54 protein-coding genes (1 of these 54 cut by a window edge) are annotated in these 55,156 nt (G+C 65.9%); 23 read left to right on the forward strand and 31 right to left on the reverse strand.

The window, feature by feature from the left end; all coding sequences use genetic code 11:
• Positions 1–267 precede the first annotated feature (267 nt).
• Positions 268–966, reverse strand: coding sequence for a TetR/AcrR family transcriptional regulator (locus ACGLHR_RS19785; RefSeq protein ID WP_400095979.1), 699 nt, complete (start codon positions 964–966; stop codon positions 268–270).
• 435 nt (positions 967–1,401) lie between these two features.
• On the opposite strand from ACGLHR_RS19785, the gene ACGLHR_RS19790 reads away from it, so the two are divergent.
• The 8 genes from ACGLHR_RS19790 (at position 1,402) to ACGLHR_RS19825 (ending at position 10,260) form a co-directional block, all read left to right on the forward strand.
• Positions 1,402–2,661 (forward strand): MFS transporter, encoded by a 1,260-nt coding sequence (locus ACGLHR_RS19790; protein WP_400095980.1) that lies wholly within the window; start codon positions 1,402–1,404, stop codon positions 2,659–2,661.
• Positions 2,662–2,712: 51 nt separating this feature from the next.
• Positions 2,713–3,561: a dihydroorotate dehydrogenase electron transfer subunit gene (locus ACGLHR_RS19795; RefSeq protein WP_400095981.1), complete on the forward strand. Its 849-nt coding sequence runs from the start codon at positions 2,713–2,715 to the stop codon at positions 3,559–3,561.
• Positions 3,554–4,504 (forward strand): dihydroorotate dehydrogenase, encoded by a 951-nt coding sequence (locus ACGLHR_RS19800; RefSeq protein WP_400095982.1) that lies wholly within the window; start codon positions 3,554–3,556, stop codon positions 4,502–4,504. The genes ACGLHR_RS19795 and ACGLHR_RS19800 overlap by 8 nt, the downstream gene beginning before the upstream one ends.
• Positions 4,505–4,577: 73 nt before the next feature.
• Positions 4,578–5,831, forward strand: coding sequence for a hydantoinase/carbamoylase family amidase (locus tag ACGLHR_RS19805; RefSeq protein WP_400095983.1), 1,254 nt, complete (start codon positions 4,578–4,580; stop codon positions 5,829–5,831).
• Between the two features lie 24 nt (positions 5,832–5,855).
• The gene (pyrC, locus tag ACGLHR_RS19810) at positions 5,856–6,896 is read left to right on the forward strand and encodes a dihydroorotase (protein WP_400095984.1); all 1,041 of its coding nucleotides are present in this window, start codon (positions 5,856–5,858) and stop codon (positions 6,894–6,896) included.
• A 76-nt stretch (positions 6,897–6,972) separates the two neighbouring features.
• Positions 6,973–7,665 (forward strand): orotate phosphoribosyltransferase, encoded by a 693-nt coding sequence (locus tag ACGLHR_RS19815; protein WP_400095985.1) that lies wholly within the window; start codon positions 6,973–6,975, stop codon positions 7,663–7,665.
• Between the two features lie 32 nt (positions 7,666–7,697).
• A complete protein-coding gene (locus tag ACGLHR_RS19820) occupies positions 7,698–8,771 on the forward strand; it encodes a porin (RefSeq protein ID WP_400095986.1) in 1,074 nt (357 codons plus the stop codon).
• 76 nt (positions 8,772–8,847) lie between these two features.
• Positions 8,848–10,260: an MATE family efflux transporter gene (locus ACGLHR_RS19825; RefSeq protein WP_400095987.1), complete on the forward strand. Its 1,413-nt coding sequence runs from the start codon at positions 8,848–8,850 to the stop codon at positions 10,258–10,260.
• 6 nt (positions 10,261–10,266) lie between these two features.
• Here the strand turns inward: ACGLHR_RS19825 and ACGLHR_RS19830 are convergent, their stop codons facing one another.
• The 5 genes from ACGLHR_RS19830 to ACGLHR_RS19850 form a co-directional block, all read right to left on the reverse strand.
• Complete coding sequence (locus tag ACGLHR_RS19830; RefSeq protein ID WP_400095988.1) at positions 10,267–12,642, reverse strand: DNA polymerase II; 2,376 nt, start codon at positions 12,640–12,642, stop codon at positions 10,267–10,269.
• 81 nt (positions 12,643–12,723) lie between these two features.
• On the reverse strand, positions 12,724–13,581 hold the full coding sequence (locus ACGLHR_RS19835; RefSeq protein ID WP_400095989.1) for an SDR family NAD(P)-dependent oxidoreductase: 858 nt from the start codon (positions 13,579–13,581) through the stop codon (positions 12,724–12,726).
• Position 13,582: 1 nt separating this feature from the next.
• On the reverse strand, positions 13,583–14,395 hold the full coding sequence (locus tag ACGLHR_RS19840) for a citryl-CoA lyase (RefSeq protein ID WP_400095990.1): 813 nt from the start codon (positions 14,393–14,395) through the stop codon (positions 13,583–13,585).
• Entirely contained in the window at positions 14,392–15,936 is a 1,545-nt protein-coding gene (locus tag ACGLHR_RS19845; RefSeq protein ID WP_400095991.1) for a class I adenylate-forming enzyme family protein, read from the reverse strand. Before ACGLHR_RS19845 ends, ACGLHR_RS19840 begins: the two co-directional genes overlap by 4 nt.
• Positions 15,937–15,972: 36 nt before the next feature.
• Positions 15,973–16,977, reverse strand: coding sequence for a Bug family tripartite tricarboxylate transporter substrate binding protein (locus tag ACGLHR_RS19850; protein WP_400095992.1), 1,005 nt, complete (start codon positions 16,975–16,977; stop codon positions 15,973–15,975).
• Between the two features lie 102 nt (positions 16,978–17,079).
• On the opposite strand from ACGLHR_RS19850, the gene ACGLHR_RS19855 reads away from it, so the two are divergent.
• Positions 17,080–17,937, forward strand: a complete 858-nt coding sequence (locus ACGLHR_RS19855) for an IclR family transcriptional regulator (protein WP_400095993.1) — start codon at positions 17,080–17,082, stop codon at positions 17,935–17,937.
• 19 nt (positions 17,938–17,956) lie between these two features.
• On the opposite strand, the gene ACGLHR_RS19860 is transcribed toward ACGLHR_RS19855, so the two are convergent.
• The 10 genes from ACGLHR_RS19860 to ACGLHR_RS19905 form a co-directional block, all read right to left on the reverse strand.
• Positions 17,957–18,988, reverse strand: a complete 1,032-nt coding sequence (locus ACGLHR_RS19860) for a branched-chain amino acid ABC transporter permease (protein WP_400095994.1) — start codon at positions 18,986–18,988, stop codon at positions 17,957–17,959.
• A complete protein-coding gene (locus tag ACGLHR_RS19865) occupies positions 18,985–19,869 on the reverse strand; it encodes a branched-chain amino acid ABC transporter permease (RefSeq protein ID WP_400095995.1) in 885 nt (294 codons plus the stop codon). Before ACGLHR_RS19865 ends, ACGLHR_RS19860 begins: the two co-directional genes overlap by 4 nt.
• Positions 19,870–19,879: 10 nt before the next feature.
• A complete protein-coding gene (locus ACGLHR_RS19870) occupies positions 19,880–20,605 on the reverse strand; it encodes an ABC transporter ATP-binding protein (RefSeq protein WP_400095996.1) in 726 nt (241 codons plus the stop codon).
• A gap of 9 nt (positions 20,606–20,614) precedes the next feature.
• Positions 20,615–21,391 carry an ABC transporter ATP-binding protein gene (locus ACGLHR_RS19875; RefSeq protein ID WP_400095997.1) on the reverse strand — a complete coding sequence of 259 codons (777 nt, stop codon included), beginning with the start codon at positions 21,389–21,391 and terminating at the stop codon, positions 20,615–20,617.
• A gap of 49 nt (positions 21,392–21,440) precedes the next feature.
• The gene (locus ACGLHR_RS19880; protein ID WP_400095998.1) at positions 21,441–22,124 is read right to left on the reverse strand and encodes a DUF2848 domain-containing protein; all 684 of its coding nucleotides are present in this window, start codon (positions 22,122–22,124) and stop codon (positions 21,441–21,443) included.
• A gap of 70 nt (positions 22,125–22,194) precedes the next feature.
• Complete coding sequence (locus ACGLHR_RS19885; protein WP_400096037.1) at positions 22,195–23,397, reverse strand: ABC transporter substrate-binding protein; 1,203 nt, start codon at positions 23,395–23,397, stop codon at positions 22,195–22,197.
• 100 nt (positions 23,398–23,497) lie between these two features.
• Positions 23,498–24,844: an amidase gene (locus ACGLHR_RS19890; protein WP_400095999.1), complete on the reverse strand. Its 1,347-nt coding sequence runs from the start codon at positions 24,842–24,844 to the stop codon at positions 23,498–23,500.
• 2 nt (positions 24,845–24,846) lie between these two features.
• Positions 24,847–25,227: a cupin domain-containing protein gene (locus tag ACGLHR_RS19895; RefSeq protein WP_400096000.1), complete on the reverse strand. Its 381-nt coding sequence runs from the start codon at positions 25,225–25,227 to the stop codon at positions 24,847–24,849.
• Positions 25,228–25,273: 46 nt separating this feature from the next.
• Positions 25,274–26,755: a 4-hydroxyphenylacetate 3-hydroxylase family protein gene (locus tag ACGLHR_RS19900; protein WP_400096001.1), complete on the reverse strand. Its 1,482-nt coding sequence runs from the start codon at positions 26,753–26,755 to the stop codon at positions 25,274–25,276.
• Positions 26,756–26,788: 33 nt separating this feature from the next.
• On the reverse strand, positions 26,789–27,331 hold the full coding sequence (locus ACGLHR_RS19905; RefSeq protein ID WP_318233537.1) for a flavin reductase family protein: 543 nt from the start codon (positions 27,329–27,331) through the stop codon (positions 26,789–26,791).
• Between the two features lie 316 nt (positions 27,332–27,647).
• On the opposite strand from ACGLHR_RS19905, the gene ACGLHR_RS19910 reads away from it, so the two are divergent.
• Positions 27,648–28,871, forward strand: a complete 1,224-nt coding sequence (locus tag ACGLHR_RS19910; protein WP_400096002.1) for an IscS subfamily cysteine desulfurase — start codon at positions 27,648–27,650, stop codon at positions 28,869–28,871.
• A gap of 34 nt (positions 28,872–28,905) precedes the next feature.
• Here ACGLHR_RS19910 and ACGLHR_RS19915 read toward each other — a convergent pair whose 3' ends face one another.
• Together ACGLHR_RS19915 and ACGLHR_RS19920 are read right to left on the reverse strand one after the other, a co-directional pair.
• Complete coding sequence (locus ACGLHR_RS19915; RefSeq protein WP_400096003.1) at positions 28,906–29,448, reverse strand: MarR family winged helix-turn-helix transcriptional regulator; 543 nt, start codon at positions 29,446–29,448, stop codon at positions 28,906–28,908.
• Between the two features lie 178 nt (positions 29,449–29,626).
• Positions 29,627–30,523, reverse strand: coding sequence for a LysR family transcriptional regulator (locus ACGLHR_RS19920; RefSeq protein ID WP_400096004.1), 897 nt, complete (start codon positions 30,521–30,523; stop codon positions 29,627–29,629).
• Positions 30,524–30,664: 141 nt separating this feature from the next.
• Here ACGLHR_RS19920 and ACGLHR_RS19925 point away from each other — a divergent pair, with 141 nt between their 5' ends.
• The 6 genes from ACGLHR_RS19925 (at position 30,665) to ACGLHR_RS19950 (ending at position 35,139) form a co-directional block, all read left to right on the forward strand.
• Positions 30,665–31,495: a dioxygenase gene (locus tag ACGLHR_RS19925; protein WP_400096005.1), complete on the forward strand. Its 831-nt coding sequence runs from the start codon at positions 30,665–30,667 to the stop codon at positions 31,493–31,495.
• A 27-nt stretch (positions 31,496–31,522) separates the two neighbouring features.
• Positions 31,523–32,221 carry an alpha/beta hydrolase gene (locus ACGLHR_RS19930; RefSeq protein WP_400096006.1) on the forward strand — a complete coding sequence of 233 codons (699 nt, stop codon included), beginning with the start codon at positions 31,523–31,525 and terminating at the stop codon, positions 32,219–32,221.
• Positions 32,222–32,264: 43 nt separating this feature from the next.
• Positions 32,265–32,693, forward strand: a complete 429-nt coding sequence (locus ACGLHR_RS19935; protein ID WP_400096007.1) for a rubredoxin — start codon at positions 32,265–32,267, stop codon at positions 32,691–32,693.
• An 81-nt stretch (positions 32,694–32,774) separates the two neighbouring features.
• A complete protein-coding gene (locus ACGLHR_RS19940; RefSeq protein ID WP_400096008.1) occupies positions 32,775–34,433 on the forward strand; it encodes an FAD-dependent monooxygenase in 1,659 nt (552 codons plus the stop codon).
• 14 nt (positions 34,434–34,447) lie between these two features.
• Positions 34,448–34,666: a hypothetical protein gene (locus ACGLHR_RS19945; RefSeq protein WP_400096009.1), complete on the forward strand. Its 219-nt coding sequence runs from the start codon at positions 34,448–34,450 to the stop codon at positions 34,664–34,666.
• Positions 34,663–35,139 carry a MarR family winged helix-turn-helix transcriptional regulator gene (locus ACGLHR_RS19950; protein WP_400096010.1) on the forward strand — a complete coding sequence of 159 codons (477 nt, stop codon included), beginning with the start codon at positions 34,663–34,665 and terminating at the stop codon, positions 35,137–35,139. The genes ACGLHR_RS19945 and ACGLHR_RS19950 overlap by 4 nt, the downstream gene beginning before the upstream one ends.
• A gap of 243 nt (positions 35,140–35,382) precedes the next feature.
• Here the strand turns inward: ACGLHR_RS19950 and ACGLHR_RS19955 are convergent, their stop codons facing one another.
• The 9 genes from ACGLHR_RS19955 to ACGLHR_RS19995 form a co-directional block, all read right to left on the reverse strand.
• The gene (locus ACGLHR_RS19955) at positions 35,383–36,213 is read right to left on the reverse strand and encodes a TetR/AcrR family transcriptional regulator (RefSeq protein ID WP_400096011.1); all 831 of its coding nucleotides are present in this window, start codon (positions 36,211–36,213) and stop codon (positions 35,383–35,385) included.
• 106 nt (positions 36,214–36,319) lie between these two features.
• Positions 36,320–37,585 carry an MFS transporter gene (locus ACGLHR_RS19960; protein WP_400096012.1) on the reverse strand — a complete coding sequence of 422 codons (1,266 nt, stop codon included), beginning with the start codon at positions 37,583–37,585 and terminating at the stop codon, positions 36,320–36,322.
• A 75-nt stretch (positions 37,586–37,660) separates the two neighbouring features.
• A complete protein-coding gene (locus ACGLHR_RS19965) occupies positions 37,661–38,416 on the reverse strand; it encodes an Asp/Glu racemase (RefSeq protein ID WP_400096013.1) in 756 nt (251 codons plus the stop codon).
• A 12-nt stretch (positions 38,417–38,428) separates the two neighbouring features.
• Positions 38,429–38,908 (reverse strand): thioesterase family protein, encoded by a 480-nt coding sequence (locus ACGLHR_RS19970; protein ID WP_400096014.1) that lies wholly within the window; start codon positions 38,906–38,908, stop codon positions 38,429–38,431.
• On the reverse strand, positions 38,905–40,062 hold the full coding sequence (locus ACGLHR_RS19975) for an FAD-dependent monooxygenase (protein ID WP_400096038.1): 1,158 nt from the start codon (positions 40,060–40,062) through the stop codon (positions 38,905–38,907). The genes ACGLHR_RS19970 and ACGLHR_RS19975 overlap by 4 nt, the downstream gene beginning before the upstream one ends.
• Before the next feature lie 20 nt (positions 40,063–40,082).
• Entirely contained in the window at positions 40,083–40,955 is an 873-nt protein-coding gene (locus ACGLHR_RS19980) for a VOC family protein (RefSeq protein ID WP_400096015.1), read from the reverse strand.
• A 1-nt stretch (position 40,956) separates the two neighbouring features.
• Positions 40,957–42,657 (reverse strand): AMP-binding protein, encoded by a 1,701-nt coding sequence (locus ACGLHR_RS19985; RefSeq protein WP_400096016.1) that lies wholly within the window; start codon positions 42,655–42,657, stop codon positions 40,957–40,959.
• 72 nt (positions 42,658–42,729) lie between these two features.
• Positions 42,730–43,983 carry an alpha/beta hydrolase gene (locus ACGLHR_RS19990; RefSeq protein ID WP_400096017.1) on the reverse strand — a complete coding sequence of 418 codons (1,254 nt, stop codon included), beginning with the start codon at positions 43,981–43,983 and terminating at the stop codon, positions 42,730–42,732.
• Positions 43,984–44,198: 215 nt separating this feature from the next.
• Positions 44,199–45,266, reverse strand: a complete 1,068-nt coding sequence (locus tag ACGLHR_RS19995) for a porin (RefSeq protein ID WP_400096018.1) — start codon at positions 45,264–45,266, stop codon at positions 44,199–44,201.
• A gap of 353 nt (positions 45,267–45,619) precedes the next feature.
• On the opposite strand from ACGLHR_RS19995, the gene ACGLHR_RS20000 reads away from it, so the two are divergent.
• On the forward strand, positions 45,620–46,084 hold the full coding sequence (locus tag ACGLHR_RS20000; RefSeq protein WP_318233503.1) for a DUF4126 domain-containing protein: 465 nt from the start codon (positions 45,620–45,622) through the stop codon (positions 46,082–46,084).
• An 18-nt stretch (positions 46,085–46,102) separates the two neighbouring features.
• On the opposite strand, the gene ACGLHR_RS20005 is transcribed toward ACGLHR_RS20000, so the two are convergent.
• The gene (locus tag ACGLHR_RS20005) at positions 46,103–46,366 is read right to left on the reverse strand and encodes a hypothetical protein (protein ID WP_400096019.1); all 264 of its coding nucleotides are present in this window, start codon (positions 46,364–46,366) and stop codon (positions 46,103–46,105) included.
• 646 nt (positions 46,367–47,012) lie between these two features.
• Here ACGLHR_RS20005 and fliD point away from each other — a divergent pair.
• Together fliD and ACGLHR_RS20015 are read left to right on the forward strand one after the other, a co-directional pair.
• Entirely contained in the window at positions 47,013–48,395 is a 1,383-nt protein-coding gene (gene fliD, locus ACGLHR_RS20010) for a flagellar filament capping protein FliD (protein WP_400096020.1), read from the forward strand.
• 140 nt (positions 48,396–48,535) lie between these two features.
• On the forward strand, positions 48,536–50,242 hold the full coding sequence (locus ACGLHR_RS20015) for an MBL fold metallo-hydrolase (RefSeq protein ID WP_400096021.1): 1,707 nt from the start codon (positions 48,536–48,538) through the stop codon (positions 50,240–50,242).
• A 305-nt stretch (positions 50,243–50,547) separates the two neighbouring features.
• On the opposite strand, the gene ACGLHR_RS20020 is transcribed toward ACGLHR_RS20015, so the two are convergent.
• Both ACGLHR_RS20020 and ACGLHR_RS20025 read right to left on the reverse strand, forming a co-directional pair.
• A complete protein-coding gene (locus ACGLHR_RS20020; RefSeq protein WP_400096022.1) occupies positions 50,548–51,114 on the reverse strand; it encodes a TetR/AcrR family transcriptional regulator in 567 nt (188 codons plus the stop codon).
• 310 nt (positions 51,115–51,424) lie between these two features.
• Entirely contained in the window at positions 51,425–51,898 is a 474-nt protein-coding gene (locus ACGLHR_RS20025) for a copper resistance protein CopQ (protein ID WP_400096023.1), read from the reverse strand.
• Between the two features lie 652 nt (positions 51,899–52,550).
• Here ACGLHR_RS20025 and ACGLHR_RS20030 point away from each other — a divergent pair.
• Positions 52,551–52,910: a hypothetical protein gene (locus tag ACGLHR_RS20030; protein WP_400096024.1), complete on the forward strand. Its 360-nt coding sequence runs from the start codon at positions 52,551–52,553 to the stop codon at positions 52,908–52,910.
• 178 nt (positions 52,911–53,088) lie between these two features.
• On the opposite strand, the gene ACGLHR_RS20035 is transcribed toward ACGLHR_RS20030, so the two are convergent.
• Entirely contained in the window at positions 53,089–53,232 is a 144-nt protein-coding gene (locus ACGLHR_RS20035) for a hypothetical protein (protein ID WP_400096025.1), read from the reverse strand.
• Positions 53,233–53,325: 93 nt separating this feature from the next.
• On the opposite strand from ACGLHR_RS20035, the gene ACGLHR_RS20040 reads away from it, so the two are divergent.
• From ACGLHR_RS20040 to ACGLHR_RS20050, 3 genes are all read left to right on the forward strand, one after another.
• Positions 53,326–53,763, forward strand: a complete 438-nt coding sequence (locus tag ACGLHR_RS20040; protein ID WP_400096026.1) for a MarR family winged helix-turn-helix transcriptional regulator — start codon at positions 53,326–53,328, stop codon at positions 53,761–53,763.
• A 62-nt stretch (positions 53,764–53,825) separates the two neighbouring features.
• Positions 53,826–55,121, forward strand: a complete 1,296-nt coding sequence (locus ACGLHR_RS20045; RefSeq protein WP_400096027.1) for a TolC family protein — start codon at positions 53,826–53,828, stop codon at positions 55,119–55,121.
• On the forward strand, positions 55,075–55,156 hold the 5' portion of the coding sequence (locus ACGLHR_RS20050) for a hypothetical protein (protein ID WP_400096028.1). 134 nt of this gene lie beyond the right edge of the window; only the first 82 of its 216 coding nucleotides appear in the window; it begins with the start codon at positions 55,075–55,077; its stop codon lies off the right edge, out of view. Before ACGLHR_RS20045 ends, ACGLHR_RS20050 begins: the two co-directional genes overlap by 47 nt.

The following is a 55,156-nucleotide window of genomic DNA, read 5'->3' on the forward strand; positions in this document are numbered from 1 at the left end:
TGCGGGGACGGGGCGCGTTCATACCATCTTTTCTTTACGAGTAAAGAAAAGTGACATCTCACACGTTCTAAAACGGCAACACCGTACAGCCGCGCCAGCAGCTAGAAGCATCAAAACTCAGCCCACAAGAGACACCCCGCGTCAGCGGGCCACTAAACTAAACCAAATCAAACCAAAAATGCAACCGCATTCCATAACACTGCTTCCGCCGATTCAATCCTCACCAAGCTCGGCAGACTTTTGTGAGCGAATCACCGCAACGGGACTCTAGCGCGCCGTTGTCGATCCACGCAACGCCGCCAGGCAGAACTGCACGACGATGTCGGCCAGCTGCTCGGCCGTGGGCTGCTGCGTGGAAGCGATCGGCACGCGGCGGCGGTCGATGGTCAGCGTGGCCAGGCCGTGGGTGGCGGCCCACACGGAGAACGCCAGCTGCTCCTCGCTGAGCGCGCCGACGCTTGGGCCTTGCAGTACGGGCCCGATGGCGCTGCGCAGCACCTGGAACGATGCAGCGCCTGCCTCCATCAGCTCGGGATACGCTTCCCGGTCCGCGATCTCGGGCCCGAACATCAGGTGGAACCGCGCCGGATGGGCCTGCGCGAACTCCACATAGCCGAGCATGACTGCCCGCAGCCGGCCAGCGGCGTCGGCGGGATCGGTCTTTTCCACGCGCTGGCGGCGATACGCCACCAGGTCGCGAAACGCCTGGGCCGCGATGGCGGCCAGCAGCCCGTTCCTGTCCTTGAAGTGATGCGCCGGCGCGCCCGCCGAGACGCCAGCCAGCTTGGCGGCCGTGCGCATGCTCATGCCCGCGATCCCCTCGGTATCGAGCAGGTGGGTACCCCATGCGATCAGCGAAGCGCGCAGGTCGCCGTGGTGCCATTGCCCTTCCGGCTTGGTGGTTCCGCCTTGGGACTGGCCACGCTTTACCGGGGCGTCGCTGCGTGTTGTTGCTGGCTTTTTCATGGGGGCGAAGTTTATCAAATGCGCGTGCCACGGCAGGAATGCCCTCGGTTTTCTCAATAATTAGATAATTGTGTCGTCAGGTCCGCTACGGACGGCCGACAGGCACCTTCCGGCCTCGATCGGGGGTTACCCTAGCCCCTCAAAAATCCCTTGCAAACGCGATTTCCTGCGTGTAGTCTAAAAAAAAAGACAATATCCGTATGGCAAGGCGATTCGCAGATTATTACTTGCAGCCTGACCCATCCGGCTATTTTTTGCCCGTACAGTCTATAAATTGAGACAACAGCCAGGTTGTCGATGCCGTCCCCTAAGCCGGGCCAGCTGACAGCACCGGTAATCCGCATAGCAAGTGAATCAAAAGGCGCTACCCGTCGACAACCAAGCCCGCCCGACCAGCGCACATGCTCAACAAAGGCACAGAGGAAGGAACGCCCCATGGAAGCCAACGCCCGCGTATCGGTCCCCACATCCGACGCCCCACCCCTACAACCCGACCGGACCTCGCCCTACGCCTGGAAGGCGCTGGCCGGCTCAGCCATCGGTTACGCGATGGACGGGTTCGACCTGCTCATCCTCGGTTTCATGCTGCCGGCCATCAGCGTGGCCCTCGCCCTGAGCACCGGGCAGTCCGGCGCGCTGGTGACGTGGACGCTGATCGGGGCAGTTGCCGGCGGCATCGTCTTCGGCGCGCTGAGCGACCGTTACGGGCGGGTGCGGGTGCTCACCTGGACCATCGTGCTGTTTGCGGTCTTCACCGGTCTGTGCGCGTTCGCGCAGGGGTTCTGGGATTTGCTGGCCTACCGCACCATCGCCGGCATCGGCCTGGGCGGCGAGTTCGGCATCGGCATGGCGCTGGCCGCGGAGGCCTGGCCCGCCAGCAAGCGCGCGCGGGTGTCTTCGTACGTGGCGCTCGGCTGGCAAAGCGGCGTGCTGCTGGCGTCTTTGCTGACGCCGCTGCTGCTGCCGCATATCGGCTGGCGCGGCATGTTCCTGCTGGGCGTGGTGCCGGCGCTGGTGGCCTGGTTCGTGCGCAACAAGCTGCATGAGCCGGAAGTGTTCGTGCGCCATGCCGAAACCCAGGACAAGAAGAAAGCGAATGCGTTCAAGCTGCTGGTTGCCGATGGCCGCACCACGCGGACCAGCCTCGGCATCGTGATCCTGTGCTCGGTCCAGAACTTTGGCTACTACGGCATCATGATCTGGCTGCCCACCTATCTGTCCAAAGCCCTGGGTTTCTCGCTGACCAAGTCCGCCATGTGGACCTCGGTCACCATCGTCGGGATGATGATCGGCGTCTACCTGTTCGGCCAGCTGGCCGACCGCATCGGCCGCAAGCCCAGCTTCCTGATCTTCCAGGCCGGCGCGGTGGCGATGGTGATTGCGTATTCGCGGATGTCGGACCCCGTCACCATGCTCTGGGCCGGCGCGGTCATGGGCATGTTCGTCAACGGCATGATCGGCGGCTACGGCGCGCTGATCTCGGAAGCCTATCCCACGGCGGCGCGCGCTACCGCGCAGAACGTCCTGTTCAATATCGGGCGTGGCGTGGGCGGCTTCGGGCCCATCGTGGTCGGCGCGCTGGCCGCCAGCTACTCCTTCCAGGTGGCCATTGCCCTGCTGGCCAGCATCTACGTGCTGGACATGATCGCCACGATCTTCCTCATCCCCGAGCTCAAGGGCGTCGAGCTGGAATAAGCGCCCCGCATTGCATCGCCCCGCCTCGCCTCGCACTTATCAGGAGTCATCATGTCTGCAACCTTGTGCGGCCCGGACAGCGCCGCCACGGTGGCGTCCCATCGCTGCCGCGTAGTCGAACATTCGTGGGTCAACCGGCGCTACAGGCACATCCGCCTGGAAGCGGATGCGCCGATTGCCCGCATCACGAAGCCCGGGCAGTTCTACCAGCTCCGCTGCCCCGCCACCGAAACGGAACAGCCTTTCCTGCTGCGCCCCATGAGCGTCTATGGCGCGGGGCCGGAAGATGGCCGCATCGAGTTCCTCTACAACGTGACCGGCGTCGGCACGCGGGCCATGGCCAGCCTGCCTGTCGATGGCCACATGGAGATCGTGGGCCCACTGGGCAACACCTTTACCTTCAGGCCGGATTTCAAGCGGATCCTGGTGGTGGCGCGCGGCGTGGGCCTGGCCACCATGGCACCGCTGATCCAGCAGGCGGCCGATGCCGGCGTGGCCATCACCGCGGTGATGTCGGCCCGCACCCGCGAGGACCTGATGGAGCAGGAGTTCCTGCGCGGGGCCAACGCGCAAGTGCATAGCGTGTTCGATGCCGATGGCTCCTCGTCCGTGGACGCCGTGGAAGTGCTGATGCGCAACCTGATCGGGCAGCAGCGGCCGGATGCGGTCTACACCTGTGGCTCGCACCGCCTGCTGATGCTGCTGCAGCGCGTGCTGGCCGATTATCCCGAGGTGGTGGGCGAAGTCGCCATGGAGCAGCGCATGGCCTGCGGCATGGGCGTGTGCCTGTCTTGCGTGCGGCTGTTCGATTGCGACGGCGACAAGCATTTCCTGCGGGTCTGCCGGGAAGGCCCCGTGTTTTCCATTCGCGAAGTGGTCGGGGAGGTGGAGTTTGGCTGATCTATCCGTTCGGGTTGGCGACTTGACGCTGCGCAACCCAGTCATGCCCGCCTCCGGCTGCTTCGCCATCGAGTATCGCGAAGCGCTGGACCTCAACCGGCTTGGCGCGCTGGTGATCAAGAGCGTCTCCCCCAGGTCCCGGGCCGGCAATCCCACACCGCGGGTAGCCGAGACCTATAGCAGCATGCTCAATTCCATCGGCATCCCGAGCAAGGGGCTCGACTACTACCGCGAATGCGTGCTGCCGCCCTACACCCGCTACGACACGCCCGTGGTGGTGTCGATCTCCGCCGATACCGCGCAGGAGTTCGCCCTGGCGTGCGAGCAGATGTCCCTGCCCGAGGTAGCCGCGATCGAGGCCAATATTTCCTGTCCCAACCTGGAAGCCGACGGCATGGCCTTTGCCATGCTGCCCGAGACCACCTACAAGGCGGTCAGCGCCATCCGCCGGCGTACGCGCCACCCCTTCTGGGTCAAGCTCACGCCCAACGCCAGCAACATTGCCGCCGTGGCGCGCGCGGCGGAAGACGCGGGCGCCGACGCCATCGTCATGGGCAACACCGTGCTGGGCATGGCCATCGATGTGCGCACCCGCAAGCCCAAGCTGGGCAATGTCATGGGCGGCCTGTCCGGCCCGGTCATCAAGCCGATTGCCCTGCGGCTGGTGCACCAGTGCTATCGCGCCGTGCGCATTCCCATCATCGGCTGCGGCGGGATTCAGAACGCCGAGGATGCCGTCGAGTTCATGCTCGCCGGCGCCGCCGCGGTCCAGGTTGGCACGGCGTCCTTCCGCGATCCCGGCGTCATGCAGAAGATCATCGACGGACTGCAGGACTATTGCCAGGAGACCGGCACCGAAGCACTGCGCGAGCTGGTGGGCCAGGTCCGGCTCGACCCGCACTTAAGCGACCGCTGGCTGCGCTTTGCGCAGCAATCCGGCTGAGCGCCACACGCAAAAAGCCGCTCGCGCCGGCGCCTGCCGCCGGCGCGTCACTGCAACGATCAACAAACGTGTCATGGAAATTCTGGAACTCAAGCCGGTCGCCGAGCAGCTCTTCAAGGACATACGCGAACTGTCGTCAGATGGCGTTGGCGTGACCCGCGACAGTTACGGCGCCGGCGAGACGGCCGCGGCCGGCTACCTGCGGGACTTCGCGCTGCGCAACGGCCTTGAAGCGCAGGCCGACCGCGCCGCCAACCTCGTCTTCCGCCTGCCGCAAGCCGACGCTGGCGCGCCGGCCACGTGGGTGGGCTCCCACCTGGACTCCGTCCCGCAAGGCGGCAACTTCGACGGCCTGGCGGGGATCGTCGCCGGCCTGCTGTGCCAGCTCCGGCAACAGTGCAGCGGCCAGCGCTCGCGCGTGCCGCTGCAGGTGGTCGGCTTCCGGGGCGAGGAAAGCGCCTGGTTCGGCAAGGCGTACATGGGCTCAAGCGCCCTGCTGGGCAAGCTCTCGGCTGACGACCTGGCACTGCCGCATCGGCATTCCGGCGAATCGCTGGCGGCCTGTATGGCGGCAGCCGGCGCCGATGTCGAGGCGATCCGCACGCAGGCGCTGCTGCTCGACAAGGCGCAGGTGCACGCCTACCTGGAGTTGCATATCGAGCAAGGCCCGGTGATTGTCGCGCGCGGCTTGCCTGTCGCGGTGGTGCCCGGCATCCGCGGCAATGTGCGCCATAACCGGATCCGCTGCATCGGCGAGGCCGGCCACTCCGGCGCGGTGCCAAGGTGGCTGCGCAAGGACGCCATGTTTGCCGTGGCCGACCTGATCACGCGACTGGATGAGCACTGGCGCGTGCTGCTGGAGCGCGGCATCGATCTGGTCGTCACCACCGGCGTGGTCAGCACCAGCCGGGAGGAACACTCGATCTCGCGCATCCCCGGCATGGTGAACTTTAGCTTCGAGGCGCGCAGCAAGAGCGTGGAGACGCTGGAAGGCTTCTATCAGCTGCTGCGCACGAAATGCAAGGCGATCTCCCGCGACCGCGGCGTGCGGTTCGAGTTCGACCGCCGCATCGAGTCGGCCCCGGCCACCATGGACGTCAGGCTCTGCGAGCGGCTGGCGCAGGCATGCCGGCAACGGGACCTCCCGGTTGAGCAGGTACCGAGCGGCGCCGGCCACGATGCATCGCTGTTTGCCAACGCCGGCATCCCCACCGGCATGCTGTTCGTGCGCAACGAGCACGGCTCGCACAATCCGGACGAGGCGATGGACATCGATGATTTCCTGCTTGGCGTGCAGGTGCTGGACGACACCATCGCCAGCCTCTGAGCCGCGCCGACAGGAGACACCACCATGACGCAAAGCCTCACCCTGCCCCGGCCGGACGACTGGCACCTGCACCTGCGCGACGGCGATACGCTGCGCGCCGTCCTGCCCCACACGGCGCGGCAGTTTGCACGCGCCATCGTCATGCCGAATCTCAAGCCGCCCGTCACCACCGTCGACGCGGCGCACGCCTACCGGGAGCGGATACTCGCGGCGCTGCCGCCGGGCGCGCGCTTTGTCCCGCTGATGGCCTGCTACCTCTGCGATGCAACGCCGCCCGACGAAGTGCGGCGCGGGTTCAGCGAGGGGGTGTTTACGGCCGTGAAGCTGTACCCGGCCGGCGCCACCACGCATTCCGAGTACGGCGTGACCGCGCTCGACAAAGTGGCCGGCGTGCTCGAAACCATGCAGGAAATCGGCATGCCGCTGCTGATCCACGGCGAGAGCACCGATCCGGCCGTGGACGTATTCGATCGCGAAGCCACGTTCATCGAGCAGACGCTCAAGCCCCTGCTGGCGCGTTTCCCGCGGCTCAAGGTGGTGCTGGAGCACATCACCACCGAGCAGGCGGCGGACCTTGTCAGCCGGGACTCCAGCGGCCGGCTTGCCGCCACGATCACGCCGCAGCACCTGATGTTCAACCGCAATGCCATGTTCACCGGCGGCATCCGGCCGCATTTCTACTGCCTGCCCGTGCTCAAGCGCGAGCGGCACCGGCTGGCATTGCGCCGCGCCGCCACCTCCGGGTCGCCCGCGTTTTTCCTGGGCACGGACTCCGCGCCGCACGATCGCACGGCCAAGGAAGCGGCCTGCGGCTGCGCCGGCATCTTCAGCGCGCCAAACGCGCTCGAGGCCTATCTCACGGTCTTTGACGAAGAAGGCGCGCTGGACCGGTTTGCTGCCTTCGCCAGCGAGAACGGCAGCCGCTTCTATGGCCTGCCGCTGAACGAGGGCACGGTCACGCTGCGGCGGGAACGCCACCGCGTGGCCGAATCGATCCCGCTGCCGGACGGCAAGGCAATCCACCCCTTCCTTGCGGGCGAAGAACTTGGCTGGAAGCTGGCTTGAGCCGGCGCACGGCCCCCCTCGCCGCGCTGCTGATACGCGTCGCGGCGAAGCACAAGCACAAGCACTGGAGCACTGTATGTCTCAACTACGCACTCAACTGGACCTGTCGTCGTCGGTGGGCCAGGCCCTGCTGGATGCCGGCTGCGTGAAGTTCCGCACGGACGAGCCGTTCCGGCTGCCCGCCGGCTGGGCCAGCCCGGTCTATATCGACTGCCGCCGCCTGATCTCGTTTGCGCTGCTGCGCAAGGCGCTGATCGAGCGCGGCCTGGCACTGCTGCGGCAGCGGAACCGACTCGACGGCATCGATGCCGTGGTCGGCGCCGAATCGAGCGGTATTGCGTTTGGCGCCTGGATGGCCGAAACGCTGGCGCTCCCGCTGCTCTATGTGCGCAAGGAGGCCAAAGGGCTGGGCCCGGCCGCGCAGATCGAGGGCGTCGTCAACGCCGGCGACCGCGTGCTGCTGGTGGACGACATGATGGCCGCCGCGCGCTCCAAGCGGATCTTCTGCGAGGCGCTGGCTGCGGCCGGCGCGGTGGTGACGGACATCTTCGTGGTGTTCGACTACGGCACGTTCCCCACCGAAAGCGTGCTCGCCCCCTGGCAGGCCAAGGTGCATGCCCTCGCGAACTGGCAGGACATCCTGCAAGCCGCGCGTGCCTCCGGCGGCGTGGACAGCCGCAGCCTGGACGAACTGCAGCGCTTCCTGGAAGACCCGGCCAGATGGTCGCGGGACCACGGCGGCATCGGGGCCAGCGGGACGCAACGCTAACAAAAACCACAACGACTGAGAGGGAGATCACGATGCAGCAAACAACCAAAGCCACGCTTGCGCTGGCGTTCCTGGGCGCAGCCTGCGCCAGCGGCGCCGCGCTGGCGCAATCCAGCGTCACGCTCTACGGGCAGGTCGACTCGTTTGTCGGCAGCACGCGCGCGGCGGGCGGCGACCGCGCCTACGTGGTGGGCGCCGGCGGCATGCAGACGTCGTACTGGGGCATCAAGGGCACCGAGGACCTGGGCAACGGGCTGAAGGCGATCTTCGACCTCAACGGGTTCCTGCGTGCCGACGTGGGCAAATCCGGACGCTCCGATACCGATGGCATGTTCACGCGCAACGCCTTCGTCGGCCTGCAGAGCAACGGCTACGGCACCGTCAAGCTGGGGCGCAACACCACGCCCTACTTCCTCTCCACGATCCTGTTCAACCCGCTGGTGGACTCCTACAACTTCGGGCCGTCCATCTACCACACCTACAAGACCGCAACGAGCGGCGCGGTCTACGACCCGGGCATCGTCGGCGACTCGGGCTGGAGCAACTCCGTGGTCTACTCCACGCCGACGCTCGGCGGGCTTACCGTGAACCTGATCTACGCCTTCGGCGAGCAGCCCGGCAGCAACGGCCAGAACAAATGGGGCGGCAACCTCACCTACTTCAATGGCCCCTTCGGCGCTACCGTGGCCTTCCAGCAGGCCAGGTTCAATGCCATTCCGGGTGACGTGACGTCACCCGCGGCGCTCGCCGGCTTCAACAAGCAGAACGCCGTCCAGGGCGGCATCAGCTATGACTTCAAGCTGGTCAAGCTGTTCGCCCAGGCCCAGTACATCAAGTCGGATATCAGCAGCGCCGCCGGCGACATCAAGCACAGGAACGGGCAGGTGGGTGCATCGGTGCCGGTTGGCGCGGGCAATGTGCTGGTCTCGTACGCCTACGACAAGACCAGCAACAACGTCGGGGATTTCCGCCGCAACACCGCCGCGCTGGCCTACGACTACAACCTGTCCAAGCGCACGGACGTGTACGCGGCGTACTTCTACGACAAGCTGACCGCGCAGTCGCATGCCGACACGTACGGCGTGGGCGTGCGCCATCGCTTCTGATCCCCGGCGAGGCAACGGTGCGGCGGATCGACCATAATGTCGGTCGATTCCACACAACCAGCCCCCGCTGCACAACGTGCCCGACGCCGATCGTCCCGCTTCGCCCGCTTCACCCGCTTCACCCGCTTCACCCGCTTCACCCGCCAGCAGCAGCGCTTCCAGCACATCGCCGGCCCTCCCTACTTCCGGCTGGCATCGCCGCGTGCTGGCACTGGCATTCCCGATCATCCTCGCCAACCTGACCCAGCCGATCCTTGGCGCGGTCGATACCGCCGTGGCCGGCCACCTGCCGGATCCGGCCTACCTGGGCGGTGTGGCCGCCGGCGGCCTGTTCTTCAGCTTCGTGTTCTGGGGCTTCGGCTTCCTGCGCATGGGTACCACCGGCCTCGTCGCGCAAGCGTACGGCGCCCGGGACGGTGCGACGTTGCGCGCCACGCTGGTACGCGCCCTGCTGCTGGCCACCGTCATCGGGCTCGGCGTGCTGGCCGTGCAGATGCCGCTGGTCCACGGCGCGCTGGGCCTGATCGGCGGCAGCGACACGCTCCAGCACCACGCGCGCGTCTACAGCCATGCGCGGATCTGGGCGGCGCCTTTTGCCTTGTGCAACTACGTGGTGCTGGGCTACCTGCTGGGCTGCCAGCACGTGCGGCTTGGCCTGCTCACCCAGTTGTTCATCAACGCGGTGAACATTGGCGCGGTGCTGCTCTATGTCTACGTGTTCGACTGGGGCATCGCGGGGATCGGCGCCGCTACCGCCACCGCCGATGCGTGCGGCTTCGTGCTGGGCGCCGCCCTGCTTTGGCGGCTGCGCCCCCACGGGCTGCCTCCCCTGCGCTGGGCGGTGGTTGCCGACGCGCACGAACTCAAGCGGCTGGTCGCGCTCAACCGCGATATCTTCATCCGCACGCTGTGCCTGGTGGCCAGCTTCGGCTGGTTCGCCCATGCGGGCGCCAAGCAGGGCGACGTGATCCTGGCGGCCAACGCGCTGCTGCTCAACTTCCAGACCTTTATGGCCTACGCGCTCGATGGCTTCGCGCATGCGGCCGAGGCGCTGGTGGGCGCCGCCATCGGCACCCGGGACCGGCATGCATTCCGTCGCGCGGTCCGGGTCACGATGATCTGGGCGGCGGTGGGCGCACTGTGCTTTTCCCTGGTGTATGCCAGCGCAGGCGAATGGATCATCGCCTGCCTGACCGACCAGCGGGCCGTCCACGACGCGGCCGTGCGCTACCTGCCGTGGGCCGTTGCGCTGCCGCTGGTCTCCGTGTGGGGCTTCCTGCTGGATGGCGTGTTTATCGGCGCCACCCGCACGCGCGAACTGATGCATTCGATGGCCTTGTCGTTCGCGGCGTTCATGGCGGCGGCGCTCGCGCTGGCCGGCCCGTTCGGCAACGATGGCTTATGGGCGGCGCTGCTGCTGTTCATGGCAGCGCGCGGCATCACGCTGGCGCGGGTGCTGCCGCGCATCGATGCCAGCCGTTTGGCCTGACGCCCGTCAGAACAAGGCTTTCTGCCCCGTCACCAGCGTCTCGAACGCATCGTCCAGGAAGGGCAGGATGGCGTCGGCCACCGGCTGCAGCTGGCGCGTGAGGTAGTGGTCATAGTCGATGGGCGAGCGCCGGGTTTCCAGCGGCTCCGGGCCAGCCACGGTCATCACATAGCTGATCCAGCCGCCGTTCTGGTACTGCAGCGGACGGCCTTCCTTGCGGTTGAACTCATCGGCGATGCGCGCCGCGCGCACGTGCGGCGGCACGTTGCGCTGATAGTCTTCGAGTGTCCGGCGCAGGCGTTTGCGGTAGACCAGCTGCGCGTCGAACTCGCCGTTCATGGTGAGGCGGACATAGTCCTGCACGTACTCCCGGTACGGCTGCTTCTTGAACACGCGCTGGTAGAGCTCCTGCTGGAACTGCTGGGCCAGCGGCGTCCAGTCGGTGCGCACCGTTTCCAGGCCCTTGTAGACCATCTCCTCGCTGCCATCCGCCTTGGCGACCAGCCCCGCGTAGCGCTTCTTGCTGCCCTGCTCGGCGCCGCGCACGGTGGGCATCAGGAAGCGGCGGTAGTGGGTCTCGTACTGCAGCTCCAGCGCGCTCTCCAGCTCGTACTGCTGCTGCAGATGCTGCTGCCACCACTGGTTCACGTGCTGGACGAGCGCGCGGCCGATCCTGTCGGCGTCCGCTTCGGCGTGCGGCCGCTTCAGCCAGACGAAGGTGGAGTCGGTATCGCCATAGATGACCTGGTAGCCCTGCGCCTCGATCAGCTCGCGCGTGCGGTGCATGATCTCGTGGCCGCGCATGGTGATCGACGACGCCAGGCGGGGGTCGAAAAAGCGGCAGACGCTCGACCCTAGCACCCCGTAGAACGCATTCATGATGATCTTCAGGGCCTGCGACAAGGGCTTGTTCCCCTCGCGCTTGGCGGCTTCCCGGCCTTGCCAGATCTGCTCGACGATGGCCGGCAGGCAATGCCGGGTGCGCGAGAAGCGCGCGCCGCGAAAACCCGGCACCGAGCTCTCGTCGGACGGATCCCGCAGTCCCTCCACCAGCCCGAGCGGATCGATCAGGAAGGTACGGATGATGGATGGGTACAGGCTCTTGTAGTCCAGCACCAGCACCGAATCGTACAGCCCGGGCTGCGAATCCATGACAAAGCCACCCGGGCTGGCCCCCTCCGGCACCTCGCCCAGGTTCGGCGCCACGTAGCCCTGCCGATGCATCAACGGCATGTACAGGTGCGAAAACGCAGCCACGCTGCCGCCGCTGCGGTCCGCTGGCAAGCCCGTGACGGCGGCCCGCTCCAGCAGGAAGGTCAGCAACTCGGTCTTGGCAAAGATCCGGGTGACCAGTTCGCAGTCCTTGAGGTTGTAGCGGGCCAGCGCGGGTTTATCTTCCGCGAAGCGGCGGTCGATCTCCGCCATCCGCTGATACGGGTTGTCGATGGACTTGCCCTCGCCGAGCAGGGCCTGCGCTACGCTCTCCAGGCTGAAGGACGGGAAATTCCAGGTAGCGGACCGCAGCGCCTCAATGCCGTCGATGATCAGGCGGCCGGCGGCGGAGGCAAAGAAATGGTTCTCCTTGAAGCCGTGCTCGCGCCACTCCAGCACATTGCCGCCCCGGCCGAACAGCAGCGGGACCTGATAGCGATCCGCGTGCTTCTGCAGCACGCGCAGATCGAACTGCACCACGTTCCAGCCGATGATGGCATCGGGATCGTGCTGCGCCAGCCATTGGTTCAGCTTTTGCAGCATCAGCGGGTGGCTGGCGCAGTACTCCAGGTCGAAGTCGAGCGGGCTGTTGTCGCCATTCGGCGGGTCGAGCATATACACCTGGCGCTGGCCGCAGCCTTGCAGCGCGATGGAGTACAGGTCGCCGTGGGCGGTGGTCTCGATATCCAGCGAGACCAGCTTCAGCCGCGGCCGATACGCCGGGCCCGGCTTCATCTGGCAGTTGAGCAGGGGGCCCTTGTCGTCAGCCGCGTTGGGCTCGCCGGCAAACCAGACCGGGGCGGTGATGAAGCGCTCCATCAGGTAGCGTTCCGGCGGGCGGATGTCGGCCTCATAGACGCTGACGCCGGCTTCCTTCAGCAGCTTTTCCAGCTTGGAGAGTTGGCGATAGTGCTGGCAGTAGAGGCCCAGCACCGGGCGGCGATGGAAATCGGCCAAGGGGAGTTCGCGCAACTCCACATTGCGCTCGCCGCGCAAGACCGCCTCGGCGGCTTCGCGCTGCTCGGACGGGATGAAGGCCACGGAGGGCTGATGCGCCAGGCGCAGGTGCTGCGGGCCGCTGTCGGTTGCCAGCCAGAACTCGACCTCCGTGCCGGCGGCCGTATCCCGCCAGTGTCGAGTCAGAAGAAAACCCTGTTGTCGTTGAGCCACCTGCCGCCTTTGAAAACCCACCCTAGCCGGCTATTTTACTGGTCCTTGGCCAGTCAAGCCCCGGTCAGGCCGGTTTGCGCGTTACACAAACTTGCCGGTAATGCCGCCATCCACCACCAGTTCGGTGCCGGTAACATAGGCCGCCGCGTCCGACGCCAGGAAGGCGCAGGCGTGCGCCACATCCCACGCGCTGCCCATGCGGCCCATGGGGACTTGCGCGGCGCGTGCCTGCCGCGCCTCGTCCAGGCTGGTGCCGGAGAACATCTTCGCCACCGTGGTGGCGATGCGCGGCGTGTCGATCAGCCCCGGCACCACGGTGTTGGCGCGCACGCCATGCGGCGCGTATTGCTGCGCCAGCATGCGCGTGAAGTGCGCCACGGCGGCCTTGGTCACGCTGTAGGCCAGGTGCGGGTATCCCACGTAGCGCAAGCCGGCCACCGACGAGATGGCGATGATGGCACCGCGCCCGCGCGCCACCATGTCGGGCAGCACCTGCTGGCTGGCCAGCAGCAGGCTGCGCACGTTGACGGCGTGGATGCGGTCCAGGTCGTCCGCGGTGGTCTCCATGGGGCCGCCGGTCTTGCCGATGCCCACGTTGTGATGCAGCACGTCCACCATGCCGAAGCGCTCGCGCGCCGCGGCAAAGAGCCGCACCACATCGGCCTCCACCGACACGTCGCCCGTGAAGGGCTCGGCGATGCCGCCTTCGGCCCGGATCAGCGCCGTGGTTTCCTGCGCCGAGGCCGCGTCCCGATCCACCACGCAGACCTGCGCGCCCAGGCGCGCGTAGGTCACGCTAGCCGCGCGGCCGATGCTCCAGCCCGGGCCCGCCGAGCCCGCGCCGGCGACAAAGACCGTGCGGCCCGAAAGATCGAGTGGCAGCGCGGGCGGGCGTACAGCGCTCGCCGTGCTTTCAACAGGGGTCGACGCGCTTGTCATCTCAGGCGCCCTTCTTTTGCTGATACCCACCCTCTCCCACATACGGAATCGCGTGCTCGACGGTGTCCCAGATAAAGCGGCCGGAGGGGCTTTGCTGCTCTTCGACGATGTGCGCCACCAGCCCGGCCGCGCGCGAAATCACGGCAAAGCCGCGCATCACGGCCGTGGGCACGTCCAGTTCGCCCAGCAAGGCGGCCACGGCACCGGTAGCGTTGATGGTGATGGGCCGGCCGGCCACGGCATCCACCGCCCTGGACAGGCACTCCAGCGCGCGGATCTTGTCGCCGGCCAGGTCGGGCTCGGCGCGCCCCATTTCCAACAGCTTGCAGGCGCGCGGGTCCACCGGCTTATGCAGGTGGTGGCCAAAGCCGGGTACATGGCTCTTGATGGATTTGTAGTGGCGCGCGATCTCCATGGCCTCGGCATCGGGATCGGCGGCGGCGCCGATGCGGTCGAGCAGTTGCGCGCAGTTCTCCATGGTGCCCACGAAGGCGCTGCCAACCGCCAGCAGGCCGGCGGAGACGGCGCCCTGCAGGTTCTCGGGCGCGCTCATGTAGATCAGCCGCGTGGCGATGGCGCTGGGCGTGAGGCCGTGCTCCATCAGCACGATCAGCACCACGTCGGTGATGCGCAGGTCCACCGGGCGCGGCTCGCGGCCCAGGATCTGCATGAGCATGACCTCGGTGAAGGTCTTCTTGCCCATCAGGTCCTTGACCAGGTCCGCGTCGCGGTAATGCAGGCTGGTGAGGGTATGGGTGCAAAGGCGGGTAACAGGCTTGGAGGCAACAGGCTTGGAGGCAGCGGAGGAGGTCATGATTGGGTCCCGGTGGATTCGTTGGCGGTGTTGTAGGCGTCAGGGGCGATGGCGCGGTCGCGCACGGCGGTCTTGAGCACCTTGCCCACGGCGGAGCGCGGCAGGCTGGCGTGGAAGTGGATGCGCTTGGGCGTTTGCACGGGGCCCAGGCGCTCACGCACAAAGGCGATCAGCTCCACTTCGGTGGCATGCTGGCCGGGGCGCAGCTGCACGGCGGCCTGCACCGCTTCGCCCCATTTCTCGTCGGGCACGCCGAACACCGTGCATTCGTGCACCGCCGGATGCTGGCCCAGCGCGTTCTCCACATCCACCGGATAGACGTTGAAGCCGCCGGTGATGACCATGTCCTTGAGCCGGTCCTTGAGGTACAGGTAGCCGCGCTCATCGATCAGGCCGCGGTCGCCCGTGTGCAGCCAGCCGTCGACCAGCGTCTCGGCGGTTTTCTCCGGCAGGCGCCAGTAGCCGCTCATCACCAGGTCGCCGCGCGCGACCACCTCGCCAACCTCGCCCGGGGGCAGCAGGCGGCCGTCGGGGGCCATGATGGCCACGTCGCTGAACCAGGTGGGCAGGCCCACGGCGGCCCAGTTGCGCTCGTCATCGAAATCCGCGGGGCGCATCACGGTCAGGCTTTGCGGTGCCTCGGTCTGCCCGTAGGTGGTGCCCAGCACGGGGCCGAAAAAGTCGCGCACCTCGCGGATCTTCTCGGGTGGCATGGGCGCCCCGCCGTAGATCAGGCGACGCAGGTGCGGGAAGTCCGCGCGCGAGGCGCCGGGCAGCGCCATCAGCATGTAGACCAGCGTGGGCGGCATGAAACAAACGGTGCCGCCGCGCTCGCGAAACGCCGCGCGCACGGCCTCGGCGCCGGCCTCGGCCAGCACCACGTGGCAGCCGCCCTGCGCCAGGATGGGCAGCAGGTAGGTTGACGTGCCATGCGTGATCGGCGCGGCCACGATATAGTGCTCGTGCTCGTGGAAGCCCCAGGCGTGGATCTGGTTGGAAACGTTGGTCATCCAGGCGCGGTACGGCTGCATCACGCCCTTGGGCGCGCCGGTGGTGCCGCCGGTGAACTTGATCGCCTGCGTGGCGTCCTCCGGCAGCGCAAAGGCCGGGCGCGCTGCGCCGGCATGCTGCGCGATCAGCGCCGCCACCGACATCTCCCCCGGCGGCGGCAAGCCGCTGTAGATGCGCGCCCCGCAGGCGCCGTCCAGCAAGTCGGCGCAGGCCACATCGAGCACCAGGATGGAGGGCTCCGTAGCGTCGATGATGCGGCGGATTTCCGGCCGGGTGCTTTTTGGATTCAGCGGCACCCAGACCTTGCCGCAGGCCAGCACCGCGAGGATCGCGACGATGTGCTCGGCACTGTTCCTGGCGCAAATGCCGACGCGGCTCTGCAGGGTGTTGTCGAGCGCATCGAGCGCCGTGGCCAGCGCGGCCACCTGGCTGGCCAGCGCGTCGTAGCGGATGGCGCCTTCGGGGGCATCGATGGCGATGTTGCCGGGCCAGCGCGCCGCGGCGCGCCAGAAGAAGTCGATCGGGTACATAGTGGGCAACGCTCCTTGTCTCTTGTTCCTGATTCCTTACTCGGCCTTGGCGCCGGACTGTTTCACCACGTCGTGCCAGCGCTTGGTTTCCGCCGCGATCAGGCGGCGCAATTGCTCAGGCGTGCCGGGTTCTGGGGTGGCCGCCAGGTCCTGCAGGCGCTGGTGCACGTCAGGTGCGGCCAGCACCTTGTTGAGGGCGGCGTTCAGGCGGTCGATCACCGGCCGCGGCGTGCCGGCGGGCGCGGCCAGGCTGAACCACGATTGCACGTCAAAGCCGGGAAAGCCTGACTCGGCAACGGTCGGCACCTCCGGCAGCAGCGGCGAGCGCTGGGCGCTGGTGATGGCGATGGCGCGCAGCCGCCCCGCCTTCACGTGCGGCAGCGCCGACGGCGTGTTGTCGAACATCGATTGCACCTGCCCGCCCAGCAGGTCGGTCACCGCCGGCGCACTGCCGCGATACGGGATGTGCAGCATGTTCAGCCGGGCCTGCATCTTGAACATCTCGCCCGACAGGTGGATGGACGAGCCGCTGCCCGACGAGGCAAAGGTGATGCCGTCCTGCGACGCCTTGGCAAAGCGGATGTAGTCGGCCAGGGTTTTCACCGGCAGCTTCGGGTTCACCACCAGGATGTTGGGGATCCTGGCGATCAGCCCGATCGGCTCGAAATCCTTTTGCGGGTCGTAGCCCAGCTTGTCGTACAGCGACGCGTTGATGGTGTTGGCAATGGTGTAGACATAGAGCGTGTAGCCATCGGGCGCGGACTTGGCCACCACTTCGGCGCCCACATTGCTGTTGGCGCCCGCCCGGTTGTCCACCACCACCGGCTGGCCCAGCTGCTCGCCCAGCTTGAGGGCGACGATGCGCGCGATCACGTCGGTGGCGCCGCCGGCGGAGTAGCCGACCACGAGCTTGATGGGCTTGGCGGGCCAGGCGGCCTGGGCGTTGGGCTGGGCATGAAGGGGCAGCGCCAGGCTGCAGGCCAGGCTGAGGGCCGCCGCGAACGCCAGCAGGCGTCGGCGCGGTGCGTTGTGCAAGGTCATTGGTTTGTCTCCTGTTTGGCGGTGCAATGCCGTCGCGAGCCCCCTTCTGGCCGCGCTGCGGCATACTGCGGGTGGCTTCCATCGACCGAGAAATTCTTCCCCATGCCTGCCCGCACCGCCAGTCAAAACGTCCGCCTGACGGACGTTTCTTCCAAAGGCAAGGCAGCCCTCAGCCCCCTTCCCGACGCCACCGACGCCACCGAGCCCGCCGAAGACGGCGGCAGCCGCACGCTGCGGCGCGGCCTGCAATTGCTGGATGCGGTGCTGGCCAGCGGCCGCGAAGGGCTGCGCGTGGTCGACCTGTGCCGCATCGCCGCGCTGGAGCGCGCCACGGTCTACCGGCTGCTGGCTACCTTGATGGAGAGCGGCTACGTGGCCCAGCGCGGACGCTTTCGCTATGTGGCGGGGCCGCGCCTGGCGGCGCTGGCGCAGCCGCATGCCACCGATGGGCTGGCGGCGCGGCTACAGCCCGTGCTGGCACGGGTGAGTGCCGCCTGCGGGGATGCCGCCTTCGCCATCGTGCGCGAAGGCGCGATCTCGCACTGCATCGCGCGCCATGTGGGGACCCACCCGGTGCAGATCCTCGTCATCCAGGTCGGCACGCGCCAGCCGCTGGGCGTCGGCGCCGCCGGGCTGGCCCTGCTGGCAGCGCTGCCGGAAGACGACGTGGCGCAATGCATCGCCGCCAATGCCGCGGCGCTTAGCCACTATGGCGGCATGACGCCCGAGCGCATGAACATCCTGGTGCGGGCCACGCGCGAGCGCGGCTGGTCCGTGATCGGCAATCACGCCACCAGCGGCGTGCTAGCCGTGGGCATGGCGGTGCATAGCGCCGACGGCGAGCCGGTGGCGGGCATCAGCGTGGCTTCGACGCTGGCCCGCATGCCGCGCGAGCGGCAGCAACTGATTGCGCGGGCCATGCGCGAAGCGCTGGCGGCTTTGTTGCCTAAGGGGTTGTGAGCTTGGTGGCGGCGCGTTGCTAGTCCGGCTTCAGGCGGGGGGCCGCGCGCGGCGCGCGCAGCCTTCGGCTAAAGACCTGGCGGCCGGCCAGCAATTCAAGCTGGCCCACAAGGCCCCGGCGGAACAGCAGGACGCAGGCAACAAAGATGACGCCCGTTACCATGGTCACCGACTCGCCCAGCGAGCCAAACCATGCAATGCCCGTGGCGGAAGCCAGGAAATTGCCGATGGCGCCCAGCCGGGTTTCCAGCGCGACCACCACGAAGGCGCCGACCAGCGGGCCGGACAGCGTGCCCAGCCCACCCACCAGCGTCATCAGGATCACTGAGCCCGACATCGACCAGTGCACGTCGGTCAGCGTGGCAAAGCCCAGCACCAGCGCCTTGATCGACCCGGCCAGCCCGGACAGCGAGGCGGAGAGCACGAACGCCATCAGCTTGTAGCGGTCGGTGTCGTAGCCCAGCGAGATGGTGCGCGGCTCGTTCTCCTTGATGGCCTTGAGGATCTGGCCGAACGGAGAATGCACCGTGCGCACGATCAGCGCGAACGCCGCCACGATGACCACCAGCGCCACGTAGTACAGCGTCAGGTCGTCGGCCAGCGGCAGCACGCCGAACAGCTTGCCGCGCGGAATCGCCTGCAGGCCATCCTCGCCGCCCGTGGCTGGCGCCTGCAGGCAGACAAAGAACAGCATCTGCGCCAATGCCAGCGTGATCATCGAGAAATAGATGCCCTGGCGGCGGATCGCCAGCGACCCCACCACATAGCCGGCCAGGCCGCCGGCCAGCGTCCCCAGCACCATGCCCGCTTCCGGCGTGACGCCCCATACTTTCATGGCATGGCCCGCTGCATAGCCCGCGCCGCCGAAGAAGGCCGCATGCCCGAACGACAGCAGCCCGGTATACCCGACCAGCAGGTTGAACGCGCACGCGAACAGCGCGAAGCACAGCACCTTGAGCACAAACACCGGATACGCCCCGGCCATCGGCGCCAGCACCAGCGCTGCCAGCAGCAATCCGTACCCCAGTTTCTTGGTTGACTGCCCCATCATTGACTCCTTCCAAACAGCCCCGACGGGCGCAACATCAACACGATCGCCATGATGAGGAACACCACCGTGGCCGAGGCCTCGGGGTAGAACATCTTGGTCAAGCCCTCGATCACGCCCAGGCCGAGGCCGGTCAGGATCGAGCCCATGATGGATCCCATCCCGCCGATCACCACTACCGCAAACACGATGATGATCAGGTTCTGCCCCATCAGCGGCGAGACCTGCATTACCGGCGCCGCCAGCACGCCAGCAAACGCCGCCAGCGCCACGCCGAAGCCATAGGTCAGCGTCACCATCAGCGGCACGTTGACGCCGAACGCCTCAACCATCTTGGGGTTCTCCGTGCCGGCGCGCAGGTAGGCGCCCAGCTTGGTCCTCTCGATCAGGTACCAGGTGGAGAAGCACACCGTCAGCGAGGCAGCCACCACCCAGGCGCGGTAGTTGGGCAGCATCATGAAGCCCAGGTTGGTGGCGCCGCCCAGCGCCTGCGGCGCGGAGTACGGCAGCCCGGACACGCCGTACACCGAGCGGAAGATGCCTTCTATCACCAGCGTGATGCCCAGCGTCAGCAGCAGGCCGTAGATATGGTCGAGCTTGTAGATCCAGCGCAGCATGGTGCGCTCGATCACGATGCCGATCAGCGCCACCGCCAGCGGCGACAGCACCAGCATCACCCAGTAGTTGAGCCCGGCGTACTCCATGCCCAACCAGGCCAGCACAGCGCCGAGCATGAACAGCGCCCCGTGGGCGAAGTTGATGACGTTGAGCAGCCCGAAGATGACCGCAAGGCCAAGGCTCAGCATCGCGTAGAAAGCACCGTTGACCAGCCCCAGCAGCAGTTGGGACAGCAAGGCGGAAAGGGGAAAATTCAGTGTCGTCATAAAGCGGTCCTCATACCCCCAGCAACGCGTTCAGCACCGGCATCCTGGCTTGCAGCTCCGCGGCCGCGAAGCGCTCGACGATGGTGCCGTGTTCCATCACATAAAAGCGATCTGCCAGCGGCGCGGCAAAGCGGAAGTTCTGCTCCACCATCACCACCGTGTAGCCCTTTTTCTTGAGCATCAGGATCATCCGCGCCAGCGCTTGCACGATCACGGGCGCGAGGCCCTCGGAGATCTCGTCGAGCAGCAGCAGGTTGGCCCCGGTGCGCAGGATGCGCCCGACGGCAAGCATCTGCTGCTCGCCGCCCGACAGGCGCGTGCCCTGGCTCTGGCGGCGCTCCTTCAGGTTAGGGAACATCTCGTAGATCTCGGCCTCGCTCATGCCGGTGACCGCGCTGGTGCCCTGCCCTTTCAACAGCGGCGGCAGCATCAGGTTTTCCTCGCACGACAGGCTGGAGAAGATGCCCCGCTCTTCCGGGCAATAGCCGATGCCGCAGTGCGCGATCTTGTGCGTCGGCATGCCGATGGTCTCGGTGCCATTGACGCGGATCGAGCCGTTGCGCTGGCCGGTGAGGCCCATGATGGCGCGCAGCGTGGTGGTGCGCCCGGCGCCGTTGCGGCCCAGCAGCGTCACCACCTCGCCGGGATTCACGGTCAGGTCCACGCCATGCAGGATGTGCGATTCGCCGTACCAGGCGTGCAGGTCCTTGATTTCTAGTGCGGGCGTTGTGCTCATCCTGGCTCCTCAGTGCGCGCCCTGCAATTCAGTTTCGACGGTGCCCATGTAGGCCTCCATCACGCGTGGGTCTTTCGATACCTCGGCGTACGGCCCCTCGGCCAGGATCGCGCCGCGCTGCAATACCGTGATCTTGTCGGCAATCGACGAGACCACGTTCATGTTGTGCTCGACCATCAGGATGGTGCGCCCCACCGCCACCTTGCGGATCAGCTCGGTGACGCGCGCCACGTCTTCGTGGCCCATGCCCTGGGTGGGCTCGTCCAGCAGCATCATCTCCGGCTCCATCGCCAGCGTGGTGGCGATCTCGAGCGCGCGCTTGCGGCCGTACGGCAGGTTGACCGTCACCGTCTGCGCCACATCGGTCAGCCCGACCTGCTCGAGCAGTTCCATGCCGCGTGCGTTGAGCGTGTCGAGCGTGCACTCGCTGCGCCAGAAATGATAGGAAGTGCCAAGTTGCCGCTGCAGCCCGATGCGCACGTTCTCCAGCACCGTCAGATGCGGGAATACAGCAGAGATCTGGAACGACCGGATCACGCCGCGCCGGGCGATCTGCGCCGGCTTCTCGCGGGTGATGTCGATGCCGTTGAACAGGATCGTGCCCGTGGTCGGCTCGAGGAACTTGGTCAGCAGGTTGAAGCAGGTGGTCTTGCCGGCGCCGTTGGGGCCGATCAAGGCATGGATGGCGCCGCGCCGCACCTTGAGGTTGACGTCGCACACGGCGGTGAAGCCGCGGAACGACTTGGTCAGGCTGCGCGTTTCTAGTATGGAATCTTCGTGGGGCATCGCTTTGTCGCCTTTGGCATGCATCGGAATACGGATCTGGCCAGCGGCCCTAGCCGTGGACAGGCAGCGTCTCTACGGCGTAGGCGTGGTGCAGCGAGCGGGCAAGAACCGGATCCTCCAGTTCGATCTCGAAACGATCCGCCGACCGGATGCCGCCGATCGCGGCCAGCGTGCCGCACAGCATGGCGGTACCGTCGTCGAAACTGCCGCCGTGCTCCGCAAACCTGTCGAGCAGGTCCTGGGGCGAACGCATCGCCGTCACCGGCCCTTGCTGGTACAGCACACGCTCGCCGTCGATGGTCGCGTAGGCACGCAGGACAAGCTGGTCCCAGTGCTTGCCGACGTCCGCCAGGCGCCAGAGCACTTGCGCGCAGGGCTTGTCGCACATCTGCTTGGACACCGTGATGCCGTAGCTCTCCACCTCCCGGTCGGTGTGGTCCGAGGCAATGCCGACATAGATCTCGCCCTGGTCCTTGAGCAGCAGGAACTCCACTTCGCCGCTGCTGGCATCCCCGCTGACCTGGATAGCGGGTTGCGATTGCAGACGCTGCGCCGCGACCCGGTAGAAGACCGGGGTGGCCGCCGGCCGCCTGACACCCAGCGCCTCCAGCTCGCGGATGTGCTTCTCCATCGCGTCGGTGTCCCGTCCCGTCCAGCCCGCGATGACGAGCTGCCTGATGGTCACAACGCGCTGCCACCTGCCGGTGCGTGTCTCGATATCGAATGTCAGCATGTTCCGTTCTCCGTAATGGCTATGTAGTGGCCTTGTAGTGGCCTTGTAGTGGCTTTGCAGTGGCTAGTCGCTATTTCTTGAGCAGCGCGCATTTGCTTGCGGCAATTGGGCGGAACGCCTCGCTGGCTGGAATGACCTGCTTGATCTTGTAGTAGTCCCACGGCTTTCTGGATTCCTGCGGGGTCTTGACCTCGACGAGATACATGTCATGCACCATCAACCCGTCGGCGCGGATCTTTCCGTTGGCCGCGAAGAAATCATTGACGGGGCTGGCCTTCATCTTCGCCACCACTGCATCGGTCTCGTCGGTTCCCGCGGCCTGGACGGCCTTCAGGTAATGCATCGTCGACGAGTACACGCCGGCCTGCACCAGCGTGGGCATCTTCCTGGTCTTGTCGAAGAAGCGCTGCGACCACGCGCGGGTCGCGTCGTCACGGTCCCAATAGAACGAGGTGGTCAGCATCATCCCTTGCGCCGCTTGCAGGCCAAGGCTATGGATGTCGCTGATGAACATGTGCAGGCCCGCCAGCTTCTGTTTTCCCGCGCCGCCAATGCCGAAGTCCCGGGCGGTCTTCAAGGCGTTGACGGTATCGCTGCCGGCATTGGCCAGGCCGATCACCTTGGCGCCCGATGCCTGGGCCTGCAGCAGGTAGGACGAGAGGTCGGGGGAGTTGATGGGATGCTTCGCCTTCCCGACGATCTTCCCGCCTGCCGAGGCCAGGGCGTCCGTCGCGTCTTTCTCCAGGGATGCACCCAGCGCATAGTCGACCGTCAGGAAGTACCAGCTGTTGTCGCCACCCTTTGACAGCGCCTTTACCGTGTTGGCCGCAAAGGCGTAGGTGTCATAGGAATACTGGATGGTGTAGGGCGAGCAATCCTCGTTGGTCAGCCTTGTCGTGCCGGCACCGCTGGCAATCACCAGCTTGTGCTTCTCCCTGCCGAGGTTGGACACCGCGAGCGCCACCGAGGACGGCAAGACGTCCTGGATGACGTCCACCTTCTGGTTATCGAACCAGTCGCGCGCGATGGTCCCGGCCACATCGGTCTTGTTCTGGTGATCGGTGCTGACCACCTTGATGTCGGATCCCAGCACCTTCCCGCCGAAATCGTCCACGGCCATCTGGGCCGCCACCAGCGACCCTTTTCCGCCGATATCGGAAAATATCGACGACATATCGGTCAGGACGCCGATCTTCACCACGCCGTCGCTGATCTTGCCCGGCTGTGCCGCGGCAATCGCCGAAAACCCCAACATCGTGCTGGCCAGGAACATCGGCTTGAATCGAAAGCGGAACATGTTCTCTCCTCTCCATTGCTGGACTGCTAGAAGCCGCGACAAGGTCTTGTCGGCGGATAACGCGTCTACAAAGCGTCTACGTCTCGTGGCTACGCAGGACTTCCTCCATGCCCATGCCGATGCCGAGCAGTTGCCGGTCCGCCATGGGCGGCCCGAACAGCATCAACCCGACCGGCGCTTCTCCGGCTTCATGGCATGGCAGGGTCAATGCGCACAAGTCGAGCACATTGGCGATGGCAGGATTGCGCAACAACAGCCGGTTAGCGTTGAAGAACGCGGCGTCATCGGCCAGGTCGGCAATCCTCGGCGCCGCGATCGGCACCGTCGGCAGCACCACGGCGTCGAACCCTTCCATTTCGCCTTGAGCCTCCCGGCACAAAGCCAGCCGCCGGGCGCGCGTGCGCAGGTAGTCCGCGGCGCCCTGCTGCTCGCCCATCCGGATACGCGACAGCACGCGCGGGTCATAGCGATCCGCCAGGGCGGCAACCAGTTCGGCGTGCCACGCGCTTGCCTCCGCCGCCACCAGGCCCCCGTTGATGCTCAGTTCTGGCAACTGGTCCCAGCTATCGAAGGCAACGTCCCGCAGCACGGCGCCGGCTGCGGCCAGCCGGCCAAGAGCGCGCTCATAGGCGCTGGCAACTTCGCGGGAAAGGCCGTCGAGCACCACGTTCCTTGCCACGGCCAGCCGAAGGCCACGCACCGGACGCGCTGCCAGCGGCCCATCTGGCTCGCCCGCCATGACCCCGTCGAGCGCGGCGCAACAGGCAACCGTTTGTGCCAGGCAACCGATCGAGTCATAGCTGGGCGACAGCGGCACCGTTCCCTGCAGCGGCACCCGGCGCGCCGTGGGCTTGAACCCCGTAATGCCGCAGAGCGCCGCGGGAATCCGGCACGAGCCGCCCGTATCCGAGCCGATCGCGGCCACGGCCATGCCGTCCGTCACCGAAACGGCGGCCCCGGACGAGGAGCCGCCGGGAATGCGGCCAACCGCACGCTCGAACGGATTGCGGGGCGTCCCGTAGTGCGGATTGATGCCAACCCCGGAGTACGCGAACTCGGTCATATTGGTGCGGCCGACAAAGACCGCGCCGGCCGCGCGCAATCGTGCAATGGCGAGCGCGTCGGCCGTGGCAGCCTGCTCGGGCAGCACGCGCGCCCCGGCCCGCGTGACGTCGCCCTGCACGTCAAACAGGTCCTTGACCGAGATCGGCAGGCCCGACAGCGGCCCGGCCACCCCCTGCCCGCGCAAAATATCGCTGGCCCTGGCCTGCTTTGATGCGGCCATGCTCACGCCATGCGGGAAGACGCGCGCGCCCTCCCCGCCCGGATTGCAGGCGCGCTCGACACAGCCCGCCAGCAGCGACGCCGCATCGGCGGTGCCCGCCGAGAGCTGGCGCATCACGGAATCCACGGTCGCCACCATGATCAGGCCGGGTCGAAGTAGTGGATTTCCAGCAGCATGCACCCCGCATTCGACTTGAAGGGACCGTGATAGGCGCCCGGCGGACGACAGGCATAGGTGTGCGGATCGAACGCCTGCCCGCCCTCGCCCTGTTCGTCGTTACCGACGGTCAGGTCGCCGCTGAGCAGATACACCTCCTCCCAGTAGCGATGCACGAACGGCGCGGTGGTGAAGACACCGGGCTGGAAACGCAGCAGGCGCGTGCGGCTGCCGCGGCCGCCGCTTTCGTCGAGCGAGCCGGAAAGGATCTTCTGCTGGATGCCCGCGGGATAGCCCGCAGGCACCTCCCAGCCGCTCGCCATGTCAATGGTGTGGAACTCATCGTGAAGCTTGTTGATCGCCATCGTTATCTCCGTGCGTGTCAAGGAATGTCAGAGCGCGATTGCCCGCTCAGGCAGCGCGTGCCAGCTGGCCCAGCTCCGCGCCGAGCGAATAGCTGTCCAGGATGTTGTCGACCAGGCCCGTGGCCTTCTTCCAGTCATAGGTCCGATAGGTGTGCCCCTTGGTCACGAAGCTCGCGCCCGCATAGAACATCTCGTATTGGTTATGGCGCGATGCAAACTCGGACCCAACGGCATCCCACGCCAGCTTGAAGAACTTGACGCGCTCTTCGGGGCTGCAGGCCGGGGATTTCTGCGTCTTCTCGATGATCCTGGCCAGCTCCGGATTCTCGAAATCGTGGAGGCTCGACGGCAGCATGATCATCCCGCCGCCTGCCAGCTCACGCAGGGTATTGAGCACCTTGGCGTAGAGCTGCTGGGTGATCACCTGCGACCCGTACAGGAGGTTGCGGTCCGGCATGAAGTAGCCTCGCTCCATGCGCCCCTTGGATTCCATGCCGTAGACGAAGGCCTCCACCATCCCTGCCTCGGCAGCGAGCTGGCCCAGCATCTCCCTGACCTGGGGGAAGCCGTTGGTGCCGTTGACCTCGGTAATCTTTTGCGCAATGCCTACCAGGAAGCGCACTTTCACCATCAGCCGTACCTGGCACTGGTAGTTCTGGTAGCTATGCGCCGGCGTGGCATGAAACTGCCTGGCGCACATGCCGACATCGCCTGCGATAAAGACGCGCTCCCATGGCACCTTGACGTCGTCGAAGTACAGCACCGCATCGTTCTCGTCGTAGCGGCTCGACAGCGGGTTGTCGAACACCGAAGTCGCGTTGGCCTCGTACGACTTGCGCGACATGACTTTCAGCCCCTTGATGTTCATGGGCACCGCGAACGACAGCGCGTACATCTCGTCGCCCTCGCGCAGGGGCTGGATGCAACTGCAGAACACCTCGTTGGCCATGATGCCGCTGGTGGCCAGCATCTTCGCGCCGCGCACCGTGATGCCTTCGGCATCCTGGTCGACGATGCCCACGGCCAGGTATTTGTCCTCCTGCTCGTGCGCCGCCTTCGACTGGTTGGCTTGCGGGTTGACGATGACGTACGTCAGGAAGAGGTCGTTGTCCCGGGCGTACTTGTAGTACTCGCGCAGGGCGCCGGCTCGCGCACGGTCATGCTGCTCGAAGACGTCGATCCCCATATACATCCCGGAGATGCAGGAAGCGACGTGATCCGGCGAGCGGCCCATGAAGCCGTAGTGCAGTTCCGTCCAGGCCTCGAGCGCCATCCGGCGCTCGACCAGGTCGTCATAGCTCTGCGGCAGTTGCCAGATCCGGCTCACGTTGTCGCCGGTATCCGGCGACTCGAATGTCATCTTCTCGATGTTCTCGGGGCGGGCCTGAAAGTCGTAAAGGTTGGCGTAACTACGGATCGAGTTGCGGAAAGCCGGGTGCGTGGTGACATCCGTCACGCGTTTGCCGTCCAGGTAAACCTCTCTGCCGTCACGCAGCATCTCGATATGCTGGCTACCAGTCTTGACCATGTCTTCTCTCCTGAATACGTAGCTGTCGTTGACTCACACGGGGGCAGCGGGCGACTGTTCCAGCGCGCGATACCTGCCTCCGAAAAAAACCAGTGGCCTGCCGTCCGGCCGGGCCTGGTGGCGAATGACGCGCCCGATAAAGATGACGTGGTCGCCACCGTCGTGCTGCGCATAGGGCTCGCACTCGAACGTGGCAAGCGCATCTGGCAGCAGCACCGGGTCTTCTCCACTGTCGGCCGCCATGCCGAGGCCATCCCATTTGCCGGAGTGCGCCTTGGCAAAGCGGTTGGAAATGTCTTGCTGGCGTTCATCGAGCACGTTGACGGCATACCGGGGGGTCGAACAAAGATCCTCCAGGCTCAGGCAACGCCGATCCACCGAGAACAGGATCAAGGGCGGATCGAGCGAGACCGAGTTGAACGACGCCACCGTGATGCCAACGGGCACCCCTTGCTTTCGGGGCGCGGTGATCACGGCCACGCCTGTGGCGAACATGGCGAGCGTGCTTCTGAAGCGCCGCTGCTCATCGGCACCGGCATCGGAATCCACTTCGCGCTTTGCATAGGTTTCGGCCATCATCCCTCCTGTACAGAATCCGAACCGCGGATCCTTCCACCGCGATCCGCCGTTTATTTGACTTTGTTTTTTACCTTTGCAACTTAGGTAGTATTGAATGCTATTGCGGATTGCAGTTCAAGTTAGTGAAAACCCTTGGGAACCCGTATGTCGCAGCGGTCACACGGCTCACGCTACGTGCACCGTGCTTTTATCTTTGCAACTTACCTATCAATAAATGCTACTATTGAACGATATCTGCCTGGCTGAAATCATTGAACGGGCTCTGCCATCGCAGGGCAGCAGGCGCATCGACACGCTTCAGGAGAACAAAGGAATGCAAGGCGAACCCACCGCAGCCCCCATCTACATGGACTACAGCGCCACCACGCCTGTCGACCCTCGAGTAGTCGACAAGATGGTGCCGTTCCTGTACCAGCACTTCGGCAATCCCGCTTCACGCAGCCATAGCTATGGATGGCATGCCGAACAGGCCGTGGAGACGGCGCGCGCGCAGGTTGCGGCGCTGCTGAACGCGGATCCTCGCGAGATCGTCTGGACGTCGGGTGCGACCGAAGGGAACAACCTGGCGATCAAGGGCGCGGCCCATTTCTACAGCGGCAAGGGGAAACACATCGTTACGGTGAAGACGGAGCACAAGGCGGTGCTCGACACTTGCCGTGAACTGGAGCGCCAGGGCTTCGAGGTCACGTACCTCGACGTCGGGAAGGATGGCTTGCTAGACCTTGACGCCCTGCGCGCGGCGCTGCGTCAAGACACCATCCTCGTATCCGTGATGATGGTCAACAACGAGATTGGCGTCATCCAGCCAGTGGCGCAGATCGGGGAGCTATGCCGGGCAAAGGGCATCCTCTTTCATTGCGACGCCGTGCAGGCCGCCGGGAAGATCCCCATCGATCTCGAGGCACTCAAGATCGACCTGCTCACCGTGACCGCACATAAGGTGTACGGGCCCAAAGGCATCGGGGCGCTCTACGTGCGGCGTAAGCCGCGGGTCCGCGTCGAGGCGCAGATGCACGGCGGCGGGCATGAGCGAGGAATGCGATCCGGTACGCTGGCAACGCACCAGATCGTCGGCATGGGTGAGGCTTTCCGCATCGCCAGGCTGGAACTAGCCGACGAATCGCGCCGGGTTGCGGGCCTGCGGGACCAGCTGCTGGCCGGGCTCAGGCAACTCGACGAGGTCTATGTCAACGGCAGCATGGCAAACCGCATCCCCCACAACCTCAACGTCAGTTTTAACTTCGTTGAGGGGGAATCCCTGATCATGGGCATCAAGGGTGTGGCCGTGTCCTCCGGCTCGGCTTGCACATCCGCGTCGCTTGAGCCGTCCTTCGTGCTGCGCGCACTGGGGCGCAGCGATGAACTGGCGCACAGCTCGATTCGCTTCACGCTTGGGCGGTACACGACCCAGGCGGAAGTGGAGCAAGTGATTCAGATGTTGCTGGCCACGGTCACCAAGCTGCGCCACCTCAGCCCGCTGTGGGACATGCATCGCGAAGGCATCGACATCGGCTCTATCAAGTGGGCGGCCCACTGACCACGGTAACCGCGCAGCGCCTTGGAGTGAACCGTCATGCTTTTTGCTGCCGCGCCAGCAGGTGCGCCAGATCGAGCGCGGCGCGATCCCCGTTGACAACAAGGCGATCCACCACCGAGCACAGCACCTTGAACTCAGTGCGGGTGACGCCCTCGAAGAGGACGTCATTGATGCGCTGCTGCACGGGAGTCAGCTCGTTCAGGAGCCTGGAGCCAGCCGCGGCCACGGTGAGCAGCATCTTGCGCTTGTCTTCGGGGTGGGCTTTCTTGTCGATCAGCCCGAGCTTCTTGAGCTTGCCGGTTTCGACGGTGACGAAGGGCCCGCTCAAATGAAGATGCTCCGCCAATTGGTTCACCGTCACTTCGCCCTGTTGCGAGAGATGTGCAATGGATCGTATCAAGGAATACTGGACGCCCGTCAGGCCGATCAGGCTGCCGAACCCGTCGCGCACGGAAAGCAGGCGGGCGGCGAACGGCAGCAGGCCGCTTACCAGGTGCCGGAATTCACTATCCGAGCCGTCGACCAGACAAGCCGGATGGGTGATCGTCAGCGCCTTGCCCTTCGTGTTGGTTACCATGCCTTGTTGACTCCCTTATCCCGATACACTGTTAATTACGCTGTTAGTTACTCAGCTAGTTGCGCTGCTAGTTACTCTGCTAGCTGCTGTATTAGCTAGCTAATTTAGCTTTTTGCAAAATACTACACACACATGGCATTGCGCTAGCTTTTGCGCAGATCCCGCGTCCTTCGCCCCCCTACCCCCAAGACACATCCCGGAACGCCTCCACCAGAAAATCCACCAGCCGGCGCACCTTGAGCGGCAACTGCTTGCGCGTCGGATACACGGCGTAGACGCCGAACTCGATCGCGCGGAACTCGGGCATCAGTTCAACCAGGTCTGCGCGCCGCAGCTCGTCCTGCAGCATGAAGCTCGGCTGCAGCATGATGCCGCCATGTGCCAGCGCAATGGCGCGGCAGGTGTCGCCGTTGTTGGAGTACACCCGGGCGCGCGTGCTCACGCTGACCTTGCCGTGCGGGCCATCGAACTGCCACTCGTCGCGGCCGGACCAGTTGGTATAGGCCAGCACGCGGTGCTCGGCCAGTTCATGCGGATGGGTTGGCGCGCCGTGCCGCGCCAGGTAGGTGGGCGATGCGCATAGCACCATGCGGGTGGCGACCAACTTGCGGCTGATCAGCGCGGAGCTGGGCATGTCGCCGATGCGCACCGCCAGGTCGTAGCCTTCGTCGACGAGGTCCACCACGCGGTCGTTGAGGGTGATGTCCAGGTCGACCTGGGGATACGCCGCCATGAAAGTGCTCCAGAGCGGCGCGAGGTGCACGATGCCGAACGTGAGCGGCACGTTGATGCGGATCAGCCCGCTCGGCTCGTGCGTGCGGGACGTGATCTCGGATTCGGCATCGTCCAGCGCCGCCAGCACTTCCCGCGCGCGCTGGTAGAAGATGCGCCCTTCCTCGGTCAGCGACAGCCGGCGCGTGGTGCGCTGTAGCAGGCGCACGCCCAGGCGCTGTTCCAGCGCATCCACATGGCGCGAGACCGCGGCCTTGGACATGCGCAGGCCTTCGACCGCGCCGACGAAGCTGCCGGCGTCGACCACGGCGGTGAATACGGTCATTTCCAGGGCGCGGTCCATGGGATTGCCTCGCTTTCGGCTGATTGTCTCGATAATCGGGACTATATATCACGCGACCGACACCGAATGAATCAATAGACTAGCAACATTCCATATGTCGTTGCAGGCCGCGGTTTTTGCCGTGGCCAACGGAGAATCGAGATGTCTACCGCACTTCCAGTCCTGTTTGTCTCCCATGGCGCGCCCACCTTCGCCATCGAGCCGGGCCTGGCCGGCCCGCAGCTCACCGCGCTGGGCCGCACGCTGCCGGCGCCCAAGGCCGTGCTGGTGGTTTCGCCGCACTGGGAAACACGCGGCGGCGTGCGCGTGACGGCAAGCGCGCAGCCCGAGACCATCCACGATTTCGGTGGTTTCCCGCGTGCCCTGTACGAGATCCTCTACCCGGCGGCCGGGCATCCGGCATTGGCCGAGCGCGCGGTGGCGCTGCTGGCACAGGCCGGGTTCAACGCCGGGCTGGATCCGCAGCGCGGGCTGGATCACGGCGCGTGGGTGCCGGTGCGCCACCTGTATCCCGATGCGCAGGTGCCGGTGTTCCAGGTGTCGCTGCCGCAGCCGCTGGACCCGGCCGGCGCGCTGGCGCTGGGCCGTGCGCTGGCGCCGCTGCGCGAGCAAGGCGTGCTGATCGTCGCCTCCGGCAGCATGACGCACAATCTTTATGAATTCCGCGGCCAGACCGGCGGCGATGCCCCGTACGTGGTGGCGTTCACGCAGTGGGTACGCGAGGCGGTGCGCAACGCCATGCGCACGGGTGACGTGCAGCCGCTTATCGATTACCGCCGGCTGGCCCCGGACGCGGCGCGCGCGCACCCGACCGACGAGCATTTCCTGCCGCTGCTGGTGGCCATCGGCGCGGCCGAGGCAGGCGAGCCGCTGGCGGTCATCGACGGCGGCATCACCTACGGCATCTTGTCGATGGAGTCGTATGTGATTGGCCAGGCCAAGGCAGAAGCCGCCCAGCCCGTTGCGGCCTGATCCCTATCCACAGCATCCCGAGGCGACATGAACACCACCCGCACTGAAATCGGCCCGCTGACCGAAGACCCCGCAAGCGGCCTTCGCTATCGCTTGCGCAAGGCGGAAACGGCCACAGTGCCCGTCGCGCGGCTCCTGCTGCTGCACGGCGTGGGCAGCAACGAGACCAGCCTAGCGCCCGTGGCCACCCGTATCGACCCGCGCGTTGAAGTGCTGCTGGTGCAAGGCCCGCTCACCTTCGGGCCCGGCCAGCATGGCTTTTTCGAGGTCAGCTTCGCGGGTGGCGCGCCCGCCATCAACGCGGGCCAGGCGGAGCGCAGCCGCCAGCAACTGATTGCCTTCATCCGCGCCCTCCATGCGCAGGACGGGGCCCAGCCAGCGCGCACCGTCATCGCCGGCTTCAGCCAGGGCGGCATCCTCAGCGCCAGCGTTGGCCTGAGCGCGCCGGCCGACGTGGCCGGCTTTGCCGTGCTGAGCGGACGCATCCTGCCGGAGATCGAGCCGCAACTCGCCCCGCGCGAGGCGCTTGCCGGCCTGTCGGCGTTCATCGCGCATGGCGAGTTCGACAACAAGCTGCCCGTCGCGTGGGCCGAGCGCGCGGACCGGTGGCTGGATGCGCTGGGCGTGCCGCGCCAGTCGCGGCGCTACCCCATCGGCCATGAGCTGAATGCCGACGTGGTAGCAGATTTCCAGCAATGGCTGGCCGGCGTGCTTTTTCCTGTCTGATCGATAGCCTGAACAAAAACCCAATACCCGCCCCCCCACCCGCATGTACAAGAAAGGCACCGCAGTAGAGATCCAGTTTTCCCCGAAGCGCTTGAACGACGGCGCGGGCGATCCGTACTGGATCGACCTGACCACGGAAGAGGCGCAACGGCTGCTTGTGCAGTTGCAGGCGCGCCTGGCGCCCAACGGCGAAGCCACGGCCGCGCCGCTCGTTTTCAGCCTGGATGAGCCGGCAGCAGAGAAGGCAGCGGCGCAGGCGCAAGCCCCCGTTGCGGCGACGCCGGCCACGTCCGCCGCCACCGATGAGTTCAAGCAATGGGTGTGCATCATCTGCGGCTGGGTCTACGACGAAGCCGCCGGCCTTCCCGAAGACGGCATCGCTCCCGGCACCCGCTGGGAGGATATCCCCGACGACTGGCGCTGCCCGCTGTGCGACGTGGGCAAGGAAGACTTTGCCATGGTGGAGTTCTGAGCGGGGCTGATCAATCTGGTTGTGCACGCAACCATTTTGGAGTATCTTGAACTGGTTGCGCACACAACCAGGAGACAAGACATGTACCAGCGCGAAGTCCACGCCGCATCCCTGCCGGTGCTGAATCCCGACGGCATGGATACGCCGCGCCAGGTTGTCATCGCCGGCGGCGGGCCGGTCGGGCTCGCTGCCGCGCTGGCCCTGGCCCGCCACGGCATTCCCAGCGTGGTGCTGGAGGCGGACGACGGCACCTGCGAAGGCAGCCGCGCCATCTGCATCTCCCGGCGCTCGCTGGAAATCCTCGACGCGCTCGGGGTTGCCGCCCCGGTGCTGGAGAAAGGCCTGGCATGGGCGGGGGGACGCAGCTACTACCGCAACGAGGAAGTGCTGCACTTCACCATGCCGCATGAGCCGGGCCAGGCCTTCCCGCCTATGGTCAACATCCAGCAGTACTACATCGAGCAATTCCTGCTCGACGCCATCGCGCGTTACCCTGGCCTGATCGAAGTCCGCTGGCAGAACCGCGTTACCGACGCCGCGCAGGACAGCAACGGCGTGACGCTGGCGGTGGCCGCGGGCGACCACGCCTACACGGTACGCGCGGACTGGCTGGTGGCGGCCGACGGCGGCCGCAGCGCCGTGCGCGATGCGCTAGGCCTGTCGCTGCGCGGCATGCAGTACGAGGGCCGCTACGTCATCGTGGATATCGCCATCGACGCCCCGCGCGAGGTCGAGCGGCTGGCGTGGTTCGATCCGCCATCCAACCCCGGCTCCACCATCCTGCTGCACCAGCAGCCGGACAAGGTATGGCGCATCGACTACCAGGTCGGCGAGCACGAGGATGCCGAGCAGGCGGTCAAGCCGGAAAACGTGCTGCCGCGCGTGGCGAGCCACCTCAAGATGATGGGCGTGAGCGCACCGTGGGAGCCGCTGTGGATCTCGATCTACAACGCAAAGTGCCTGACGCTGGATAGCTACGTGCACGGCCGCACGCTGTTTGCCGGCGACGCCGCGCACCTGGTGCCCATCTTTGGTGTGCGCGGCCTGAACAGCGGCTTCGACGACGCCTTCAACCTGGCCTGGAAGCTCGCCCTTGCCGTGCGCGGCAAGGCCTCTCCCGGCTTGCTGCCCTCCTACTCCACCGAACGCGTGGCGGCCGCGCGCGAGAACATGCGCTTCGGCGCGAAGAGCACGGAGTTCATGGCCCCGCCCTCGCCCGCCTTCGCCCTGATGCGTGAAGCCGTGCTGGGGCTATCGGCCGCGCACGCGGAGCTGCGCTCGCTGATCAACCCGCGCCAGACCAGTCCCACGGTGTTTGCCGACTCGCCAATTGCCGCGGCGGACGACCCCGGCTTCAAAGCCGGGCCAGCGCCGGGCGCCACGCTGCCGGACATGCCGCTGGTCGGCCCGGACGGCACGCCGACTTCGCTGGTCCGCTGCATCGGCACGGGCTTTACCGCCTTCTGCTTTGCCAGCGCCGGCCAGGACCTGGAGGACACCGTGCCCGGGATGCGCCAGCTTTGCGCCAGCGGCCTCGCACTGGATTGCCACTTGATCGCGGGCACGGCGCCTGCCGCGGGCAGTCTCAAAGACCCGCAAGATGCTGTGCGACGGGCGCTGGACGCGGTGGACGGTACGCTGTACCTGGTCCGCCCGGACGGCTACGTCAGCGGCCGCTGGAGACAAGCCCGCGCCAGCGATGTGCGGGCTGCCATCGCCCTTGCCATGCAGATCGATTGAAGCCGGAGAACAAAATGCAAACGACCATGAGCCCGACCGAGCTCGATGAGATCTACACGGCGATGTGCTACCGCATGACCGCGCTCGGCGAGCCCAACGCCTCGCTCTACCTGGCCCGGGTGGCGCTGCTGGCGCTCAGCCGCCATGCCGGCTTTGCCGATGCCACGCGATTGCTCGATGAGGTCTCGCAGAGCTTCGAGGAAACGGACAACATCCCGGAGCGCGCATCATGACGAGCCCCAAGCCCTCCCTCTCCGGGTTCTCCACCTACCGCCTGCACCGCATCGTCAAGCAGTTCGACCGCGGCATCGCGCAGGCGTACTCGGAAGCGCTGGACCTCTCGCTGAGCGAAGCCAGGACGCTCGCCGCCATCGGCGAGTTCGGCCCGTTCCTGATCATCGACCTGGCACGGTTCGCCAACCTGGACAAGAGCCAGGCCAGCCGCGCCGCCGATCACCTCATCAAGCAAGGCCTGGTCAAGCGCGAGCCCTCGCCCACCGATGGCCGCGCGGTGCTGATCTCCTTGACCGCCGAGGGCAAGCCGCTGTACCAGAAGATCATGCGGATCGCCTCCAGCCGGCACGAGACGCTGATGTCCGCGCTTTCTCCCCAGGAGCGCGCGGTGATGGAGCTCGCGCTGGGCAAGCTGCTGACGCAGGTGGAGTCGATGCTGCAGGACGACGCACGGGCTATTGACGTTGGGTAGCGGCCACCGCGGAGGCAGGCGCGACGTTGCATGGTGTCTCCCGTTGACTGCCGGGCTGCGCGAAGTCCGCCCGGCATTATTTGATGCACAGCTAATTAACGATTGCAAGTTAATTGACAGCAAGACAAATAAGGAATTTCCACTACCGGGGAGAGCAACAGCCGGAGGCGGGAATGCGCAGGGTGCGGCGAGACGCAATGCGGCTCGCCGTCACGAAAGGAAGGCGGAACGAGGGCATCAGAATCAGGCTTTCCTGGCGCGGGGCTTGCGCGGCGCGGCGGCGCTGGGGCTGGCCACGGGGGCGGCGGCAAGGCCCGCGCCCCGCTTCCAGCCCTCGATGCCATCCAGCGTAATGCGCAGCCCTTCCTCGAACGCAATCTCCGAACTCAGGCGCGAGAATGACTTGCTGACAAAGCGGGCGCCGGGATACTGCAGCGGCGACACGGCATCCAGCTTGCTCTCGATAAAACGCTGGTGGTGGACCGGCAACTGGCGGGAGGCTTCCGCCATGCTGGCGGACACAAGGTATTGCGCCAGCAGATGGTAGCCAAGCGCGACCTGGTCCGCATTGAATCCGCCCTGCATGAGGGCCGACGTCATCCGGTTGAAGAACTCCATCCCGTAGTCGGTCTCGCCCGGCTGCACGTCCTGGAACAGCCGGAAGCGGTTGTGCGAGGCCACATAGATGCTCACGCCGGGGTTTTCGATCGCCACCTGGAAGCTCAGCCGCGCGAAGGACTCCACGTCGTGGCGCCAGTCTCCGGTAAGCGACGAGAGCCGGGCCAGCCGCTGCCGGTAGTAGTCATTCAGCACGCCGGAAACCAGTTGATCCCGCCCGCCAAGGTAATAGTGGATCAGCCCGGGTGCCACGCCGAAATCCTTGGCCAGCTGGACCATGGAGATCTGGTCCAGCGGCATGGTCTTGGTCAGCTCGATGGCGCGCTGCAGGATGGCGAACCGGCTCAGCGTGGCCTCCGCGCCGATGGGCGAGTCCATCTTGGGCGGACGGCCCCGGCGGCGCGGCGTGGCGGGAGGGCTTTCGGCTACGGTGGCGATTTTCTTGGCGGCTGGCATAGGTCGGTGGCAGATCGGTGCAGATCGGTGCAGATGGCGCGGCTTGATAATTGCGCCAGTGCTAATTCTACCCGTCAACGGTCCCGGCCTGGCCCCAAGCCCGTGCTCATGCGCTGGCGGCTGCCGGCGCCACGGCCGGTAGATCGCCCGCACGCCGGTACCGGCCAAGGGAAAGCGTCAGCGCGCCGGCCAGCAGCAACATGAAGGACAGTACCAGCAGCGGCGCATCGTAGCTGCCGTGGCGGTCGAACCAGGCGCCAAGCCCGATCGGGCCGATCACCGCGCCAAATCCGTAGCCCGAGAACGCAATGCCAAACAAGGCGCCAAAGGATCGCAAGCCGAAGTAGGAACGCACCAGGTAGGAGATCAGATCACCCTCCGCGCCGATGGTGAGGCCGATCAGCGTGGTGGCGAGCAGCAATGCCTGGTAGTCATGCGCCGAGCGCAGCAGGAAGATGCCCAGCGCGCCACCGCCAAAGAACACGCAGGCGACGAACGGGGCGTGGATCCGGTCGATCAGCACCCCGGTCAGGATACGGCCGATCAGCAGGCCGATGCCCACCATCGAGGCGCTGCGTGCCGCATCCGCCGGGCTGAAGCCGCGGTCGGCGAACATCGCCGGCAGATGGGGACCTAGCGACAGCGTGGCGGAGGACGCCAGCACGAATACCGCCCAGATGGCCCACAGGCGATAGCTGCGCAGTGCTTCAACAAACGGGACGCCATCCACGGCCTGGCCACGAGCGGCGCCCTGCGCCCGTCCGGCCGTCTTGCGCTCACGCAACAGCGAGCATGCCAGCAAGGACAAGGCGATCGATCCCGCGCCGAGCACAACATAGGCAGTGCGCCAGCCGTATCCGGTCACAAGATACTGCGCCGTGGCGGGCATCAGCACGGTGCCCGCCCCCAGGCCGCACATGGCCACGCCAAGTGCGAGGCCAAGACGGCGGTCGAACCACTGCGGCAGCACGGCGAGATAGCCGAGCACCGACGTGGCCGCGCCGAACACGCCAACCACCACCGACAAGCCGACCCACATGGCCTTGCTGCCGTTCTGCAGCGCCATGCTGGCGGTGGCAATGCCGAAGACCACCGCGGACACGGCGATCACGCGCCGCACGCCATAGCGGTCCATCATGGTGCCCACCAGCGGGCTCACCACTGCCAGCCCGAACATCGAGGCCGCGTAGGACAGCGACGCCTCCGAGCGGCCCCAGCCGAACTCGGTGGCCAGCGGCCGCACGAACACGCCGGCGGTCGCGTTGAACAGCGGCGCATAGCCGGCCAGCATGCCGAGCGCCGCGCCTAGCACTACCGTGATATAGGTCCACCTTCCGGCGGGGCACGGTGCGCGATGGGCTTCCTGAATCATGTTGTCTCCTCGGGCGCTGATGGCCCTTTCGTTGCGCCTTCGTTGTGCTTTCGTTGCGCTCGTTGCGCTCGTTGCCTACGCCAGCCCGGTCGTGCTGCCGAGATACGCGCCGGCACCCGGCGCCACCGCATCGAGGCCCAGGCGCCGCAGCATCTGCCGCGCCGTGCAGATGGCCGTCGAGGTGACAGGCACGCCCAGCGCCAGCTGCGCGCGCTCGATCGCGGCGAAAGACGGCATCTGCACGCACGCGGACAGCACCACCGTGTCCACGCCGACGGTGTCCAGGCGCTTCATGTCCTGCAGCAACTGCAGCGGGTCGCGCTCGCCGACTTCCAGGTTGTCGAGGATCGAGAAATTGATCGCATCCTTGACCTCGATGCCCTCGCTCTCGATGTACTCGACCACGGTGCGCGTCAGCGCGTCGCTGTAGGGCGCCATCAGCGAGATGCGCCTGGCGCCAAAGTCCTTCAGCTCCTCGACCAGCGCGCCGGCCGAGGTCATGATCGCGGGCCGGTAAGGCGCGCCGGCAATGGCCGCGTTCAGGTCTTCGATCACTTGCCGGTGGTAGCCACGGCCCATGCACATCGTGGCCACCAGGCAGGCGGTGCTCATCACGTCCACGCGCGCGTCGGCGAGTTCCAGCGCGCAGCGGCCCATGTCGCGGTTCATGCGCTCCAGTTCCTCCGCCACCACGCGGTGCATGCGCACCCGGCTTGAATGAAAGGAGAAACGCTCCGGCAGTTGCTGCATGCGCCCGGCGAAGATGGCCGGCACTTCGCGCTCCATGGTGATGTTGGAGCTGGGGACAATCTGGCCAATTCGGTAATTCATCTTGGGTTCGCTTTAGGTCTGAGGCTCGGTCCGGGCGGGGACGGTGGCCGGCTTGCGCAGAAAAACGCTGAGCGCGGCGCGCAGGGAATCCGGGATGGGCGTGCCCACGCGCGCGTCCAGCCGCACGCAGATCGGGGAGAACATGGCATCGAACACCGGCGCGCCGTCGGGGCGGCGGGCGATGCAGCGGATGTCATAGGCGCGCGTGCGGATGGCTTCGACAAAGCACTCGATGTCGATCACATCGTCCGGCCACAGCGTGCCGATGAACTCAAAGCGCATCGCCTTGCACGGCGTGCCCACGCCATGCGCCTCGCCCAGCCGCCCTGCTCCGCCGGCCATGTGGTCGGCAAACAGGCCGACCGCGCCCAGCAGGTAGTCGGTGAAGCGGCCGGTGTACACCACGCCGGCGGGATCGCAATCGCCCCAGCGCACCGTACGGCGGACCACGAACGGCTGCTCGCTGAGCACATACTCGGTGGCACGCATCATGGCTGCGGTGTGGTGAGATCGCTGACGCCCGCGGCCGCCAGCTCGGCGATCAGGATGGGATACTGCTCGCGCAGCCGGTTCACATCCACGCGACCGGTGCGGGTCATGAAGCGGTAGACGAACTCATGCGGCGTCGCCACGTTCATCCACTCGCGGATGCGCTCATACCAGTTGTACGAAGCCTCCGACGCTTGGATCAGCTTGGCCTTCTGCGGGCGGCGCACGTCGTCGTAGCGCTGCAGGGCCGCCGGCACGTCATCGGGGAACGCCACGATGGCCTCGGCCAGCGCGATCGCGTCTTCCATGGCGATGCGGGTGCCCGAGCCGATCGAGAAGTGGGCGCTGGTCAGCGCATCGCCAATCAGCACCTGGTTGCCAACGTGCCAGGTCCGGTTGACCACGACCGGGAACTGGCGCCAGTTCGAGTGATTGGAGACCAGCTTGTAGCCACCCAGCTCCGCGGCGAACACCGTCTCGAACAAGGCCTGGCGCGCCTCGTTGGACATCGCGTCCATGGAGAAATCCTGCCAGGTCTGGTGATCGCACTCGGCCACGAAGGTGCTCATGGAATCCGAGTACGGGTAGTAGTGCGCCACAAAATAGCCGCCCTTGTACTGCCGGAACACCAGGGCCGGGTTGGGGAACGCCTTCTCCACGCCGTACCAGGCAAAGTGGTTGGTCAGGTTGCGGCGCGTGGTGCCAAAGCCCTCCTCGTTGGACGCCCGCAGCAGCGAGTTGACGCCGTCCGCGCCCACGACCAGGTCGGCGTCGATGGCCGAGAAGTCGCTGATCCGCTGGTTGTACGTCACCCGCACACCCAGCTCGCGGGCTCGCGCCTGCAGCACCGACAGCAACTGGATGCGCGGAATCGCGCCGCCGCCCGCGCCGGGGCGCTTCATGGTGATCGGGGCCTCATGGCTCACGATGGTGTGCTGGTCGCTGAAGCGCATCGCCTTGGCGAGCTCGTCGACCACTGCCGGCGAGGCAGCACGCAGGTTGGACAGCCCGGTGTCGGCCAGCACCACGCCGAAGCCAAAGGTGGCGTTCTCCGGGTTTTGCTCGTAGATGTCGATCTCCACCGACGCCAGCCGCTCCTTGAGCAGGATGGAGAGGAAGAGCCCCGAGGGGCCGCCTCCGATGATGGCGACTTTCATGGCGGCCTTCATGGCGGCTTTCATTGCGCCTCCCCCGGGGAAATCACCAGCGCGTCCATGTCGAACTGGACGATGCGCCCGGCCAGGCCGCCGGTCAGCGCGCCGTACCAGACTGCCGGCTTGAAGCCGAGCGCCTTGCGCCGGAAGTGGATCTGCGGATTGCCGTCGATGCGCACATAGCCGTTTGGCAGCGGCGTGGTGGCATAGCCTTCGGTAGTGCGCGCCACGTCGATCAGCGCGGCGAATTCCGGCACGTCCAGCACGTAGACCGATGCGCGGCCGGCCTGCTCCGGCGCCGTGCCGATCTGCGCGGCCTTGGCCTGCCAGACGGGTTCGATGGAAGTAAAGGCCGTGGCGGCGTCGGCGGCTTTCTCCAGCGCCATGGCGGCCTCGATGGTCAGCCTGGCGTCAAGCGCATCGGCCTCGCTGAACGGGCGCAGCTGCCAGGTGATCTCGATCGGATAGCCGTTGGGATCGTTGAAGTAGATCGACTCGATGACCTCGTGGCGGATCTGGTAGCGCACCGGAATGCCGACCGCCTCCACGCGCTGGCGCCATGCCAGCAGCTCCGCTTCGTCCCGCACGCGCCAGGCGGTGTGCGTGGCGCGGTCCTGGTAGTGCTCGTGTACCGCCAGCCAGTCCGGCCGCTCGGTGCCGATGTAGTAGAAGAAGGCAATGGTGCTGCTGTTGCCGCTGTCGAAGAAGAAGTGCAGGAAGTCCGCATGGTTGTCCGGGCCCCAGCCCTTGGCCGAAATGGCGTGGACCAGCGGCAGGCCGAGCAGGTCGCGGTAGAAATGCACGGTCTCGGCCAGCTTCCAGGTGGGACGCGCGGTGTGGTGCACGCCGTGCAGTTGCACGGACGGCACGCCGACAAGGTGTTTCGCTTCGGTCATTTCACTTCCCTTCGGTTACGGTGTTGCCGGCCGTCTCGGCCTCGAGCAACTGGATGATCTGCTGGCGCAGCAGCACCTTGCTGAGCTTGCCGGATGCGGTCAGCGGGAACTCTCGGATGACTTCCAGCCGTTCGGGCCACTTGAACTTGGCCAGCCCGGCTTCCTGCAGGTATTGGGTCAGTTGCGCCAACGTGAGATCGGTTGCCGGCGGCTCGGGAATGACGAAGGCGCACACGCGCTCGCCATAGACGCGATCCGGCATGCCCACCACGGCCGAGGCCAGCACGCCCGGGTGCAGGTTGATGACGTTTTCCAGCTCCTCGGCGTTGATCTTCTCGCCGCCGCGGTCCACCACATCCTTGATGCGGCCGCAGAAAAAGTAGTAGCGCTTGCCGTCCACCACGCGCGAGGTCATCAGGTCGCCGGAGCGGTAGAAGCCGTCCGCGGTAAAGCGGGTCACGTCTTCCTGCTCGGACTTGTAGTAGCCGCGGATGGTGTAAGGCCCGCGGAACAGGGCCTCGCCGGGCTCGCCGTCGGCCACGGGATCCTCCGTGCCGGGGTACACGAGCTTGACCTCGTCATGCGTGGACACTGGACTGCCGACGGAGGTGTCGCGGATCTCTTGCGGGTCGTGCTTGCGGGCGAACATGATCACGCCTTCGGTCATGCCGAAAATGTGGTGCGTGGGTGAGCCGGTCAGCCGCGTGAGGCCGGCGGCGTTCTTCGTCGCGATGAAATTCCTGCGCGAGCGTGCGCTGGCATCGGACTGCGCCAGCTCCGGCGCAATGCGCGTCAGGATCGGGCCCGCCACGCCGAACCAGGTAGGCTGGTAGTCGCGCACCAGGCCGCGCAGGTTCTCCTCGCTGAGATCCGGGGTGACCGTCAACGTGGCGCCGGTCAGCAGGAACGGCCCGAAGAAGCAGCCCATGTTGAGGTTGTGCATGTACGGCGTGGGGAAGAACAGCACGTCGTCCTTCGTATAGCCATTGCAAGCCGCCACCGCGCGCATGTTGTACAGGTATTCGTTCTGGAAGCGCGGGATGATCTTGGGCACGCCCGTGGTGCCGCCGGAGAGCTGGAACACGGCAGCCTGGAAGGGATCGGGCTTGACGCCCGCCAGGATCTCGCGCGCCCTGGCCAGCGGCATTTCCTCGATCAGGTCGGCCAGCAGCACCGCGCTGCCACGACGCTCGCCACGCGCCTGCAGGATGATGGAAAGGCTCGGCACTTCCGCCTGCATCTCCTGCGCAAAGGCCACGTCGTCGAACTTGGCATCGTCGCCCTGCACCAAGTGCAGGCGCGCTTCGCAAAGATTGCCGAGATAGCCGATCTCCAGCTTGCGGAACGCCTGCAGCGAGCAAAGCGCAATGATGCCCGCCTTCAGGCAGCCAAAGAATGCCAGCAGCAGCTCGTTGCTGTTGCCGCACTGGAACACCGCGCGATCCAGCGGCCGCAGGCCCAGCGCCAGCAGCGCGGCGCCAAGGCGCTCGGTTTTCTCGTCCAGTTCGCGGTAGGTCAGCCGGCCCTCCGGGCCCACCAGCGCGAGCCGGTCCGCGTTGGCCTGGAACGACGCGCGAAATGCGCCGACCAAGGTTTCTTGCGTCAGCACGCCTTCGGCAACATAGCGCCGCAGCCGGTCTTCGTCGGGGTACCTGACGCCCGCCAGTAGCTCCGGGGGCCGTACCGATTGGGATTGCAACATGTCTGTCTACCCTTGCCTGTCTGTTTTTTTACTGGCGCGCCGAACGTGGCCCGACGCGCCGGATGACTTGCCTTACACCATCAGCTCGCGCAGCCACTCGACGATGTGCGCCCCGGCGATACGCTGGCCCGGCTCTTCGTCGCGGCTCAATGCCATGCCATGGTGATTGCCGCGCACGCGGATATGGCGCTTTTCCGTGCTGCCGATCTGCTCGTAGACTGACTCGATATCGGCGGGGAACGTGCACTGGTCTCCGGTGTACTCCAGCAGCAGCGTGGGCTGGTGCACCGCGCCGATGGTCTTGTCCAGCGACGCATTGGAAGTCAGGCCCGACCAGGTCGACAGCCAGGATTCCGGTGTTACCACGCGGGCAAAGCCAACGCTGCCCCAGTTGGAGACAAAGGGATCCTCGCCCCACAGCGATCCCGTCTTGCGGTCCGACGGGTCCAGCGTGATGTCCCAGGAGCGCAGGTCGGCGTCCGTGCGCCAGACGTGGAAGATAGGCGCATGCGCGGCCACGCGCCGGTCCAGATCGGTGCCGCCACCTGCCTTGATGCGCTGGCGGGCGTCTTGCTTGATGTGCAGCAACTGCCTGGCATGCTCGTCGATCCGCCTGACCCGCTCTTCCTGCGCGGCACGATAACGCGCGACAAAATCCGGCGCATAGCTGCCGCGCCCGCTGGCGGCGTCGAAGCCGTTTGCCGCGCAGAACGGGTCGAGCGAGGCATCGGTCTGCATCGGATCGTTCTCGTCGACAACGGAAGGATCGAGCCCGGCCATCAGCAGCTTGCCCTGCCCCGGATGCGGCGACACCAGGATCATGCCGTCGACGGTGGGCATCTGCAGCTCGGCCAGGTTGGTCGGCCGCCCGCCCGGGGTCCTGGCGATGCGCTGCGATGCCGGCGTGAGCGCCTGCTGGTTGTAGAAGGTGTAGAGCGATGCGCCGCCGGAGTTGCCCAGCAGCACGATGCGCTCAAAGCCCAGCTCGCGCAGGTGCGCCATGCCGGCCGCCACGTCGAACAGCGCGATCTCATGCTCCAGGCGCAGGTCGTTGCCGATCGAGCGGGGGCCCTGCACCCAGCAGGCGCAACCGGCGTCGAGGATGAACGGCACGAGGTAATGCGTGATCGCCATCTCGCGGGGGTGCATCACCGAGACGACGGTCTTTTCCTTGCCGGTCGCCGTGAAGAGAAAGCCGAGCGTGCGCTGGCCATCCGCGGTACCCAGCGCATAGGGGACCATCTGGTAAGGGCGCGTCATCAGGCGCGCATCCCACGATGCGCCACGCATGCCTGCTGTTACCTGTGCCTTGATCTGCTCCGTCATGGCGTCTCCTTTGATTAAATGCTACCGTCTCAATAATTTAGGCTTTATTTGATTGCATGTCAATTAATGGTAAACCTTGTCTCGCGCCAACACTGCACCCACCCCACGATGCGCGCAAAAAGAAAGCGGCTGCACCGTCAAGTCGATGGGTAGCCGCCAAGTGTCGGCGTTAGCCGCACAGGAAAGTGCCAGGTGAAAAGCGCGCTAGCCGCCGCTCAGAAGCTATGCCGCAGACCCACCACCGCGCCCAGCTGGTTGGCGCCGGGAACGATCGAGCCGTCGTAGCCGTTGGCACTGAGCGCGGACCCACCCTTGTTCTTCGTGTAGGAAGTCGTCAGGTAGGCGTCGGTGCGCTTGGAGAACCGATATCCGGCCGACAGCACAAAGGAGATAGGATCCTTGGCCGAGGTGTGGTCATTGGTCTTGTACACGGCGCCGGTCAGCGCAACGGCTGGCGTCAGGTTCCAGTTCACGCCGGTCAACATCAGGTCCGTGCGCGACATCGACGCCAGCAACTGGCTCGCCAGCCGGCGGTAGCCCACGTAGACGCTGACCGCTTCCAGATCCACCGCGGCCGCGCCGACATAGCGCCGCTCTGTCTTGCCGGCCGTGGCCGCGCTGCTGCCATTGAGCTGGTCGTACGCGCCGCCCACGCGAAAACGGCCGCTCTGGTAGGTAAAGCCGGCGCTCATATCGCGCCCCACACGGCTGTTGCCCGGCACTTCCGAGCCATTGGCCACGGTGGAATCCACCCCGAAGCTGTACAGCGCCGCTACCGTCAGCCCGCCAAATTTGCCGGTGTACTTGGCCGCGTTGTCCACGCGTCCCGCCAGCCAGTTGTCGTGGCTGAACGACGAGTACTTCGGCGCGACGAACATGGGATCGAACGCGATGATCAGGTCGAACATCAGGTTGTGATGCCGGCCCAGCGTGAACTGGCCATAGGTGCTGCTGTCGAGGCCGACATAGGCCTTGCGCCCAAAGATCCGGCCGCCCTGGGAGGACGATCCGGTATCGAGCACCATGCCGCCTTCGAGCACGAACACGCCCTTTAGGCCGCCACCGAGATCCTCCACGCCACGCATGCCCCAGCGGCTGCCGGCAATATTGCCGGAGGTCATGCGCAAGAGGCTGTCGCCCTGCTTTGCCGCGTTCGGCACGCGGTTCAGGTATTCGATGCCCGCATCCACCACGCCATACATCGTGACGGACGATTGGGCTTGCGCTTGCCCGTGGGTCAGTGCCGCGAGTGTCGCCGCGGCCATGGCCAGTGCTTTGTTCATTACGCCTCCTTGATTGGGTCTTGTCCGCAAGCTGCGATCGGCCTGCGTCTGGTCGTGCGGTCTCCTGACAGGCAGCCTCGACGACGAATGCTCACTCAATCAATTGATATACACTCAATAAATACTATTGAGTTTTGATATGGTGTTAAATAATGGTTTTCCCGGTGCCACGGCATGTCAGGCAGACGCTGCGCAAGCCTCGGGGCCGGCCCGCGACGCTCAAACGCTTGCTTCGCCATGCGCCGCTGGCATACTCGCCATGCGGGTTAGCGCACGTGCCCGCGCATGGCATGGGCTTAAGCTCATCGCGTCAGCGGTGCCACCTTTGTCAGCCCTGATTGAGAACAGACGACATGACCCTGTACTTGCTCTCGCTTTTTATCGGCATCGTGGCTGGCCTGCGCGCCATGACGGCACCCGCCGCCGTCAGCTGGGCGGTCCACGCAGGCTTGCTGGACCTGTCGGGCAGCTGGCTTGCCTTCATGGGCTATCGGTTCACGCCCTGGATCTTCAGCGTGCTGGCCGCGGTGGAACTCATCACCGACAAGCTGCCCGGCACGCCGAGCCGCAAGGTGCCGCAGCAGTTCAGCGCGCGCATCCTTTCGGGGGCGCTGTGCGGGGCCGCGATCGGGGCGGGTGGCGGCTTGCTGGTGGGAGGGGCCATTCTTGGCGCCGTGGGCGCCGTGATCGGCACGCTCGGCGGCGCGGCTGTGCGCGCGCGCCTTGCGGCGATCTTTGGCAGGGACCGGCCGGCGGCGGTGATCGAAGACCTGGTTGCCGTCATCGGCGCGGCGGTCATGGTGCTGTCGCTGGCTTAGGCAGCGATGCCAGCCGGCCTATAAAGGATCGACCAGGCTGCGGATAACCTCCGCCAGGCGGGCCGCGCGTGCGCGCCCCCTCGCGTCCAGGCCAAGCGCGCCGCCCGCGGCCAGCGCCTGCAGGCCGAACGCGGCGTCGGTCATGTCGCGCCACGACGGGTGATCGGCGTGCATGGCCTCGAGCGCCTGCGCGCCGGCCGCCAGGCGCTGCGGGTCGGGCTGCAGCCCTGCCGCCAGGTCTTCCAGTACCGCCGCTGCGTCGAGCAAACCCTTGCGGTTCATATCGGCATCTCCCTCTCGAACTTGATGGCAAATGACCAGTCCCGCAGTGTTTTTTTTGCAGGCCGGACGATGGATTTCGCTGTCGTTGGCAACGCGCCGGGCGCGGCGCCAACCCAGGCGATATGCGCGGACTTTCACCTCTTATTCTCTCAATTGGACCCTGACCCACGCCGCTACGATCTCGAACGTGAAGAGTGAAGCACACGATCGGGATTACCCCCTGGTTCCCGGTCGGTGCGCACCTCTTCTGCGCGAAACGAGGGCAAGATCGGCGCACACAGCCGACAGATCAGCGATCGGGGTGAAGTCAGCATCTTAATGGCCCGTGGCCTCCCACGGCCGTCCCGGCGTACCCGTATCTACCCTCGTGTCGACAGCATCAAGGGCGACGCGACAGCCAGGCGACGGGCACCGGATTTCCTGCCCGGGAACCATCGGCTTGTCGCAATACAACGCACGCCAATGGCGACGCCATCGATCAGTACTTCGCCCGAGGAAGCCCTGCGTGCCGGCCGTAGCATCCGCGCGCAACTGGCTCTCCTCACTAGCCGGGCCGCTTCGGCGGGCCGACCTCCTCCAACACGCAATTAAGGGATTGCAACCATGGCTATTTCCTCGATAGGTGTCGGGTCCAAGCTGGAACACCTTGCTAGACAATCTGCAAAAGGCGGAAGAGACCAAGCTCACCGCCCTGACCAAGAAGGCCACCGTCCACACCACCAAGCTCTCCGCTTATGGTCTGCTGCAAGGGGCGCTGGCTTCGTTCCAGAATGCCGCCAGCGCGCTTGGCACGGCGAGCCTGTACAACAGCACCACCACCACGTCCAGCAGCACCAACGTGCTGGGCGTCGTGGCCGACAAGTCCGCGATGGCGGGCAGCTATGCGGTCAAGGTGACGCAACTGGCGCAATCGCAGACGCTGGTGTCCAACGGCATCACCGACAGCACGGGCCAGTTGCTGGGCAGCGCCAAGATCAAGATCGAGTTCGGGACCACCGAGGGCGCTGTCTTCACGCCCGGCACCGGCACGCCCGCCTCGATCAACATCAACGGCACCAACAACACGCTGACCGGCATCCGCGATGCGATCAACGCGTCCAATTCGGGCGTGACCGCCAGCATCGTCAACGATGGCGGCAGCACGCCGTACCGCATGGTGCTGACGTCCAACGCCACGGGCGCCAAGTCTAGCATGCGCATCTCGGTGGAAAGCAACGGCGCCGGCGACCCCAGCACCATTGCCGGCTTGCTGGCGTATGACCCGGCCGGCACCAAGGCGATGAAGCAGAACATCGAGGCCCTCGATGCCAAGCTGACCATCAACGGCATCGACGTGAGCAGCCCGACCAACTCGGTGCAAGGCGCCGCGCCGGGCCTGACGCTGAACCTGCTGAGCAAGGGCGACAGCACGGTGACCGCCGTCACCGACACCGCGACGATGGCTGGCGCCGTGCAGGGCTTTGTCACGGCCTACAACACGCTGCAGAGCACCGCCGCGAAGCTGTCCGCCTTCGACAAGTCCAACAAGGGCACCCAGTCTCCGCTGCTGGGCGACGCGACCCTGCGCACGATCCAGAACCAGTTGCGCTCCATGTTCAACACGCCGCAAACCGGCGCCAGCGACTCCAGCCTGGTCAACCTGACCCAGATCGGGATCTCGTTCAAGGCCGACGGCTCCATGGGGCTCGACACTGCCAAGCTGAACAAGGCGCTCGCCAGCAACCGGACCGGCGTGGCGCAGCTGTTCAGCGGGGTCGACGGCAAGTCCGGCTATGGCAATCAGCTGGCGGAAATGGCGAAGTCGTTCAGCGCCACGAAGGGCGCGCTGACGACGGCCACCGAAGGCATCAACACCAACCTGAAGGACCTCGACAGCGCCTATACCCGCACCTCCGCGGGCATCGACGCCACGATGTCGCGCTATCGGGCGCAGTTCCAGCAGCTTGACCTGATGATCAACCGGCTGAACTCCACCGCCAGCTACCTCACGCAACAATTCGCGGCGATGAACAACACGTCCACGAAGTAAACGGCACCATTGCCGTCCCGCCTGCGAGGGCGGGACGGCCCCGCGGGCGGCTTACCGTCTCGCTATCCCTCGGTGGCATAACCGTGCGATGCCGCTACACTGTCGCCTGATCCCAGCCAGTCCATCAGGAACCGCCCCACATGCGCGAACAAGAACAGAGCGGAAGCACCCCTCCTTTACGATCCCCCTCGCTGCGCCAAGCCGCAAGCATCCTGGTCGTGCGCGATGGCGCGGCCGGCATGGAAGTGCTGCTGGTGCGCCGCCCCGAGCGCAACGACGACCGCAGCAGCGGCGCCTTCGTCTTTCCCGGCGGCACGCTCGACCCGCAAGACAGAACCCTGCACGATGCCTGCGCCGGCCTGGACGATGCCGCGGCCAGCAAGCGTCTCAAGCTGCCTGACGGCGGCCTGGATTTCTACCTGGCAGCCGTGCGCGAGTGTTTCGAGGAAGCCGGCCTGCTGTTTGCGAGCGATGCCAGCGGCAAGCTGATCGCGCTGGACACGCTGGATGCCACGCAGCAGGCATGGCTGCGGCAATCCGCGCGGCGCGGCGGCCCGGGCATGGCGCAGCTCTGCGAGCGGCTTGGTGTGCGCCTGGCGGTGGACCGCCTGGCGTATCACAGCCACTGGCTGACGCCACCCGGCTTGGCCAAGCGCTTCGATACACGCTTTTTCGTGGCCGTGGCGCCCGCCGGCCAGTCCGCCACGCACGATGGCGACGAAGCCGTGGAGCATCTCTGGGTACGACCGAGCGATGCCATCGATCCGGCGCGTGGCCTGAAGCTGGTGGCCGTGACGCGGCGCACGCTAGCCTCGATTGCCCGCTTCGACACCGCCCAGGCCTGCTTTGACCATGCGGCGCAGCTGCGCGACATTGCGCGCATCATGCCGCGCCTGGCCCAGGGCGGTGGCGGCCTGCGGCCCGTGCTGCCCTCTGAGCCTGCCTATGCCGAGATCGAGCGCATCGACCCGCAAGGCCAGGGCCATGCGCGCTATGAGCTGGCGACCGGCGCCGCGGTGCGGCTGTCCGAGCGCGTCTGGCGCGTCACCGCCGGCAATGGCAGTGTGATGACCGGGCCCGGCACCAACACGTACTTTGTGGGGGACCCCGCGCGCAACGAATGGGCCGTGATCGATCCGGGCCCCGACGACGAAGCCCATGTGGCCGCCGTGCTGGCGGCCGCACCCGGCCCGATCCGCTGGATCCTGGCCACCCACACCCATATCGACCACTCGCCGGCAACGCCCAGGCTCAAGGCCGCCACCGGCGCGCCGGTGCTGGGCCGCCCCGCGCCGCCAACGCCACGCCAGGACCAGACCTTCCAGCCCGAGCGCATCCTGGCGCACGGCGAGCGCCTGGCGCTGGGCGAAGGCTGCACGCTGCGCGTCGTTCACACGCCGGGACATGCATCCAATCATCTTTGCTTCCTGCTTGAGCAAGAAAAGACCTTGTTCACCGGCGACCACGTGATGCAGGGTTCCACCGTCGTCATCAATCCACCCGACGGCGACATGCACGCATACCTGGCCTCGCTGGCCGCGCTGCAGGACGAGGACCTGGAATGGCTCGCGCCCGGCCACGGCTTCCTGATGCCCCGGCCAGCCGATGCCATCCGCACCCTGATCCGCCATCGCATGCAGCGCGAGGCAAAGGTGCTCAACGCGCTGCGCGAGCTTGGCGAAACCGGCATCGATGCCTTGCTCCTGCGCGTCTACGACGACGTGCCGGAACGCATGCTCCCGGTGGCAAAGCGCTCGCTGCTGGCGCACCTGCTCAAGCTGGTGCAGGACGGCCGCGTGCAGGAGGTCGACGAGCAGTGGAAGATAGGGGAGAACGCAGCAGGCTGAAACGCCGCGGAATGCAAACAAAAAGCCGACCTCGATAGGTCGGCTCGGCTTGGCGACAAAGCCGGCTCGGCGTTGTCGTGCTCCCCTCTCCCGCGCGCGGGAGAGGGGCTGGGGGAGAGGGCGGGCGCTCGTTACGCCAGCGTGCTGGACAAAACCATTGGCTTCGCTTCCAGTGGCTCCTAGCCAAACCGCCCCTCTCCTCAACCCTCTCCCCGTGAGGGGAGAGGGAGTAACTCCCGTCGTCATGGCGCGCGGTTTTGGCCCGTTCGGCGGCCTCGGCCGATGCTTCAGGTTTGCTATATGTCTTACTCGGATACCGAAGCCATCAGCAGGTCCGCGGCGGACTCCAGCCGCTCGGGCGCCCCGAACAGCCGCGCCACGATCAAGCCGTTCTGCAGCGCGCCATAGATCACCTGCGCCAGCGCGCGTGGCGTCACCGGATAGACCTTGCCGTACTCCTTCTGCGCGCGCTCGATCAACCCCATCAGCCAGTTCTCGTTCATGCGGTAGAACGCCTTGAGCTCGGCGTGGACCGATTCCGGCAGGCACAGCGTCTCGGTGGACAACATGCCCGCGAGGCAGATCTGGTCGCCGCAGGCCGCGGTACGCAGGAAGTTAAGGTAACCCTCGGCCTGCACGGCAGGGGCAAGCGAGGCGTCCACGCTGCGCAGCCGTTCGGAGATACGGGCGCTGTATTCCTTCACTGCCTCCAGCACCAGGTCGTCCTTGGCGGGGAAGTAATAGTGGATGCTCGACGTCTTCACGCCGACCAGCTCGGCCAGGTCGCGATAGCTGAAACCATTGAAACCGCGCCGGCGGATCAGCACCAGCGTGTGTTCGAGCAGTTGTTCGCGTACGGATTGCGTTTTCATAGCGCGATCTTATCTATCTATCGATAGATCCTCAAGCCAATTTCATGTGCAGTCGCAACAAGCCAGCTTAGTTGGGCCTAAGTTGCACCTTAGTTGCGCTTAAAAGGCCTTAAGTCGGCTCACGCCGGGAGCACTTGCGCCACCACGGTGACCACAGAGCCACTGGCAACGCATAGAACCACCCAGCCAGCCAGGATCAGGAAACTGTCCCGTAAATTCATGATGCACTCCCACTCTATTTCACTCTCATTCTGTTTCCCAAGCGCTATCGGGCATCCGGGCGGCGATCGCCGGGATGCCCTGGCAGCGCTCAGGCATTGGCGCCATCGCTGAACACGTCGAACTTGCCACGCGCGCCATCGGTGTAGGCGTCAACGCCGCGGGCCGGGCTAGCGGACACCCCGCTGCGGTCCAGGCCGGCCACGGTGCGGGCACCGTCCGTGAACGGGTCGAACTTGCCGGTGCGGGCGCCATCGGTATAAGCGTCAACGCTGCGGGCCGGGCTAGCCGACACCCCGGTACGGTCCAGGCCGGCCACGATGCGGGCACCGTCCGTGTACGGGTCGGCCTTGCCAACGCGCAAACCGTCGGCGTACGGGTCGAACTTGCCGGTGCGGGCGCCATCGGTATAAGCGTCGGGTGTGGTGGTGCGGAACACGTAGCCGTACTTGTCACCCGAGAACGTGCTGTCCTTCGGGCCCGAAGCCTGGGCGGTACCCGCCACGAAGGCGGCAGCAAGGGCGGCGGCGGTGATGAGGGTCTTGGCGAAGAGGTTCGAGGTCATGACGTTCTCCATTCACATTGAGGATCCGCGCTTCGGGCGGAATCGATTCGGTACGCTTTGGAACCCTTGCTTTGACTGGCTGTTATCTACCAGTAGATAGATAAGCTGGCCAAAAAAAACGGGGACTCCCCGGGTGCTGCGTTGGATCCTCTTTCCTGCTTCAGCTTTCCTTGCTGGGGCGGAGCAGCGGCTTCCATGTCGTGAATATTATCTACTGGTAGATAGATAGTCAAGGAGTTTTTCAGACCGGATGTCAAATGCCCATAATATGGCGTTAAGTGCACATTGACCAAGTGGAGACGCTCGAAGAAGAAACCGGAAAAACCGGAAAAAGCACCGGTCGTTGCCCATTTTTCACGCGCCGGGAAAGGACGCGGCTGAAAGGAAAAAACGCAACAAGGATTTACAACGTTTTACTACGGCCTCTGAGCATTCACTCCTAGGATGAACTGTGCGGGACGCGGCATAAGCAGGCGTGGGGCGAGTATTCATGCGCCCTGGCCTGCCTTCGCTTGCGTGCCCCGCTGGCCCACCGAGGTTACCGCCCCAGTTTGTCTGGCGTGGCGCAGATGCCAGCTATTCCAGCCAGCCTGTGCCCATGCGTTCCCTGGCTGAGCCACAGGCGACCACCTCCTTACCACCGGAGCAAGAGATGCGCAGAGTACTCACGTTGACGTTACTTGTCGCCGCCGCAACGGCTTCAGGCTTGAGTTATGGCCAGCAAAAGAAGGTCGACCCATACACCGACGGTGCCAAGGCCGGCAAGGCAGATCCTTATACGGATGGCGCCAAGTCCGGCAAGTTCGACCCGTACACGGATGGCGCGAAGAAATCCACGCAAATGGACCTGAATGCCACGCAGGGCAAGCCCGATCCCTACACGGACGGAGCCAAGGTCGGCAAGACCGACCCCTATACGGACGGGGCCAAGGCAGGCAAGGCAGATCCCTATACCGATGGCGCCAAGGCCGGCAAGGCCGACCCGTACACGGACGGCGCGAAATCGAAGTAGCGAGCAGCCGCTAGACGCGGCCACCCACGTCGTTCTCGCCGCTACGCGGCGATGCTGACCCCGGGGCAGAGCCCCGGCCCGGAGCCTTTGCAACGGCAAACCCGCGCGGCCCCTGCCTTGGCCGCGCGGGATACGCTTGCGTGCGCAAGCTAGTCATCCCCCTCCCCGTTAATCACGCCTAGCCGGCCAGGATCCGCTCCGGGTGCCGGCCGCTGGCGCCGAGCAACACGTCCGTGCCCCGCTGCGATGCTTCGCGCGCGCCGACGATCGCCCAGTAGAAGTTGTCGTCGGGCATGCCCAGGCGGTAGCTTGCAAGCGGCACGTTCGGCACCCTGTAAAGAATGTAGATTCTGACCTTGAATTTATCTGACTTATCAGATACTATCCAGCCAGCAGACGGAAGACAGGAGCCAGCATGAAGCACTACACGAAAGAGACCTATAACCTGACGCAGAGCGTCGGGTTCTACCTCAACAGGGCCCGCAATCTTGTGCTGATGGAGATGGACGCCGCCCTGAAGGAACTTGATATCACCGCCCAGCAGATGGGCATCCTGCTGTCGCTGTCGCTCGGCACGGCCACCACCCCGTTCGAGCTGAGCAAGCTGCTGGTGATCGACACCGGCCTGATGACCCGCATCCTCGACAAGCTGGAGCGCAAGGGCCTGCTGACCCGCTCGCGCAGCGTGGATGACCGCCGCGTGGTGAACCTGAAGCTCACCGCCAAGGGCCACAGCGTTGCCAACCAGATTCCGGAGATTGCCCCGGAGGTGCTGAATGCGCGCCTCAAGGATTTCAGCAAAAGCGAGTTCGACGAATTGTTACGCCTGCTCGACAAATTCTCGGCCGCCTGAGCGCGCGTCTTTTTTTAACCATTTATCTGACAAATCAGAAAATGAAAACGCAGACTTCTTGAATGACCGGCCGCGCCCTGCGCTCCGCCAAGGTCCTGCCCCTGCTGCTCAGCGCCTGGCTGGCCGGTTGCGCCAACTACGCGGGCATCTCCAGCGACAAGCACGTCACCGCACCCACCGCGCTGGAAACCACCGCCAGCCTGCCCGCCGAGCAAGGCCACTGGCCCGCGGCAGACTGGGCCGCCCAGTTCGGCGACGCGCAGTTGCGTGCGTTGATTGCAGAAGCGCTCGAAGGCAGTCCGTCGATCGACATGGCCAAGGCACGCCTGGCCGCCGCCGCGGCCTACAGCGAAGGCGCCAATGCCAACACCTTGCCGCGCGTGGACGCCGGTTACACGCTGACCCGCCAGCAATACTCGGGCACCGCCCTCGCGCCCCCGCCCATCGCCGGCTCCTGGCAACCCGAAAACCGTGGCGTGATCAGCGCCAGCTATGAACTCGACCTGTGGGGCAAGAACCGCGAAGCCCTGGCCTCCTCGATTTCGGCACGCCGTGCCGCCGAGGCGGAATCGGAACAGGTCCGCCTGTCCGTCAGCTCGGCCGTGGCCCGCGCCTACAACGAACTGGCCCGCCTGTACGCCCTGCTCGACATCGCCCAGGACGAAGTCAGGCAGCGCACCGCGCTGGCCCGTATCACCCACGCCCGCGCCGCCTCCGGCCTGGACACCGAAGTGGAACAACGCACCGCCGACGCCAACCTCGACGCCAGCAACGCGGCGGTCACGGCGCTTAACGGCGCCGTCCTCAACACTCGCTACCAGTTGGGCGCCCTGCTCGGCCGCGGCCCGGACCGCGGGCTGGCCGTCGCGCGCCCCACGCTGAGCCCCGGCGACGAAGTGCGCCTGCCAGACAACCTCCCGGCCGACCTGGTCTCGCGCCGCCCCGACATCGTCGCCGCGCAAGATCATGCCGCGCTCCGATGCGCGGGTGCTGGCGACCATGGCCTTTGCCGGCTTCGCCGCGGTGTTCTTCATGCGCTCGGGCTACACCACCACCGTCGACACCTGGACGCTGGTGCTGCCCACGCTGTTGCAAGGCATCCCGACCGCGCTGTTCTTCGTGCCGTTGACCGCCATCCTCCTGTCCGGTCTGTCGCCCGACAAGATCCCTGCCGCCGCGGGCCTGTCGAACTTCGCTCGCGTGTTCACCGGCGCCGTAGGCACGTCGCTGGCCAGTACAGCCTGGAACGACCGCAACATCCTGCATCACTCGCAACTCGCGGAGCAGGCCAGCCAGCACAACCCGGTCTTCGTGCGCTCGCTGGAAGCCTTGCAGGCCACGGCCGGCTTCAGCCATGACCAGGCGATGGCGTTCTTCGAGCGCAGCCTCACCA

The organism is Cupriavidus sp. CuC1 (assembly GCF_044627735.1).
Lineage (GTDB): Bacteria > Pseudomonadota > Gammaproteobacteria > Burkholderiales > Burkholderiaceae > Cupriavidus > Cupriavidus ulmosensis.

What these genes read in the sequence shown, in the direction of transcription:
- ACGLHR_RS19785 (WP_400095979.1), bottom strand. Translation starts at nt 966, where the DNA reads ATGAAAAAGCCAGCAACAACACGCAGCGACGCCCCGGTAAAGCGTGGC.
- ACGLHR_RS19790 (WP_400095980.1), top strand. Translation starts at nt 1,402, where the DNA reads ATGGAAGCCAACGCCCGCGTATCGGTCCCCACATCCGACGCCCCACCC.
- ACGLHR_RS19795 (WP_400095981.1), top strand. Translation starts at nt 2,713, where the DNA reads ATGTCTGCAACCTTGTGCGGCCCGGACAGCGCCGCCACGGTGGCGTCC.
- ACGLHR_RS19805 (WP_400095983.1), top strand. Translation starts at nt 4,578, where the DNA reads ATGGAAATTCTGGAACTCAAGCCGGTCGCCGAGCAGCTCTTCAAGGAC.
- pyrC (WP_400095984.1), top strand. Translation starts at nt 5,856, where the DNA reads ATGACGCAAAGCCTCACCCTGCCCCGGCCGGACGACTGGCACCTGCAC.
- ACGLHR_RS19815 (WP_400095985.1), top strand. Translation starts at nt 6,973, where the DNA reads ATGTCTCAACTACGCACTCAACTGGACCTGTCGTCGTCGGTGGGCCAG.
- ACGLHR_RS19820 (WP_400095986.1), top strand. Translation starts at nt 7,698, where the DNA reads ATGCAGCAAACAACCAAAGCCACGCTTGCGCTGGCGTTCCTGGGCGCA.
- ACGLHR_RS19835 (WP_400095989.1), bottom strand. Translation starts at nt 13,581, where the DNA reads ATGACAAGCGCGTCGACCCCTGTTGAAAGCACGGCGAGCGCTGTACGC.
- ACGLHR_RS19840 (WP_400095990.1), bottom strand. Translation starts at nt 14,395, where the DNA reads ATGACCTCCTCCGCTGCCTCCAAGCCTGTTGCCTCCAAGCCTGTTACC.
- ACGLHR_RS19845 (WP_400095991.1), bottom strand. Translation starts at nt 15,936, where the DNA reads ATGTACCCGATCGACTTCTTCTGGCGCGCCGCGGCGCGCTGGCCCGGC.
- ACGLHR_RS19850 (WP_400095992.1), bottom strand. Translation starts at nt 16,977, where the DNA reads ATGACCTTGCACAACGCACCGCGCCGACGCCTGCTGGCGTTCGCGGCG.
- ACGLHR_RS19855 (WP_400095993.1), top strand. Translation starts at nt 17,080, where the DNA reads ATGCCTGCCCGCACCGCCAGTCAAAACGTCCGCCTGACGGACGTTTCT.
- ACGLHR_RS19860 (WP_400095994.1), bottom strand. Translation starts at nt 18,988, where the DNA reads ATGATGGGGCAGTCAACCAAGAAACTGGGGTACGGATTGCTGCTGGCA.
- ACGLHR_RS19865 (WP_400095995.1), bottom strand. Translation starts at nt 19,869, where the DNA reads ATGACGACACTGAATTTTCCCCTTTCCGCCTTGCTGTCCCAACTGCTG.
- ACGLHR_RS19870 (WP_400095996.1), bottom strand. Translation starts at nt 20,605, where the DNA reads ATGAGCACAACGCCCGCACTAGAAATCAAGGACCTGCACGCCTGGTAC.
- ACGLHR_RS19875 (WP_400095997.1), bottom strand. Translation starts at nt 21,391, where the DNA reads ATGCCCCACGAAGATTCCATACTAGAAACGCGCAGCCTGACCAAGTCG.
- ACGLHR_RS19880 (WP_400095998.1), bottom strand. Translation starts at nt 22,124, where the DNA reads ATGCTGACATTCGATATCGAGACACGCACCGGCAGGTGGCAGCGCGTT.
- ACGLHR_RS19885 (WP_400096037.1), bottom strand. Translation starts at nt 23,397, where the DNA reads ATGTTCCTGGCCAGCACGATGTTGGGGTTTTCGGCGATTGCCGCGGCA.
- ACGLHR_RS19890 (WP_400095999.1), bottom strand. Translation starts at nt 24,844, where the DNA reads ATGGTGGCGACCGTGGATTCCGTGATGCGCCAGCTCTCGGCGGGCACC.
- ACGLHR_RS19895 (WP_400096000.1), bottom strand. Translation starts at nt 25,227, where the DNA reads ATGGCGATCAACAAGCTTCACGATGAGTTCCACACCATTGACATGGCG.
- ACGLHR_RS19900 (WP_400096001.1), bottom strand. Translation starts at nt 26,755, where the DNA reads ATGGTCAAGACTGGTAGCCAGCATATCGAGATGCTGCGTGACGGCAGA.
- ACGLHR_RS19905 (WP_318233537.1), bottom strand. Translation starts at nt 27,331, where the DNA reads ATGGCCGAAACCTATGCAAAGCGCGAAGTGGATTCCGATGCCGGTGCC.
- ACGLHR_RS19910 (WP_400096002.1), top strand. Translation starts at nt 27,648, where the DNA reads ATGCAAGGCGAACCCACCGCAGCCCCCATCTACATGGACTACAGCGCC.
- ACGLHR_RS19915 (WP_400096003.1), bottom strand. Translation starts at nt 29,448, where the DNA reads ATGGTAACCAACACGAAGGGCAAGGCGCTGACGATCACCCATCCGGCT.
- ACGLHR_RS19920 (WP_400096004.1), bottom strand. Translation starts at nt 30,523, where the DNA reads ATGGACCGCGCCCTGGAAATGACCGTATTCACCGCCGTGGTCGACGCC.
- ACGLHR_RS19925 (WP_400096005.1), top strand. Translation starts at nt 30,665, where the DNA reads ATGTCTACCGCACTTCCAGTCCTGTTTGTCTCCCATGGCGCGCCCACC.
- ACGLHR_RS19930 (WP_400096006.1), top strand. Translation starts at nt 31,523, where the DNA reads ATGAACACCACCCGCACTGAAATCGGCCCGCTGACCGAAGACCCCGCA.
- ACGLHR_RS19935 (WP_400096007.1), top strand. Translation starts at nt 32,265, where the DNA reads ATGTACAAGAAAGGCACCGCAGTAGAGATCCAGTTTTCCCCGAAGCGC.
- ACGLHR_RS19940 (WP_400096008.1), top strand. Translation starts at nt 32,775, where the DNA reads ATGTACCAGCGCGAAGTCCACGCCGCATCCCTGCCGGTGCTGAATCCC.
- ACGLHR_RS19945 (WP_400096009.1), top strand. Translation starts at nt 34,448, where the DNA reads ATGCAAACGACCATGAGCCCGACCGAGCTCGATGAGATCTACACGGCG.
- ACGLHR_RS19950 (WP_400096010.1), top strand. Translation starts at nt 34,663, where the DNA reads ATGACGAGCCCCAAGCCCTCCCTCTCCGGGTTCTCCACCTACCGCCTG.
- ACGLHR_RS19955 (WP_400096011.1), bottom strand. Translation starts at nt 36,213, where the DNA reads ATGCCAGCCGCCAAGAAAATCGCCACCGTAGCCGAAAGCCCTCCCGCC.
- ACGLHR_RS19960 (WP_400096012.1), bottom strand. Translation starts at nt 37,585, where the DNA reads ATGATTCAGGAAGCCCATCGCGCACCGTGCCCCGCCGGAAGGTGGACC.
- ACGLHR_RS19965 (WP_400096013.1), bottom strand. Translation starts at nt 38,416, where the DNA reads ATGAATTACCGAATTGGCCAGATTGTCCCCAGCTCCAACATCACCATG.
- ACGLHR_RS19970 (WP_400096014.1), bottom strand. Translation starts at nt 38,908, where the DNA reads ATGATGCGTGCCACCGAGTATGTGCTCAGCGAGCAGCCGTTCGTGGTC.
- ACGLHR_RS19975 (WP_400096038.1), bottom strand. Translation starts at nt 40,062, where the DNA reads ATGAAAGTCGCCATCATCGGAGGCGGCCCCTCGGGGCTCTTCCTCTCC.
- ACGLHR_RS19980 (WP_400096015.1), bottom strand. Translation starts at nt 40,955, where the DNA reads ATGACCGAAGCGAAACACCTTGTCGGCGTGCCGTCCGTGCAACTGCAC.
- ACGLHR_RS19985 (WP_400096016.1), bottom strand. Translation starts at nt 42,657, where the DNA reads ATGTTGCAATCCCAATCGGTACGGCCCCCGGAGCTACTGGCGGGCGTC.
- ACGLHR_RS19990 (WP_400096017.1), bottom strand. Translation starts at nt 43,983, where the DNA reads ATGACGGAGCAGATCAAGGCACAGGTAACAGCAGGCATGCGTGGCGCA.
- ACGLHR_RS19995 (WP_400096018.1), bottom strand. Translation starts at nt 45,266, where the DNA reads ATGAACAAAGCACTGGCCATGGCCGCGGCGACACTCGCGGCACTGACC.
- ACGLHR_RS20000 (WP_318233503.1), top strand. Translation starts at nt 45,620, where the DNA reads ATGACCCTGTACTTGCTCTCGCTTTTTATCGGCATCGTGGCTGGCCTG.
- ACGLHR_RS20005 (WP_400096019.1), bottom strand. Translation starts at nt 46,366, where the DNA reads ATGAACCGCAAGGGTTTGCTCGACGCAGCGGCGGTACTGGAAGACCTG.
- ACGLHR_RS20015 (WP_400096021.1), top strand. Translation starts at nt 48,536, where the DNA reads ATGCGCGAACAAGAACAGAGCGGAAGCACCCCTCCTTTACGATCCCCC.
- ACGLHR_RS20020 (WP_400096022.1), bottom strand. Translation starts at nt 51,114, where the DNA reads ATGAAAACGCAATCCGTACGCGAACAACTGCTCGAACACACGCTGGTG.
- ACGLHR_RS20025 (WP_400096023.1), bottom strand. Translation starts at nt 51,898, where the DNA reads ATGACCTCGAACCTCTTCGCCAAGACCCTCATCACCGCCGCCGCCCTT.
- ACGLHR_RS20030 (WP_400096024.1), top strand. Translation starts at nt 52,551, where the DNA reads ATGCGCAGAGTACTCACGTTGACGTTACTTGTCGCCGCCGCAACGGCT.
- ACGLHR_RS20040 (WP_400096026.1), top strand. Translation starts at nt 53,326, where the DNA reads ATGAAGCACTACACGAAAGAGACCTATAACCTGACGCAGAGCGTCGGG.
- ACGLHR_RS20045 (WP_400096027.1), top strand. Translation starts at nt 53,826, where the DNA reads ATGACCGGCCGCGCCCTGCGCTCCGCCAAGGTCCTGCCCCTGCTGCTC.